We start from the raw sequence: 57,671 nt of genomic DNA on the forward strand, positions 1-57,671 counted from the left end.
CTATTCAACACAGCACTCCGGAGAAGGAAGCCAACGATACCCCATCCAAGTCGGAGACGGCCACAGGAAGCCATATCATAGCCCCGATGTGGGATACTACTCTCGATACTGACGCCATTGAGAGTGCGACCGATCAGAACGTAACCACAACGGACGAGATCGGAGCGGCGTCCAACCCTCTAGATAAGAAAATCAACAGTTGGAAGGAACAACTCCTAGATCTGACGCGGCGGAGCAATCTCGTTAATTTCTCGGCCACGAAAACGAAGTCACTTCCTTTCCATCGTGCTGACCCACTCACAGTTGCGAGCACGATCTTCGACCGTGAACCCCTCTATATTCGCCGTTCAGCTCAAGACGAAGAGGGTGGCTCACCCGCAGACCCGGACACGCTAGCTGCGGATGAGGTGGCGTCTATCCGGGCGAACGGCACGACAGAGAATTCACTCAACAACATTCGCCTACGGGAGAAACGCTTCCTCCGCGAACGAGGCGTTGACTCGCTGTTCATCGCGTTCGGGACACTCCGATGGTACGATGTCGATCATAGCGACTCAGAGCTCCGTACGCCGCTCTTTCTCGTCCAAGTCACGCTCGAAGAAGAGACGAACCGAAACGCCGACCGCCACGACTACGAGATCACAAGCGAGGATGCCGATGTACAAATCAATCCCGCGCTCCGGAAGCTACTGAGCGCGGAACGCGGCATTCACCTTGCACCGGATGAGACCTTCTCGCTCGACGAGCTCGAAACGGCGTTCGCGTACATTGATGATATCATCAGTGGCTTTGATCGCTGGCGTATCGCGCCCGAAGTGATACTGGGTATCTTCGATTTCTCGAAGTTCGGTCTCTACGCTGACCTCGAAGAAAATCGGGAGGCGATCAAAGACGACCCATTAGTCGAAGCGATTAACGGTAATCCCGACGCGTTGCCCGAGCCTGCCGCCACACCGAGTGCGGAGGAACTCGATGAACAGGTGTCCCCTACCGATACGTATCAGGTTCTGGACGCCGATTCGAGCCAGCAAGAGGCTATCGAAGCAGCCAAGCGCGGCGTGAGTTTCGTCCTTCAGGGTCCACCGGGGACAGGCAAGAGTCAGACAATTTCGAATATCATCGCGGAGAAGATGGCGGCCGACGAGACGGTCCTGTTCGTCAGCGAGAAACAGGCCGCACTCGACGTCGTCAAAGATCGCTTAGACGATAATGATCTCGGGCGTTTCTGTTTGGAGGCCCACGGAGAGAAAGCGAGCAAGAAACAGGTTCTCGAAGACCTCGGTCGCGAGCTCAATGCCGATCCACTCCAACACCCGCGTGAGCGGGATAGCGTCGTCAACAAATTGGAAACAACGAGACGAACGCTCAATCAGTATAAGGACAAGCTGTTCTACCAACCTGAGGGACAAGACATAACACCGTATGAAGCATTCGGGATCGTCTCCAAACGCGATGACTGCCCGCGCATCGATGCCTTGTTTGGGCAGCCAACTGGGTACAGTCCATCGGACATCCAGGCGATTGAAGAGCAACTCGCATCGCTTGCATCCTACGAAGACGAGTTCAACCGTGATGGGAACCATCCTTGGCAGCACGCCGCTATCTCACGCTGGCAGATTGACACCGCCGACTCAGTTGAGGCGACGATCTCGGAAGCTATTACGACGCTTACGGACCTGAAACGCACACGGGAGGCCGCTGAATCGTTTCTCGACACGTCGCTGTCCTCAATAGCGGACCTGCGTGCGGCTGATGATCTCGTTACGTTACTTGGAGACAGGCCGGACGTGTCCCTGACGCCAGAACATCTTGAACGAGATTTCTACGCGCGTGACGATCGTCTTCAGTCCCTCGCGACGAAGAGCCGTGAACTCACCGAGAAGAGAAGTGACCTCTCTGAACATTACGAGGAATCGATCTTTAGTACGGATGCCACCGAACTCCACGGCGAGTTGAGTGGTTATGGTATACTCCGATACGTGAGTCCCTCGTATCGTCGGCTCAAAAAGCGCATTCTCTCTCACGCAGTTGATGGCTACCAACCAGGTATCGAGGGACTTCGTTCGGACACGAAGGCGTTGATGCGCATCGATACCCTTGAAGACGAACTTGAGGAGTACGATGCGATGATGGCCCAACTTGGTCATCTCTACGATGGGCCGACAACGGATTGGGAGACAGTACTAGATACCCAAACGTGGATGGCTGCCGTCGCAGCCAACGATCTTGTAGATACGGACATCCTAGGCGAGTTAGTCCTCGAACGCGATGCCGACGAGACAGCGGCGCTTGCGACGCGCCTCAATGGGGTTCTTGCTGACTGGGAGACAGCGAGAAACGACCTCGCGGATATCTTCGATCTCGACGCGGTTTCGATTAACGAAGCCGATATCGAAACGGCAGTCATGGATGCGGTCGAATCCTGGCTTACCACTCGATACGATGCTATCGAAGAACTACAGTCGTGGATTCAATATCAAGACACACGAGACGACATTCTGGAGAGTTCAGCGGGAGGGTTCCTCGAGCGGTACCTCGCGGAAGGTCACGCGGCCGAGACGCTCATCGACACCTTCAAGCGAAACTTCTACACGGAGTGGCTCAACGAGGTGTACTCTGACACCGGCTTCGACTCGTTCAGTGCGACAGAGTACAACGATTTACTCGAGGAGTTCCGGCATCTCGACCAACAGCAGCGCGAGTACGCAAAAGCCGAGATTCAACATCGCGTCACGAATCGACGCCCGCAAACGGAACTCAAGCATGCGAGTAGCTCCGAACAGGTAACCCTGCGTCGCGAAGTCCAGAAGAGCCGTAAGCACATGCCGCTACGCGAACTCTTCGATGAGGTGTCGACGCTCATTACGACACTCAAGCCCTGTTTCATGATGAGCCCCCTCTCGGTTGCCCAGTACGTGCGACATGGCTCGATAGAGTTCGATACGGTCATCTTCGACGAGGCGTCTCAAATCATGCCCCAGGACGCCATTAGCAGTATTATCCGCGGTGAGCAGGTTATCATCGCGGGCGACAGCAAACAGCTTCCTCCGACATCATTCTTCCAAGCGGATGTCGAAACCGCCGAAGGCGTACGCGAGGACCTCGAGAGCATTTTGGATGAGGCCTCAACGGTTCTTCCCGAGAAGCGGTTGCTCTGGCACTACCGCAGCAGGACGAACGAGCTTATCGAATTCTCCAACGCAAAATACTACAACGGCGCACTTCGGACGTTCCCGGATAACAACGCCGACGACGCGATGGGCGTTGATTTCGTCTACGTCGAGGATGGCCTCTACGATCGAGGTGGGTCAAGTACGAACCAACCAGAGGCGGACCGCGTCCTCGAATTAGTGCGCGAGCACCTGCAAGAACGGCCCAATAAGAGCCTTGGTGTCGTTGCGTTCAGTTCCGCACAAGCGCAGGCCATTCGAGATACTATCGAGGAAGCGCGTGGCCAAGATCCCGAGTTGGATGCATTCGTCTCGGAGGATGACGCCCTCGAGGGCTTCTTCGTGAAACCACTAGAGAACGTCCAGGGAGACGAGCGGGATGCGCTCATCTTCAGCGTTGGCTACGGGCCGGATGAGGCCGGTAAAATCTCGATGAACTTCGGTCCACTCAATCAGACGGGCGGCGCACGACGACTGAACGTAGCCGTGACGCGTGCCAAAGAGCATATCCAAGTGGTCTCCTCGCTTCAGCCGGGCGATATCGATCTCCAGCGCACGGACAAGGGCGGTGTTGAGGACTTCAAACACTATCTCGAGTACGCAAAGCACGGCGAAGACGCATTGACTCGCTCGGACTCAGAGGCACAGTTCCTCCAGTTCGACTCCGAGTTCGAGGAGGCCGTCTACACAGCACTGGAGAATCGCGGCTTAGATGTCTCGACACAGGTCCAAAGCTCCGGATACAGCATTGACCTCGCAATCAGGCATCCGGACAAACCGGGCAAGTACGTTCTCGGAATCGAGTGTGATGGCGCCGCCTACCATTCCTCGAAAACTGCCCGTGACAGAGACCGGACGCGCCAGGCCGTGCTAGAGGATCTCGGATGGACGATTCACCGCATCTGGTCGCCTGATTGGGCCTCGAACAAGGGCCGCGAAATCGAAGCCATCGAATCGAAGGTCGAGAAACTTATTGCGGATAGTCCCGTCGCTGATGGTGGCGTCTCGACGGAAGTAACGGAGATCACTGTCGACGCCATCCCCGAAGACGAACGAAGTGGTATACAAGAATACACTACTGACTGGCAGGAACCACAGGTTACGACGCGCCGTGACAAGTCCTTCGACGAGGTGTCGACGCGTCGCGTTGCGTCGACGCTTGTGAACGTCGTCGACGAATTCGGGCCTGAAAAACGAGATATCATATTCCGAACCGCCATTAGTCGGTGGAATATCACCCGTCTCGGGAAGAATATCCGCCAGTCACTCAACAAGACAGCGCGCAAGCAAAATCGACGGGATGCGGTGTGTCTTCACGACGGCTTTATGTGGCCCGGTGAGCGCCCCGACACGATTACACTCCGAACTAACACGGGGACTGCGAGTCGGTCTGCTGATGAGATTCCTCTCGAAGAGCTCGCACGGGCAGGCCATCTGATACTCGAAGCAGGTACCCGGATGACACGTGAGGATCTCGTACTCGAAATCGCCCGTCTCTACGGCTATCAGCGTACCGGCTCCAAGATTAGGGCACACATCAACGATGCCATCGACATTCTGGTCTCCGAGAATTGTGCGAAACTCAGTGCGTCCGGCGAGACAATCGAATGTATCGATGTTAACGCGGACCCTATTCTGCTCAACCGAATTTACGGGTAAGTTTGTACCGGCATTGTTTCGCTAATCCAAGATCTCGTTTATAACCAAGAGACTCTGTTGAACTCCTACAACTCCCCATCGTATATGGAGTTTGATATCATCCAGAATTAACCATTCGTTGTCATATTTCCTCAAATGAGGCAAACTTTTTATAAACCGTTTCGGGATTTGAGACGAAAGGTATTATTTCTGATGACTTTCCAACGTATCTGTTTGTTCTCGGAGCTATTCTAATTTTCTTTGGTTGGATCCTCAATAGATGATATCTCTATATATTCCAGAATATGATTATTCGGAATATGATTATTCAGAATATTTTTATTCGACACTCACTAATTCAGCGCCATGACAGACTTCGTGAACCGCTCGGAGGAGTTAGATCGGCTTCACGGCCTTTTCGACTCGGAGAACGCGGATCTCGCCGTCGTATACGGACGGCGACGACTGGGAAAGACGAGACTCGTCAAGAAGGCACTTGAGGGACGAGAGAACGCGGTCTTCTACCAAGCACGACAGAAGACACGAGAGCTCCAGCTGGAACAGTTTGTCGAAGCTGCGGCTGACACGTTCCCTGGTATCGAAGACATTCGTCCCGATTGGGAGCGGCTGTTCAGATATCTGGCCGACCAGCATGCGATCGTCGTCCTCGACGAGTTTCCGTACCTGATCGAGCAGGACGAGAGTCTTCCGTCGGTCTTACAGGCGTTGTTCGACCACGAGTTCGATGAGTCGGAGACGACGTTCGTTCTCGTCGGGTCGTCGATCAGCATGATGGAGGAAGCGACGCTGTTCGGAGACAGCCCGCTATACGGGCGAACCTCCCTCACGCTCGACATCCGTGAACTCTCGTTCGACGCCGCGACGGAGTTTCTCCCGGACGATGCGACGGCGGACGAGGCCGTACGGGCGTTGAGTGTGTTCGGTGGCGTTCCCTACTACCTCGAGGAACTCGACGCCGATCGGTCGCTCGGCGAGAACATCCAGCAAACGGTGCTGACTCGTCACGGCTCGCTCCGCAACGAGCCGGAGCACGTCCTCCGGATGGAACTGACGGAGCCGACGCGCTACTTCTCGATCCTCGAAGCGATCGCCGGCGGGGCGACCGGCCGCAACGAGATCGCCGGCGTGACCGGTATCGATTACAACCAGCTATCGACGTATTTGGACCGGCTCTCGCGGCTCCGGCTCATCGAACGACACGTGCCGGTGACTGAGAAGCCCGAACGATCTAAACGAAGCCAGTATCGGCTTCGTGACCCGCTCTTCCGGTTCTGGTTCCGATTCCTGTACGGGAGCTCGGATCGCTATGACCAGTTCGGAGACGAGGCCTACGAACGACTCGTCGAACCGGAGATGGCCGACTTCGTCGCCCCCGCCTTCGAGCAACTGTGTTGTGAGGCCCTGTGGACGCTGTACGATGAGACGCCGATCGTCGATGTCGGACAGTGGTGGTATCAGGACCACGAGATTGACGTCGTCGGACTCACCGACGAGGACACGCTCGTCGTCGGCGAGTGTAAGTATCAGGAATCGCCTCTCGACTACGGCGCGCTGGCGTCACTGGAGACGCACGTCGAGGAACTCCGCTGGCAGCCGTCGGGCGGCGGCACGCGGACCGTCGAATACGCGCTGTTCTCCCGGAGCGGGTTTACGGATAGCGTCCACGAAGCCGCTGTCGAGCGTGACGATGTACGCCTTTATACGATCGACGACACCGTCGCCGCACTTAGAAAATGAACGACTGAACCGTGGGTAACGCGAGATAGTGGAGAATTATTCTCGCCGCTCAGTGAGCGTTTCCTCCAACTCCGTCGCTGCGCGCTCGAAGTGCTCGGCGAGAAACGACGTTCCGGATGCAGCCCGGTCTTCGAGGAACGCGACGGCGTCGGCGATCTCGTCAGCGTCGATATCCCCTGCCGCCACGCAGTCGACGTACCCGTCGAGTGCTCGCGTGAACCCCTGCGAGAAGTGGTCGTACGCCCCATCAACGCGCTCCATATTCTCGTCGAGCGATTCGACGAGGGCACGATACACTGCCGCTGCCGACGCGTACCGTCCCTGATCGCGATACTCGCTCGCGAGGTCGAACCATTCCGAGAAGTCGATGGGTTCGAAGACGACGAAGTAGTCGAGATTCGTCTCCTCGAACTGCCGGTCGATCGCAGCGCGCAGGTCGGCGACCGACCGCGTCGACGACTCACCGAAACGGGCGAAGAAGCGTTCGCGGGCGGAAGCGTCAGTCGCCAGCGTCTCACGGAGGAACTCCCGGAGGTCGTCGGCGTCGGCCGCCTCGAGTGCGGCGTCGAGTTGATCGCCCTCGTCCGGAGGACAGTCGTCGATACACCGAAGCAACACGGCGACGATGTGCTTACACGCCTCCGGTCCGTCGTACGGGCAGTTACACAACGGATCGAACCCCTCGCCTGAGAGGTCAACACGCACCTCCGATCTTTGCCTCGTCTCCGAAATTGCTATCCCGGCGACGCATGGAGGTATCATCAACGGGGTAGTGTTCTCGATACGTGGATCTCCCAATTGACCCGACGCAAAACGATGCATCGCCGACGGATCTCGTCCGCGGTCTCTCCTCACAAGCCGCCCGCCGTCGCGTCCTCCAGGCAGCTGACCTCTCTGTCGACGTCGACGACCGGAGCTTTCCCGAAACGCTCGACGAACTCTCACGGATCGAACTCCGTCGGGTGGCCTCACAGCTCCGGTTTGCGGGCGCCCGGACGCTCCACTACTTCCACGTCGATGGACTTCAGCAAGTGTCACCTGACGGTGCGACTGGCCGGGCTGGAGATGTCAGTTCCTCGGGCGCGTATGGCCCCGAGATACAGACGGCGGTCAGAGACCACGACCGCGTCTACGTCGTTTGCGACGTCCCCGATACCGGGACACAGACGCAGCTGACGATCTCCGACGAGGACCGGACGACGACAGTGGCCACGTTCGAGCCACGGACACCAGTCCTTGCGGTACGTGCACCCGATAACGAAACTGCAGACGCGACTCTGCGAGCAGTGGTGGACTTCCTTGGACTGGACGCCGCGAGCCGGCTCTCATTTCTCGACGGCGGCTTTCGCGGCCGATTCGAGGACGCCTGTGTGGTTGGCTACTCGTCGGTTCGACTTCTGACCACGGGGAGTCGTGTTTCCTCATCGGAAATCGAGATCCGACCAGAGGAATCCGGACGTGGGAGTCACACTGATGTCCGGACCGACACGGTCGTGAGTGACTTACTCCAACGGAACGACACGGAACTCGACGAGGCGACTGGGATCGTGGCTATCTCCGGCGATGTCCGACCGCCGTCATCTGGCGAACGTTTTCGTCCGCGAGTCACGATCGGGTTCCCCGATGGTCGCGTGCGCTTCGAGCAGTTCGTTCCCGAGCAGGTGCTGCTAGAACTCGACGATATCGTACGCGATTCACTCTGAATAACCTGGACGATCTACAGAACCACTACTGGGCCGACAGTCAGTGACGAAATCGGACGTGACTGTTGATGGTATAGCTACCTAATCCGCCATACGGAACTCGAGTTCCGAGTGTCCGTACGTGTAGCGCTTGATCCCGTTCTCCTCACAGTGCGTCGCAAGCTCTCCCGGCGATACGTCCTCCTCCTCGAAATCACCCAAGAACGCGACTGTCACGTTTTCATCGCCACGCTCCTCAGAGTCTTCCACCACGACGGCCGTGTTCGGATCGTTATGGCTGGTCTTGGTTACCTGATCCCCCGACACATACGGGTTCTCCGCGAACGCGAGATTCTCGTGTTTGTACGTCCAGAGCTTGATGTCCTGGTCGTCACAGTACGACGCGAGGATCGCGGGGTGGTGGTCGCGCCACGCACCGGGCCCCTCGTCGAGCGAACTCGGGAAAGCAACCCGCACGGCTTCCCCGTCCATTTCGTGTCCGAACGCTCCGGTGTTCTGCTCCGGCGGCAATACCTCGACGACGATCCCCACCGACGGCTCCGAGTCACTGGATTTCACCACCCGATCTCCCGGTGAGAACGGATTCTCCGGCTTCTGGTTCATGTGAGCGGTATTGGGTCCGAGGTCGATCAGTTCGTTCATCGGTCGAGCCGCGAGGTGGTCGAGTTTCTCCGGAGAGTCCCCGGAGAACTCTTTCTCCGTTTTGACCTTCGATTTCAGGGTCTCGAGGCGCTCCCAGCCGAGTAACATCAGGCTATCCTCGTTGTCCCGGTGCCAGACCATCACCACGATGTCGTCGTCGGGGTCCCGTTCGACCAGCGACTCGGGAAGAAATGCGGAGACGTCTCGTGAGGATTTCACGTCAACCGTGTAGCCGAAGACCTCGAAGTCGTGTCCGGAGAAGCTCTCGGAGTTACACCGCCGGATCGCCTCCTCGTTTTCCCACTCCCACATCTCGACGGGGAGGTACTCGCGACAGAACTGCTCGAACGCGAGTTCGCCGAGGTTTCCGATCCGCTTGACATCCAAGTCGTCGGCTCCCTGAATGACCGCTTGGTGGTGGGCTCGCTCGTGATCGATTTCGTCCGGGGTGAACCGATACATTAGTTGATTATCAGACACCAGACAGATATATTTTCAGTATTAAATATCAAATCAAAGAAAGAGAGGGCGAAGGAGCGTCGCGATTCCGGCCCCCGACGAGAGCGGCTGATTAATCGTGAAACCTCGAGCTAGACTGGCCTAGCACGACGAAACCGCCAACCACCCAAAGGACTTTACCTCGACTCCGTCACGTGTATTTCACGAACCGCACGAAGGCGACGACCCCCGTCACGCTGCGTGACGAACTCAAACCCGTCACTGGGGGTTCGCCTTATATACACCCGGCCGCCGTCCTGTCAATTTGCCCCGTCAGAAAACGTAACGGGCGCGACGGGCGCGCGTTCACGCTCGTAACGAATCGTCCTTTCAGTCCTGTGCGGCCTGATTTCGGGTGTTTCAGATCGGGGTCTGATCGTGGTTTGCGCCATCAAGAGCATGAGCCTCGAACCACTCGACCCGGAAACCGGAGTAGAACTGTATCTCGCCGATCGCGAAACGGAGGTCGCTAAAGCAACGCTGTACTCACACAGCTCCCGCCTCGGTCACTTCGTCCGCTGGTGTGATGAGGAGGAGCTGGACAACCTGAACGATCTCACCGGGAGATTGCTTCACGAGTATCGCCTGTGGCGGCGTCGCGACGGTGACCTCGCACCCGCCACGGAGAAGACCCAGATGGACACACTCCGCGTGTTTGTGAAGTGGGCTGAGTCGATCGATGCCGTCGAGCGCGACCTCCACACAAAAGTTCGGTCTCCAGTCCTTCGCGACGGACAAAACGTCCGCGACGTAATGCTTGAGTCCAATCGTGCTGAGGAGGTCCTCGACTACCTCGCAAAGTACGAGTACGCCTCACGAGCACACATCGCACTCTCCTTAATGTGGCACACGATGATGCGCATCGGCGCCGTCCACTCTCTTGATGTTGACGACTACGATCGGAAAAGCAAGTCACTCGCAGTAGTCCACCGACCGGAGACAGGAACCACGATCAAGAACGGCGAGAGCGGCGAACGGCTCGTCGCCCTCTCGAATGACGTGTGCCAGTTGCTTGACGACTGGATCGCCGACAAGCGGCCCCAAACAACAGATGAGTTCGACCGCCGACCGCTGCTCTCCACTTCGAAGGGCCGCGCACACCGCACGACACTTCGAGGAGATTGCTACCGAGCAACTCGTCCTTGTATCGTGACGGGTGCATGTCCTCACGAGCGCGATGTCGAGAGCTGTGAGGCGACAGCGTATACCGCTGCTTTCGACTGTCCCTCAAGTGTGAGCCCTCACGCGCTACGTCGAGGCGGAATCACCCATCACCTCAATCACAATGTCCCGGTCGATGTGGTTAGTGACCGCGCTAATGTAACGCCAAAAGTGCTTGACCAACACTACGACCGGCGTAGTCAACGTGAGAAGATGGAGCAGCGGCGAAGGTATCTCGATAACATCTGAGGCGCACTTGACGATCACCACTCGTCACCACTTGTCCTGACATTTCAGACATGATACCTAAAATATAATCATCCAGAACTTATTGTAATAGCATTTAGTAGCGATATTTTTGTTTATATATTAAACGAAAATAAGCAGGAAAGATTGCTCTCGTGCCGTTCAGTTGTTCTTACCCACCCTTTCCGTTGTTGTTCCCCTTGTTGGAGGTCCCTCCATTTCTGGTGTCCCTCTTGTAAGATATCGTAGGAAGCGTCGCGGGCGTCCCAATCTTAATCACTATCTCTTCATCGTCGGGTTCAATATGCTTGTAGGTGCGGAAGAGCTCCTCGATTCTTTTGATGTTCGGGAATAGTGGCACCGGATGTCACGGTACCACGGCTCCTGATTTGATTACTACTCTTCAGTTACGTGGTGAGTTTGGATGGTGCCTGTTCGTCGGTGGATTGTCGCAACTCAGAGTGATAGAACGCTTCGCCCGTTTCAGCATCGAAGAGATGGAGACGTGCGGGGTCGTACGTGACCGATACTGTCTCGCCAGCAGTGATCGGCATTCGTGGCTCTGCCTGAATGTTACAAGACGTGTTGCCAATTGAACAGTGCAGAAGAAGACTGTCTCCAAGTGGCTCCCGTACGTTCACTTCCGCGTCTATTGTCGGTAACTCGTCGTTCGTCTGTGGGTCCGAGAGGTGGAGATCTTCCGGCCGGATACCAAGGATCGCACGCTGACCGTCGGTGATCTGTGCGTCACCTGCCCCATTCTGATTCGACTTGGGCTGGCCGTTTCCGGACGGGAGTGGAATGTCAAACGTTTCGTGGATAGCACGTCCGTCTTTGACATCAACGGGGATCATGTTCATTGCTGGGTCACCGATGAACTCTGCAACGAATCGATTCTCCGGGAAGTCGTACAGGACCTGTGGCTCATCGACCTGCATGATTTGTCCATCATTCATGACGACGACGCGCTCTCCAAGCGTCATCGCTTCTGTCTGGTCGTGGGTGACGTAGACTGTCGTTGTCTCAAGCGTGGAGTGAAGACGAGCTAGTTCCGCACGCATCTGGATCCGGAGTTTTGCATCGAGGTTACTGAGCGGTTCGTCCATCAGGAAGGCATCCGGGTCACGGACGATGGCGCGGCCGAGCGCCACGCGTTGCCGTTCACCACCGGACATCGCGTCGGGCTTTCGGTCGAGAAGATCAGCGATATCGAGGGTATCGGCTGCCTCCGTTACTCGACGGTCGATTTCCTCGTCGGTAAAGTCGCCGCTCGATTTCATTCCGAAGGTGATGTTTCGTCGCCCGGTCATATGCGGGTACAACGCGTAGTTTTGGAACACCATCGCAACGTTCCGGTCTTTTGGCTCAACGGTGGTAACATCCCGGCCACCCATCTCTATCCGACCGTCAGTTGTCGATTCAAGACCGGCGAGTAAGCGTAGTGTCGTGCTCTTCCCGCACCCGCTCGGCCCGACGATCACGAGGAACTCCCCGTGGTTGATTTCGAGATCGATTCCGTTGACGGCGACGACGTCGCCGAACTCCTTGTGCAGGTTCTGTAGTGTTACGGTTGTCATGGTTATTTTTGCTGGATACTGAACGTCTCTAACAGCGGTTTGCGGAACACGATCATCAACAGCAGCGGCGGTAGCAGGGTTAACGTTGAGCCGGCCATTACGAGCGACCATGAGAGCTGTCCGCCTTGTACGTCGCCTTGAAGAAGTTGCAGTCCGACCTGTGCGACCTGATTCGCCTCCGAATCGATGATGATCAGCGGCCAGAGGTACTGGTTCCACGCGTAGACGAACATGATAATCGAGACGCCGACGAGGACGCCTTTCGACATCGGCAACAGCACGAACAGCATGAACCGGAGTGGACCGACGCCGTCAAGTTTCGCCGTTTCGACGATCGAGGTTGGGATTGAGAGGAAGTGCTGACGCAAGATGAACACAGTCGTAGCGCTGGCGATGTACGGCACGGTGATTGCGAGGATGGTGTTACTCCAGCCGAGATCGTTCATCAATTGGAACAGTGGGATGAACCTCACTGGGACCGGCAACAACAGGGTAAACAAAATAAAGAGGAACACGAGATCCTTGTACGGGACGCGGTAGTAGACGATCGCCATCGCTGCGAACACGGACACGACGAGCTTCCCGACGACGATGACGAGCGACATCGCTAGTGAGTTCCACATGAAGCGCCCGAACTGATAATCGACCAGCGCCTCGCGGTAATTCTCGACAGCGTAGCTTCCCGGGAGCAGGTCGCCGAGGCTCGTGACCACACCTGTCTGTTTGGTGCTGACGATCACTGCAACGGCAATCGGGAACACAACTGCGAAGACGAGCAGCCACAGCTGGAGATGCGTCCCCGGTTTCGCGTCGTACGTGGTTTCAGCCGCGCTATTGCCACGGAGCGCATCGGCGCGCCGTTTCGCGTATTGGAGTAGCTCAACCATGTTAGGCACCGTAGTAGGAGTACTCGTCCGTCACTCGGAACTGTACGAACATCAACACGCCAACGAGCAGGAACAACACGACGGACTTGGCGGACGCAACGCCGAAGTTGAAGAAGGAGAACCCCTCTTGATACAGGTCGAAGATCAGGATGTTCGTGGCGTTCGAGGGGCCGCCGCTCGTAAGCAGATCGACGAACGCGAACGTGCTGAAGAACGCGTAGATGGTGTTGATGATCACGAGGAAAAATAACGTCGGCGTCATGATCGGCACGTACACGGAGACGAGCCGACGCAGCCCGGTGACGCCGTCGAGCTCTGCCGTTTCGGTCAAGGTGTTGGGGACGTTGTTCATCGCTGCGATCATGAAGATCACGTTATATCCGATCTGTTTCCAAATCGCTGCGAGCGCGACGACGACGAACGCTTGCGGGCCGTTGTTGAACCAGTCGACGTCGACGCCGAGCGCTTCGATCGGGCCGGTCAGCACGCCGAGGGTCGGATGCACGATGAACAGGAATACGAGTGCGCCGACGGCGGGTGGGAGTGCGTACGGCCAGATCACGGAAATCAGATAGAGCCCCTGTCCCGTGTCAACCTCATGGATAAGAAACGTAAGGTACAGTGAGACAGCGATGACGCCGACCACCACAACGGCGGCAAACAGTACTGAGAGCAGGAGACTCGAGTGATACCCCGAGTCGGTCAGGAGGGTGACGTAGTTTTTGAGACCGACAAACTCGTCGCCTTGACCGAAGCTCGAGTCGAAGAAACTCGTGCGAATGGCGAGTGCTGTCGGGTAGTACAGAAAGACGAGCGAGACGAGCAGCGTTGGTAACAACAGCAGCCCGGACTCGATCCGGCTGTCAAAAATTTCGCGTGTGGACATGCGTGTGCTCCGCAGTCAGTTGTAGTACTCGGTCAACACGTCGTCGACCTCCGTTTTGAGCGCCTCAATCTCAGCCTCGATGTCGTCAGCGTTCAGGATGTCGACCGACTTATTCTGGATGACTGTTTGGACGTTCCGCGCTGGGCCGAGAAGTGCCCGCTTCGTTGCCGGGTTGCTCGCGTCGCCGTTCTGGAGTTGGTCAAGAGCCACACTGTACATCGGGTTCTCTTCGAACCAGCCCTCCTCACGAAGCGCGTCGACCGACGGCTGCGTAATCGGGTAATAGCCCGATCCTTTGTGCCACTCGGTTTGGACCGCTGGCTGAGACATGTATTCGAGTAGCTGTCCGATCTCGGTGTATCGCTCCTCGGGGAGCCCGTCAGGAACGTAGAAGGAGGCACCGCCGATCACGGGACCGACCCGAGTGTCGCTAATGCTCGGATACGGTGCGGCGTCGACGGTGAAATCTTCAGAGTCAGCAATGAGCCCAGAGACCGAGGCAGTGCTTGTCAGCACCATCGCGGCCTCCTGTTCGATGAACAGCGAGGTTGCTTCACCCCACGCCTCGATTCCCGGGTTCGTGTAAAGATCGTCGTCGGCCATGCCTTTCCACCACTCGTAGAGGTCGTAGGTCGCGTCTGGAGTCCGGAACTCCGACGGTGCCCCGGCGTGGCCGTTCTCGGCGTCTGTCAGTAGCTCACCTTCGAACCCGTACCACGTCTCGACGAACCACACGTGGTTCGGCCAAGTGATCCCGTACTGTGTCACGTCTTGGTCGACGAGCTGTTCCGATGCGCTGCGAACCTCAGCCAGCGTCCGTGGCGGATCATCCGGGTTGAGCCCCGCTTCCTCGAAGGCGTCCCGGTTGATGTACATGATCGCGTTCGAGTTGTTGAACGGAAGCGAAGCGAGCTCGCCGTCAACGGTAAAAAACTCGGCGACGTTATCGAGGAAGATGTCGGCATCGAAGTCGTCTGGAAGAATTTCTTCGACGGGCCGTACCTGATCTGTGTCGAACACTTGTTGCGCGAACAGTGAGTCTACTTGCAGCATATCCGAGACGTTCCCAGAGTCGAACGCGGAGAGGGTGTTCGTCAGGACGTTCTCATAGGAGTCCTGAAACTCCATGTTCACGCCAATCCCTGACTGCTCTTCGAAGTTTGCCGCGATCTGATCAAGGGTCTCCCCGTTCGTTCCACCCATCGCATGCCAAACGGTGAGATCCTCTGCGATAGGCGAGAACTGTGCGCTGCTCCCGTCGTCGTTTCCACCTAAACAGCCCGCGAGACCGGTTGCCGCAGCAAGCGCGGCCCCGGTCGTCGTGAGCGTGTTTCGACGTGAGATCCCGGTCGACTCATCGGCATTTGGCGCCATACATACCTGTGTATCCTAACATCGGGCATAACCGCTGCTAATAGTACTATACGCTCGTACAGGTCGCTTGAGTGAGATATATATCGCTCCGCAGCACTCGGTGGTATCAACGAGCAATACAAATCATCGGCTCTGTTGAAATCCTTCGGAAATGATACATTCTGACCGGCCGTGGTCAGGACAGGGAACTCACGCACGGTCAATCACGCTGACTTACGCGCTACCTGTCAGTAGCGCCGTGCGAGATACAGAGGATGTATCTAGCGGTCTCACTCGTACCGAGGCAATCCTCAGTGAAGAGGCATGCCGGTGACCTATCACAGGTTGAGCAACGAGAGAGCCACTGAGCCGGACGGTTTAATTCACGCTCTTGGAGAGTTCGGCTCCAGCTTTGAACTTCACGTCGTCTGAGGCATTTATGTCCGTAAAGTGGAGAAGTCGCCCTTGTGCAGACATAGTCACAGGCACATCAGCGGCAGCCGCCTCCTCTTGCTGGTCAGCATCTCTTCCCGGCTTCTTCCGAAGGATGATGTCTTCTCCTTCTGCTTCTGAGAGGACCCCTTCGGCAACCGCATCCGAAACTGTCCCATCGAACAGTCTCGCCCCTCGTCGCTCTCGGTCATCCGACAGGCGACGAGGCATCATGTCACTGTACCCATCTCCATCTAAATCACCAGCGCCAACACCGATGACTGCTGTTGGTTCTCGCACCGCCACGAGCGTGAGTGAATCCTCGTAGAGGCTGCCGTCATCGATGACCCAGCCACCTGTGTAGATGTACTGGTCGGCGTTCTTACAGCGGCTCACGTACAACAGCGCGGGGAACGGCAACGGGCACTCTGGGGGCGCGACCATAATCGGGCACACCAGCGTCGAGGTGGTCGAACCCTCCCCGAGCTCAGACCCCCAGTCGTCGAAGTCTGCGGGAGCGGACGAGGAACCGTCTGCGCTGACCGCAAGCGAGGTCTTCTTATCTGTGGCCGTCGGTGGGTCATTCACCGGATTGACCGTGACTCGTCCGTCAACGACGTGTGATTCGAGGTGAACTCCCGTGTCGACTGGGCTAGAGACCGCGGAGACGAACGGGCCCGAGTTGTACAGCGAAGTGTCGTCAGACATGAGCCCGGAAAGGCCGTTTTCACCGCCGACCGCACCGGTCTCGTAAATCGGACCGCTGCTTCCAGCTGTGGCGAAGTCGTCCTCAGAAGCCCCCCATGTGTAGACCTTCCCGCCAGTGTCACCACGTCCTGTTACGTACTCGATGATGCGGCGCGGGGTGAGCTCGTCTTTGAGTGTTGCGTCACTTCCCGGGAGGCTGGCATCAGGCACGGTAATTGTGAATTGCTCTTTGATGACTGGCGCTTCAGCGAGGTACTCGTAGAGTGCGTCGATATCGACCCCCTTGTTGTCGCCCGGCATCACCATGTCCCGGTCTTCCCCGAGGATGATTTCTCCGTCTGTATCCTTCAAGGATGATTCGAGTAGTTCGATGTCCCCTTCGACGATTCCTTGTATTTCTCGGAGAGTCTCGGTAGCGTGGTCCCACTCTCCGTTCTCGACGTGGGCCGCCGCCTGCTGGGTCAGTTTGTCCCGTTCGTCGGCGTGTTCCCGTACAGTCACGCACACGTCGTCAGAGCAGCGTTCCAACGCGTTTTGAATGTCTCGGATGGTGTCGCCCATGTCTACGATACCCTCTCGGCCTTTGCGCGCGGAGCGCTTGCTGATGGAGTCTGCTGCGGCCTTTGTCTGAGAGAGAAGCGTATTCTCCAAGTCTAACGCAACCCAAAGAGCGTCATTGAAATCACGGTCACCTAATCCGCCGCCATCCGACCGAATCTTCGACTTATTGCTCCGACTGTTGTTGTAGTTGGCTCGGTCGGGATGAACCGTGCTCTCGTTGTAGTCGAAGCAGCAGGTGGCTGCGATAGATTGAGATGTGACCCATGCTTCGAGTTCGACTTCTCCGGAGAGTGGTCCCGATTCAGCGGTTACAGTTGGGGTTAGTTTGTACACGGTGGCTCTATTCGTCGGTGAGGGGCCAGTGTATGCGCCGATGCCTGCGAACGGTGCTGCTGGCGATGCTCCCGTGTTCGTCACGGACGATGCCACTCGATTCAGACACCCACTCAGACCACCAACCGCAACGATACCGCTCGCTGCCAGTAGCTTTCGACGGCTAATGATAGCACGTGACACAGGGTCTGCGTGACTGTCTCGTCCTCGTGAATTCATACTCGGATGATGGAGGAGAGGCACTATGATAAGTATTCGTATAATTGTAAAGAGAAAAATACCGGCGGCTGGCCGACTAGCGCACTGTATCTCGCACGGGTAACTGAACCCCTCTATGGATTGGCAGAATTCTCGACGCTCAATACGCACTCTTCAGCGACCGGCTGTTTCAGACAACAATATGTCTGAAAGAGAGGATTTCAACAGAGCCAAATCATCATGAACGAGCCGCTTACTCAGGCAGAAGGGTAGAGTAGTCGGCGATGAGCCCGTCTACGCCGGCTTCAATGAGACGATCCGCCTGATACCACGACTCGACGGTCCAGACGTTGACCGCCCGGTCGTTGTTCCGTGCCCTTCGCACGAGATCAGTATCACCGAACCGTGAGTCGTCGAAGAACGGGGTCCCGCGAATCATCGCCACCGGCGGGTGGATTGCGTCGGCGTCGTATGCCTCAGCAATTGCAAGTCCGTCGTCGATCGACTCCCACAAGATGGGCGCGACTGACGCCATCGACTGTTCGGACACGACGGCGAGTGCCGCCTCGTAGAACGACGAAAAGAGGACCTCGTGATCGTACCTTTCGACAATGTCGACAACGCGGGTGACAAACGGACGCCAGATCACCTGTTGGGTTTCGAGTGCGTTGCCAGTCAGTTTTTCACCGAATCGGAGTGCGGTGCTCCCCGGGTTTTTCAGTTCGATATTGACGGCAACATCGTTTGGGATCGATTCCAGTACGTCTCCGAGTTTCGGCACCGTTTCCTCAGTTCGGAGTACCGTCGCGCTCGTGACCATTTCCGTACTCGTCTCCCAGACGAGGCCCGAGGTGTCGGTGAGACCCATGCCCGTCCCGTCACGACCGGCAAGGTTGTCGTCGTGAAACACCACGACGTCGCTGTCAGCCGTTGGCACGACATCGAGTTCGATCATATCGGCGCGCCGCCCGGGTCCATCTGTACGGGTCGCCGCTTGTGCAGCTGCTCGCGTATTTTCGGGATTCTCTCCCGCAAAGCCTCGATGGGCGATTAATGTCGGGTTTGCCGTCGGTTCAGGAGATTGTCGATCGGCACCCGTGTTGCTCCCACCGTCAGTTCGCGGTGGCGCAACAGATGTGATCCCGACGGCTCCCGCTGCTACCGTCGCCGCTCCTAGCAGGACGTTGCGCCGCCGAGAGCCAAGGATCGCAAGCAACCCTCTGTTGCGGCCTCGATCGGTACGTGGTGATGAAGCCGCTGTCACGAGATCTCGTTCCGTTCGGATATCGCTGGTAGCTCTCGTACTCTGATCCGAAATCAAGACTTTCCGTTTCAGATACGGTAAACGAGGGACGGTAGCCATAGCACCGTCGGAGTGTCCCACGCAGATAGCTGCTGGTATGAGAACTATTGAGCGGTATGTACAAGGAACTGCCGTCGTTTCATACCTACCGAGAGACCACCTCGGCTTCGTCCGTTCCGGCAGAGACGTCCGAATCGGCGTCGGCCGAACCATCCGAGTCGGCGTCGACCGGGGCATCGGAATCGATGCGGGCCGGCAGCGTCGGCCCCCTCGACCGTCTCGCCCGCCGCGGTCGTGGTGCATCCGGGCAGTTATCGGAAGCATTCGGGCTTGACGACGGTGTCGACGTCCACCGTCACCCACGCCGACAGCCGCTCGTCGCCGGTCGCATCAACCGGGAACACCGTGACCCGGTCGGGACCCGACGACCGCCTGTCGACCTGATGTACCAGACCGGTGCACGCGGGAGTCGCCGATTTCCGTCCGGTCGCCTCGTCGTTCCTCGGTCTCCGGTTGGTGTCCGTTGTCATCTGTTACTCGTTCGGGCCATTCGGTGGCCTGCGCTTGAACGCTTATAATAGGTGAAAGGACGCGTCAGAAGCCGACCGGTGGGATATATACTCGTCGTGACCGGTCCGTTTTACCCGTTCTCGCTCCGCGAAGACGAGTCCTCTCCGATATTTAAATTGCAGTTTCAAGATTAAAATAATCCGGATATGGCGCGGCCCCGGACGGGACTTCGGAGGTGGGCGAGTGTGTCAAATCTGTTTGATACAAATTCGATTCTCTCCTGATCAGAGAACGCCCGTTCGGCCGTTGATCTCGTACGGAGCGATATATATCACTCATAGCAACGAAAACCGTACCTCGGTGAAATCTCCGACTGTATGTCTTCGCCCGAATACGGGACGCTGTCGCCGGTGCTCGATACGCTCCACACCGGTGTGGCGATCTACGACGCCGTCTCCGGGGCCGTTATCGACGCGAACGCGCGACTGGAGGAAATCCTCGGTTACAGTTCGGACCAACTGCGTGAGCTCTCCGTGGCCCAATATACGGCGAACACGTACCCGCACACCGAGTCGGAGTTCCACGATCGACTCTCTGCGGCCGCCAACGGAAGCCCGCAGCAGTTCGTGTGGCGGGCCAAACGAGCGGACGGCGAACTCATCTGGATTCAGATGTTCATCTCACGACAGCGCCCGACGGTGGACCGCCGTGTCCACGTCGAGGTACGGGACATCACGCGTCACTACGACACCCATCATCGGGCGGAGCTGTTCTGGCGCGTCCTCCGGCACAACCTCCGGAACGAGGCCGCGATCATCACCGGATGCGCGGAGCAGGCGATGGACGGCCCCGAGAGCGAACCGTCCGAGGAGGTCATCTCGACCATTCGGTCTAGAGGCGAGAATCTCGGTAACATCGCGACGTCCGTGAAACAGATCGAACACGCGGTGACCGACTCGCAGGCGAGCGTCGTCCGGGTTTCCGCCGCGAGCGCCGTGCGGGACGTCGCGAACCGGATCGACGCCGAACACCCCGACGCGGACGTCCGGGTCAACGAACGGAAACGGATGTGGATCGACGTCAACGACGCGTTCGAGTACGCGCTCGCACACGCCGTCGAGAACGCGATCGTTCACAGCGACGACGAGGCGCCGGTCGTCGAGATAACGGTCGGCCCGTCGCCCAACACCGGTCGCACGGAGATCCGCATCGAAGACGCGAATCCGCCGATCCCGCCCGAGGAGATCGCCGCGCTGTTTTCGCCGACCGTCACCACGAGCACGTCCCACGGCTCCGGGATCGGCCTGTTCGTGATGAAGTGGTGCGTCGAGTCGCTCGGCGGGGAGGTGTCGTTCGAATCGCGGGATTCCGGAGGGAACGCCGTCTGCTTACTGCTTCCGCCTAAGCAGCTCCCGAATCCGGCGACAACCGACTGAGTTCGTCGTTCGCGACGGCGTGTACGTCTCGGCAGGAGTTGTCCCACGAAGCTCAGTCAGCACGAATACCTCCCTAATTCACTCCATTGGATATCGAGCCGAGCGCTGTCGGCGGCGCCGTGTCCGAAGACGAAATGGAGGGGTTCACGAAAACAACCGGGGCGACCGCACCTGCAAATCGCCTCGATAATCGCAAGCCCACACGCAGACATACGGAGCGGAACAAATGTCTATTGAGCCGAAAGTGATGTGTTTCTCTTGGAGATCTCACCCGTCAGCAGTTCCGCCTTCGAATCCGTCTCTGAGATGCGATTCGAGTTCGCAGCGGGAGGCCAAGTGGGCGGTGCGACCTCCCGATCCGAACGAGCCGAGAATCTCTCGAGGCCCGCGAAAAGGTTGCGACACAGTAGACGCTCACTGTTTCTGTCGGACTGCTCGTTCACGCTGAGCGGCCCTGTTCGGCGTAGCGTTCCCAGCGGAGTCAAGCAGCGTCACGGGTGTGCAGACGCATATCCCCTTTGTCAGGTCGTATAGCCGGTTACCGTGGACGAACTGGCTCATGCCGACAACCTCCGTTCCACGTCTCGCCGGCGTTGCGGACGGGGTTCATTTACCGGTCCGGCGTGTGGACATCTATTGAATCTGATTTCAGGATCGGGTTCGAAAGGAATAGATTTGTCTCTTTTTGTGGTTTAACAAGCCTCTACGGAAGAATTAGAATTAATTGTGGAACGGCACATGAAGAGGCGGGCACGACGGGATTTGAACCCGCGGCATCTTGGTCCGGAACCAAGTGCTCTGTCCGCTGAGCTACGCGCCCTCACGACCGGATATCCGCGGCGAGCGTTTAACGCTTCTGACTGCGGTCGTCCGAGTGGGCCGATGGCGGGGGATCACCGCGGAAGATGCGCCGATCGATGGAGAACGATCGCCCGCAACCGTCGGGTATCGGCCCCGATTATCCCCGGTGATATTTTCGGGGCGCAACTTTATCCGATCGCGTTCGAAGGGGAAATCGAATCAGCGTGACTCTCCGCCCAACCGATCGCCCGTTGGCCGCCCGTCGCGACGCTCCCGCCGGCGATCGCCGGGAGTTGACCGACGGATGCGACGACCGATCCGATCGGGACTCGGCGGGAAAGAGGAGCCAATCGGGGGCGGGCGGTGGTGTCGACCCCGTCGAGGACGCCGCGCCGACCGACCCGTCCGTGCCGGGTGCCGACCGGTTCGTCGCGGCCGTCGCGGTCGACGGCGAAGTGTTGTTCGCCGGGCCGTCGGTGCCCGCGGTGCTCGGAGTCGAGCGGGCGTCCCTCGTCGGCGAGGACCTGTTGGAGCACGTTCACCCGAACGACCGCGACCCCGTCGCCGACGCGCTCTCCGCGGTCGCGACCGACCGCGTCGTCACACACCGACTCCGCCACGCGAACGGCGGATTCGTCTGGGTCGAATCCGTCGTCGACGACGAGCTGGCCCCCGAGTTCGGGGGGCGCGTCGTCACCGCACGCCGCGTCGACTCGGAGGCGGCCTTCCCGGAGCGGTTCCGGGAGTTCCTGGAGTACGGGTCGGATCTCGTCACCGTCGTCGACGCCGACGGTCGGGTCCGGTACGAGAGCCCGTCCGTCGAGGAGGTGCTCGGCTACGAGCAGGGGTCGACCGTGGGGCGCTCGCCGCTCGGCTACGTCCACCCCGACGACCGCGAGCGCGTGACGGAGCGGTTCTACCGCGCCCTCAACGACCCCGACGAGACGCCCACGATGGAGTACCGCTACCGCACCGCCGAGGGCGACTGGGTCTGGCTGGAGTCCCGGACCCGGTCGCTGCCCGCCGACGCCGCGGTCGGGCGCCTGCTCATCAACTCGCGGGACGTGAGCGAGCGGAAGGCGCGCGAGCGCCGGCTCACCGACCGCAACGCGCGGCTCGACCGCTTCGCCAGCATCGTCTCGCACGACCTCCGAAACCCGCTGTCCGTGATCCGGGGGTCGATAGAGATGGCGAAGCTGAAAGACGACACCGAACCCCTGGAGCGCGGGGAGCGCGCCGCCGACCGGATCGACCAGCTGGTCTCGGAGCTGCTGACGCTGGCGCGACAGGGCACCGGGATCGACGAGCCGACCGAGTTCGCGCTCGGGGACGTCGCCCGCGAGGCGTGGGACACCGCCGGACATGCGGACGCGAGGCTCGTCGTCGGCGCGGACGCGCAGGTGCGCGGCGACCGCGGCCGCCTGCGACAGGCGTTCGAGAACCTGTTCCGGAACGCGACGGAACACGCCGTACCGGACGGGGAGAAGGGCATTCGGCCGGGCGACGGCTCCGGCGACCCCCGGCTGACCGACGGCGGCGAGGACGCCGTCCTCACCGTCGTCGTGACCGCGACCGACGAGGGGTTTCTCGTCGCCGACGACGGGCCGGGAATCCCCTCGACGCACCGCGAGGAGGTGTTCGCCCCCGGCTTCACGACCCGCGAGGACGGGACGGGGTACGGGCTCGACATCGTCCGCGAGGTCGTCGAGTCGCACGGCTGGACGATCGGTCTCCGGGGCGAGAGCGCGGCGCCGCCGTGTCCCGAGGAGGTGCCGGTCCCTGACGGGGCCTGCTTCGTGGTCCGAGGGCCCGACCCCGACGCGGCCGAAACGGGCGAGCCGTGGATCGATCGGTAACCGGCGTCGGCGCATCGTGTCGCTTCGGCGCGTTGTGTCGTCCCGTCGCGTTTATTCCTCCCGCGCGCCAATCCGACCCGTGCCCCCCGTGGACGTGACCGTCCGGCCGGTCGAGCGCGCCGACCTACTCGCCGTGGTGCGGATCGAGCGCGAGTGCTTCTCGGACCCGTGGCCGTACGACGCCTTCGAGCGGCTGCTCGACGAGCCCGCGTTCCTCGTCGCGGAGCGGGAGGGGGCGGTCGTCGGCTACGTCGTCGCGGACGCCACCCCGAACCACGGGCGCGACATCGGCCACGTGAAGGACCTCGCGGTCCACCCCGAGGCGCGCGAGCGAGGGATCGGCCGGACCCTGCTCAGGTCCGCGCTCGCGCGGCTCCGCGCGGTCGGCGTCGCGGTCGTGCGGCTCGAAGTGCGCGAGAGCAACGCGGCCGCCCGGTCGCTGTACGCGGACGAGGGGTTCGACCCGATCCGCCGCGTCTCGAACTACTACCGGGACGGGGAGGACGCGCTCGTGCTCGTCATCGACCTCGCGGAGTGGACGGCGGGGGAGTGACGCACTGCGCCGCCCACGCGGGCGCCCTCGGTTGACAAGCCTTAGTGCCCCGGAGGCCAACCCCGTGGTATGAGTTCGGTTCCCGAGCGGGCGGATATCGACGAGGCGTACAAGTGGGACCTCCAGAGCATCTACGCCGACGACGAGGAGTGGGAGACCGCCTACGAGGCGGTGTCGGAGCGGATCGAGGAGCTGACGGCGTACGAGGGACGGGTCGCCGACGACGCCGCGACCCTCCTCGAACTGCTGGAACTGCGCGAGGAGATCTTCCGCGATCTCCAGCAGGTGACGACGTACGCCCGGCTCCGCAGCGCCGAGGACACCCGGAACCAGGAGTATCAGGCGATGTCGGCGAAGGCGTCCTCGCTCGGCTCCGAGGCGTCGAGCGCGGTCTCCTATCTCGAGCCGGAGCTCCAGTCGCTCACCGAGGCGGAGGTGGAGTCCTTTATCGACGCCGAGCCCGCGCTCGCGGAGTACGAGCACTACCTCGACGACGTGTTGCGGATGAAAGAACACACGCGCTCCGCCGAGGTGGAGGAGGTGCTCGCGGACCTCTCCGAGGTCACCGACGCGCCGAGCGAGATCTACTCGATGCTGACGAACGCGGACATGAGCTACGGCGTCGTCGACGACCCCGACGGCGAGGAGGTCGAGATCACGCAGGCGAACTTCACGAAGCTCCAGAAGAACCCGGACCGCGCGTTCCGCGAGCGCGTCCACGAGACGTTCTACGACGAGTGGGCGAGCGTGCGCAACACGGTGGGCACGTCCTTGGAGAAGGCCGTCCGAGAGCACGCGACGAGCGCCGAGATCCGCGGCTACGACTCGGCGCGGCAGGCCGCGCTCGACGGCTCGAACGTCCCGGTCGAGGTGTACGACACGCTCGTCGACAGCGTCGACGACAACCTCGACGTGCTCCACCGCCACGCCGGCCTGAAGGCCGAGGCGCTCGGCGTCGACCGGCTGGAGAGCCACGACCTGTACATGTCGCTGACCGGCGATCAGGGGCCCGACGTGGAGTACGAACAGGCCCGCGAATGGGTGATCGAGGCGGTCGCGCCGCTGGGCGAGGCGTACCAGGAGCGGATGGCCGAGGGGCTCGACTCGCGGTGGGTCGACGTGTACGAGAACCGCGGGAAGCGCTCCGGCGCGTTCTCCTCGGGGACGTACGACACCCAGCCGTTCATCCTGATGAACTACCAGGACGACATCGCCTCGATGTTCACGCTGGCGCACGAGCTCGGCCACTCGATGCACTCGGAGCTGGCCGGCGACGCCCAGCCGTGGCACGACGCGAGCTACGAGATCTTCGTCGCCGAGATCGCCTCCACCGTCAACGAGACCCTGCTCACCCACCACCTGCTCGACACGGTCGAGGACGACGAGCTGCGCACCCACGTGCTCGACGAGTACCTCGAGCGGTTCCGCTCGACCCTCTTCCGGCAGACGATGTTCGCGGCGTTCGAACAGCGGATCCACGAGCGCGTCGAGGCCGGCGAGGCGCTCACCCCCGACGCGTTCGACGAGATATACGCCGACCTCAAGGGCGACTACTACGCTCCCGCCGAGCTGACCGGCGGCATCGAACGCGAGTGGGAGCGGATTCCGCACTTCTACTACAACTTCTACGTCTATCAGTACGCGACCGGCATCTCCGCGGCGGCCGCGATCGTCGAACGCGTCCTGAAGGAGGGGGAGGACGCCGCCGCCGACTACCGCGAGATGCTCGCCGCGGGCGGCTCCGACTACCCCCTCGACGTCGTCGAGCTCGCCGGGATCGACATGGCCTCGCCGGACCCGATCGAGTCCGCGGTCGGGATCTACGACGACTACCTCGACGAGGTCGCGGCGCTGCTCGATCTGGAGTAGTCGGGGAGCGCCCCGGACGACGCCCGCCGTTAACTCGTCGCCGCCGCGCGCGCGACGGCGGACGGAAAATCGACCGCAGCGAGGGGTGATATAAGTATCCACCGGGGCGTTTACGATGGTAATGAATGACAGTCAGGAGGAGGCGGTCGGAGTCCTCCTCGATGCGCTTCCGGATCTCTTCTTCGCGGTCGGCGAAGACGGGACCATGGAGCTGTGGAACGACGCCGTTCCGGAGGTCACCGGCTACGACGAGGCCGCGTTACGGCGGATGACGCCGGCGGAGTTCGTCCCCACCGCGGACGACGATCGAGTAACCGAAACGATCGCGGAGGCGCTCGAGGCCGGAGCGGGAACCATCGAAGCGGAGCTCACGACGGCGACCGGAGAGCGCATCCCCTACCAGTTCAGCCTCCGCCCGGCGCCCGACGAGAGCGCGCTCGCATTCGTCGGCATCGGACGTGACATCGCGGTTCGAAAACGCGCCGAGAGAGACCGGGACGGGATCCTCAACCGGATGCGTGACGGCTTCTTCGCGGTCGACGACGAATGGCGGATCACCTACGCCAACGAGAAGGGCGAACAGCTCCTCTCCCGAGCGATGAACCGCCCCCGCGAGACGACGCTCGAGGGGTTACACCTGTGGGAGGAGATCCCGGACGCCGTCGAGACGACGTTCTATCGGGAGTACAACCGCGCGATGGAGACCGGGGAGCCGGTCTCGTTCGAGGAGTACTTCCCGCCGCTCGAGGACTGGTTCGAGGTCCGGGCGTTCCCGGACGACACCGGGCTCTCGATCTACTTCCGCGAGATAACCGAGGAGCAACGGTACCGCGACCGGCTCGAACACCGCGAACAGGTGTTAAAGGAGCTTCACGACATCACCGCCGACCGCGACGCCAGCTTCGCCGAGCAGGTGCAGCGGCTGCTCGTGCTCGGGCGCGCCGAGTTCGGCACCGAGTTCGGCTCGCTCTCGGAGATCGTCGGCGACAAGTACCAGTTCGAGGTCGTCGACGCGGACGACGACACCATCCAGGCGGGCGATGTCGTCCCGCTGGAAGCGACGAACTGCGAACGGGTGGCGAGCCGGAGAGAGACCATCGCCTGGGGGGACGTTGCACGGGACGCGCCCGAGGAGACCGACCGCGCCGGCTACACCGACTGGGGGATCTCCTGTTATCTCGGGGGGCCGGTGTACGACAACGACGGGGTTTACGGCACGTTCTGCTTCTACGGGACCGACACGCGCGCCGATCGGTTCTCCGAGTGGGAGGTGACGCTCGTCGATCTGATGAGCCGGTGGGTGAGCTACGAGCTGCAGCGCGAACAGATCACCGAGAAGCTCCAGCGACAGAACGATCGCCTCGAGCAGTTCGCGAGCATCGTCAGCCACGACCTCCGCGGTCCACTGAACGTGCTGCGGGGACGGCTCGAACTCGCCGAGGAAACCGGTGACCCGTCGGATCTGGCGGGGTGTTTCGACGCGGTGGAGCGGATGGAAGCGCTCATCGACGACGTGCTGTCGCTGTCGAAGGCGGGGGACGCGATCGACGACATCGAGCTGATCGGCCTCAGAGAGTGCGCGACGCTGGCGTGGGACGCCGCCCCGACCGAAACGGCGAGCCTCGAGCTCGCGGCCGACGCGACGGTGCCGGCGGACGCCTCGCGGCTGCAACAGCTGTTGGAGAACCTCTTCCGGAACAGCGTGGAACACGGTTCCACGGGCAACCGGACCTCGTCCGGTGACAGCGTGGAACACGGCGGCGAGGACGTGACGGTGACCGTCGGACGGCTCGAAGACGGCTTCTACGTCGAGGACGACGGCCCCGGTATCCCCGAGTCGGAGCGGGGCGACGTGTTCGACAGCGGGTACACCACGACGGCCGACGGAACGGGGTTCGGGCTCGCGATCGTCGCCGACATCGCCGACGCGCACGGGTGGACGCTCCGGGTCGCGGAGGCGGAGTCCGGCGGCGCGCGGTTCGAACTCACGAACGTCGGGGTGCGAGACGGAGCCGCGGACGGTCAGCGAGCCGAGTGAGTCGGCGGAGTCGCGGTCGCTGGACGGGAGTACCGGAGTGACGAGCCGTCGCCTCCGCGACCCTCCGACGCAACCCTTACGCCTCGTGACCGTCAAAACCGGGTATATGACCGACGAACGCGACGGCGACCGCCACGAGTTCTCCGCCGGGCAGGGCGTCGACGCCGACTACGAGGAGTTCACCCTCGACCCCGAAGAGATCGACGCCGACCCGAACACGGTCGACCCCGTCGACTCGCGCGTCCTCACCGACATCATGGACAAGCGCAACGTCGAGAGCGACGCGATCGACGTGGAGCGGCTGATCGACGTGGGGCTGTCGTACATGGGGATCAACCGCTTCGAGGAGGCGACTGAGACGTTCGAGCGCGCCGCCAGCTTCGCCGAGGAGGACTCGCTGGAAGCACAGGAGGCGTGGGTGAACAAGGGCGCGGCCCACGCCGAGTTGGAGGAGTACGACCGAGCGATCGGCGCCTACGAGGAGGCGCTGCGGATCGACGACGACTCCGAGCACGCCGCGACCGCCGAGACCAACCTCGCGTACGCGCTCTGGGAGTCGGGCCGCGGCGAGCAGGCCCTCGAACACGCGGAGCGCGCCGTCGAGACCGACCCGCGCTTCGCGGAAGCGTGGTACAACCGCGGGTTCCTGCTGGTCGAGCGCGGGCTCGCCGAGGACGCCGTCACCTGTTTCGACAACGCGGTCCGGCTCGGCTACCGGAGCGCGGGCGTGTTAGAGGAGAAGGCCCGCGCGTTGGAGGAGGCCGGCGAGCACGAGCAGGCCGAAGAGGTTGCCGACCGCGCCGAGGAGATCCGCCGCGAGGCGGAAGAGCAGATGGTCGAAGAGCAGACCGGACAGGCGCCCGGTCCCGGCGGACAGGCCGGCGGTCGGCCCGGCGCAGGCGGACAGCCCGGTGGACAGCCCGGCGGGCGAGGCGGTCGCGGCGGCGGACGCGAGGAGCCGGAGCGAGAGCTCCAGGGCGAGGGGCCAGAGGGGTTCTAGATGCTCCTCCGCGAGCGTGAGACCGCCGAGGGGCGGCTCGTCTCCGTCTGCGACGCCGACTGCCTCGGCGAGACGTACGACAACGGGCGCGCGACGATCACCGTCACCGAGGAGTTCTACGGCGGCGACGACGCGGTCGAAGCGACCGCGGAGGAGGTCGTCGCGGGGCTCCAGCGCGCGCAGGTGGCGAACATCGTCGGCACGGAGGCCGTCGGCGTCGCCGTCGATGCGGGGCTCGTCGACGAGGAGACCGTACTGGAGTTCGGCGAGACCCGACACGCACAATTACTTTGGCTCTGACCTGCGGGTATGAAGCGACTCACGCGATCGGAACTGACGGCGGTGTTGGGTCCGCATCCGCCGTCGGACGCGTTCTGGAACCGCGCGATCGACGCCGAACGCGCCGTCATCGGCGTCTCCGCTGAGGTCGTGGAAGGCGAGGCGGACGGTGAGAACGCGGAGCAAGCGCGTCGGAACCGCCGGCGACGCGGGGGGAGAGGGCCGGACGGACCGCTCTCGACGGGCGACATCGTCGACGTGGGAGCCCACGCGTTCGTCGTGGTCGGCGTCGAGGAAACCCGATCCGGCGGACGGCGGTACCCGATCGAGCTGGTCGAGCCGCGCCGAGACGACCGACGAAGCGGGTGACCGGGCGCGCTACAGGTCGGCGACGTCTTCGATCGCGTCGGTGAGCGCTTTGACGCTCTCGACGGTGTGCTCGCCCATGTGGCCGATGCGGAACGTCTCCTCGCCGAGCTGCGAACCGTAGCCGTTCGAGAACGCCATGTCGTACTCCTCGCTCACGCCCTCGATCGTCGCGGCGACGTCGATCCCCTGCGTGTTCTCGATGCAGGCGACCGTCTGCGACTCGTACCCCTCCTCGGGGAACATCGCGAAGTGCTCGTCCGCCCAGTCGTGGACGTACGCCATCATCTCGCGGTGGCGCTCGTCGCGGGCGCGGTGCCCCTCCTCGAGCATGTGTTTCATCTGCTTGCGGTACGCCAACATGATCGGGATGGCGGGCGTCGAGTGCGTCTGGCCCTTCCGGTCGTAGTAGTCGATGGTGCGCCGGAAGCCGCCGTACCACGAGGAGGTCCCCTTCTCGACCTCGCGGTCGTAGGCGTCGTCGCTGACGACGCAGACGGCGAGTCCGGGCGGCATCGCGAACGCCTTCTGGGTGGACGCGAAGATCACGTCGATGTCGTGTTCGTCGATGTCGACGTAGTCGCCGCCGAGCGCGGAGACGGCGTCGACGACGAAGTACGTGTCCGGGTAGTCGGCGATCACGTCGCCGATCTCCTCGATGGGGTTGCGGACGCCGGTCGACGACTCGTTCATCACGGTCGCGACCACGTCGTAGTGTTTGTCCGTCGATTCGAGGTGGTCGCGGATGTCCTCGGGTTTGACGGCCTCGCCCCACTCGTACTCCAGCCGATCGACGTCTTTGCCGAGCCGCTCGGCGACGTTGGCGTGGCGCTCGCTGAAGCTCCCACAGGTCGGCACGAGGATGTTCTCGTCGACGAGGTTGAGCGTCGACGCCTCCCAGAACTCGGTGCCGGAGGCGGTGAGGACGATCACGTCGTTGTCGGTGCCGAGGAACGTCTTCGTATCCTCGACGATGGTCGTGTACAGGTCGGTCATCCGGTCCATCCGGTGGCCGAACGTCGACTCCGTCATCGCCTCGATCACGTCGTCGCGGACCTCGGTCGGGCCGGGGATGTACAGCGTCTTGTCGTCGTAGTCGTCGCGGTATTCGCGTTTCTTCGTCACGGGATCCACCTGATGATTGCTACGGGGACGCGTGGGGGTATGTTCCTTGTGATACGCTCAAAACGACGGGGTCGTCCGTCGGGCGGGCCGCGGCGGTGCCGGGGTCGGAGCGCGCCTCACTTCCAGTGCCAGAAGTCGTTCCCGTCGTCCTCGACGGGGTCCGTGCGTTCCCGGAGGGCGGCGACATCCGCCTCGGTGGGCTCGTGATCGTCCGGGAGCGCCTCCATACACTCGAAACAGAGGAAGAACTCGGAGCCGTCGGTGAGCTCGAGCGTCAGCCCCTGCGTCGACTCGAACGCGAAGTTCCACAGATCGCCGATCCCGCCGGCGATCCTGACGGACCGCTCGCAGACGTCACACGACTCCGATGCCATGCGCGAGATAGCGGTTCGGGGCGCTAATGCGTGTCGCTGTCGACCGTGGTCGGCGAGGTGTGTTTCGCCGTCCGTCAGCCGTCGTCCGCGGCGATCACGTGCGCGTCCGCGGGGTCAAAGCCGACGACGACCTCGCCGGAGAGCGGGTCGCGCGTCCGGACCACGAGGTCGCGCCCGCCCCAGTCGAGGGTCACCCGCGTCGTCTCGCCGAGGAACTCGGCGCTGGCGACGGTGGCTCGGAGTCGGCTCGCTCCGTCGCCGATCCGCAGGTACTCGGGCCGCACGCAGAAGGTGAGGCGGTCTCCCGGTGTGACGCCGTAAGCGGTCGCGTCGTCGATCGCGACCCGCAGGGTCTCGCCGTCAACGTCGACGGCGGCGATTCGGGTGGTGCCCTCGCGCTCGCCGTCGCGCGCGACAGGCTCGTCAACGTCCACCACCCGCCCCGCGAACACGTTGTTGTCGCCGACGAACGCCGCGACGAACCGGCTCGACGGCTCCCGGTACACCGTTCGCGGGGGTGCGACCTGCTCGGGGGTCCCGTCGCGCATCACCGCGACGCGGTCGGAGATCGCCAGCGCCTCCTCCTGGTCGTGGGTGACGTAGACGGTCGTGATACCGAGCTCCGACTGGATCGTCCGGACCTGCACCCGGAGGCGCTCGCGGAGCTGCGCGTCGAGCGCGCTCATCGGCTCGTCGAGGAGGAGGAGGTCGGGCCCGGGCGCGAGCGCGCGGGCCATCGCGACGCGCTGCCGCTGCCCGCCCGAGAGGCTCTCCGGGTCGCGGTCGGCGGCGTCGGGGAGGTCCACCAGTTCGAGCAGCTCCGCGACGCGCTCCTCGCGGCTCACCCCGTCGGGCGGGTCCGCGAAGTTGAGCCCGTACCCGACGTTCTCGCCGACGGTCATGTGCGGGAACAGCGCGTAGTTCTGGAAGACGACGCCCACGTCGCGGTCCTCGGGTGGCACCCCCGCGACCGAGTCGCCGGCGAAGCGAACCGTCCCCGCGGTGGGCTCCTCGAACCCCGCGATCAGCCGGAGCGTCGTCGTCTTCCCGCAGCCGGAGGGGCCGACGAGCGTGAAGAACTCGCCCTCGCGCACCCGGAGGCTCACGTCGTCGACGGCGGCGGTGTCGCCGTACCGCTTGGTCACGCCGTCGAGTTCGACGGCCGGGGCGGCGCGAGACGGCTCGGCGTCACGCTCAGAGTCCACGCGTCTCACCTCCGAGCCGCTCGATGACGACGAAGCTGAGCCCGGTGACGACGAGGAGGACGACGCCCATTGCGGTCGCCGGTCCGAGCCGACGCCCGATGAACCGTTCGATGGCGACCGGCATCGTGTACGCGTCGGCGCCGGTGGCGAGCACCACCGTCGCCGTGAACTCGCCGATGGAGATGGCGAACGCGAACGCCGCGCCGGCGACGACGCCGGGCCACACGAGGGGGAGCTCCACGTCGCGGATCACCCGCGCCCGCGACGCGCCGAGCGCCCGCGCCGACTCGATCAGCGAGCGGTCGAGCCCCTCCAGTCCGGGCGCGACCGTCCGAACGACGAAGGGGTAGCCGGCGACCGCGTGCGCGACCACGATGGCGACCGCGCCGGTCGCCGCGAACCGCCACCCGGCGACCTCCACGCCGAAGACGAGCCCGCGGAGGAGCCCGAGCCCGACGATGATCCCGGAGACGGCGAGGGGCGCCATCGCGGCCGTGTCGACCAGCTTCCGCCCCCGGTACCGCCGCGTCGTCAGCACCGCGACCACGACGCCCATCGGGAGCGCGAGCAGCGTCGCCGCCGACGCGAACGCCAGCGAGTTGCGGATCGCGGGCCACGGGCGCACCTGAAACGCCGCCCCCGTGCGCTGGCGGTCGAGGAGGAACCGGTAGTGCTCCAGCGTGAGCGCCCCGTCCCCGCCCGTGACGCTCGCGAGGACCATCGAGGCGATGGGCGCGACGAAGACGAGCCCCGCGACGACGGCGTAGGCGGCGAGGCCGAGCCGGGGGAGCACCTCCCGTGCGGTCGGCGCCGTCGGGACGAGGGGTTTGCGCGGAAGGGGCCGAACCCCCCGCGAACTGACGCTGTTTCGCGCCTCGTACCGCAGGTACGCGAGCAGGACGCCGAGCGAGATCGCCAGCTCGACGATCGCCAGCGCCGCCGCCTCGGCGTAGTTCAGGTCGCGGACGAGCCGGTAGACGAACACCTCGACGGTCGCCAGCTCGAACCCGCCGAGCGCGAGGACGATGGGGAAGGTGCCGAAGGTGAACACGAAGGTGAGCGCCGCGCCCGTCAGCACGGCGGGGTACACCTGCGGCGCGACCACGTCGAAGAAGGCCCGGACCGGCCCCGCGCCGAGGCTCCGGGCCGTCTCGACCGCGCTCGCGTCGACCGACTCCCACGCCGCGGTCGTCACCCGGGCGACGAGCGGCGCGTTGTAGAACGCGTGGGCGATCACGATCGCCTCCAGCGTGAACATGAGGTCGACCGGCGGGAGCCCGGCGGCACCGAGAACCCGGTTGAGCGTCCCGTTGGTGCCGAACGTGGCGACGAAGCCGACGGCGACCATGATCGACGGGAGGACGAACGGGACGATCGTCAGCGACCGAAGGGTCCGGCGGCCGGGGAACTCGAAGCGCGCGAGGAGGTACGCCGCGGGGAGCCCCAGGGCGACGCTGGCGACCGTCGACAGCGCGGCCTGGTAGGCGGTGAACCCCACGATCCCGAGCCGGCGGTCCGGCGAGAGGAGCCCGCGCGCCACCGCGACCGGTGACTCCCCCGCGAACAGCCGGGCGAGTTCGCCGAAGTAGAACGGGTCGCGCAGGAGCTCGCCGAACACGGCGAGCGTGGGGGCGCCGTCGACGAGCACCGCCTCGATCAGGACGGTGCCGACCGGGTAGTAGAACGCGCCGACGAGCAAGACGCTCGTGACGGCCGCGAGCGCGGTCAACAGGCGTCCTCGGAGGCGCCCGTTGAGCCGGTCGCGGAGCGTCCGACCGCCGCCGGCGGCGTCGCGGTTGGCGTCTGACACGCCGCCGTCAGTTCCCGGCGAACTGCCGCTCCCAGTCTTCGACCCACTCACTGACGGAGCCTTGGAGCTCGTCGTACGTGAACGTCACCGGTTCGGAGGGTTCCTGCGCCAGTTCGGCGTAGTCGTCCGGGAGCTCGGCGGTGTCGGTCGCGGGGAAGGCGACGTTGCGCTCGGCGATCTGCCCCTGCACGTCCGGCTCCAGCATGAACGACATGAACTCACGGGCGAGCTCGGGCTCGTCGGCGTCGGCGAAGACGGCCATCCCCTCCGGGGTGGCGTACGCCTGATCGTTCAGGAATCGGATCTGGTGTTCCTCGAGGTCCGCGCCCTCCATGTCCGCGAACACCTGGTCGGTGGAGTAGGAGACGACCATCGGCGCCTCGCCCTCGCTCCAGGCGGAGTAGGCGTCGTCCCACGAGCCGAGCACGCGCACGTCGTTGTCCTGCAGCTCCGCCCAGTAGTCGAGGTAGTCGTACTCCGGGTCGCCGTCTCCGCCCTCCACCACGCCGTCCGGCCCGTCGCCGAACCGGTGGACCGTGTGGAGCAGGAACGACCGGCCCGTCGCGGAGGCGCCGGGGTTCTGGGCGATGAGCGCGCCGGCGTGCTCGTCGGCGAGCAGGCCATCGAACGTCTCCGGCGCCTCGGTGGCGGTGCCGTCGTACACGAGGCTCACGTAGCCGGTGTCGAAGGGGAGGGCGCGGTCGAACGGGTCGAACAGCAACCCCTCGCGCACGTCGTCGAACCCGGCGACCTCGCCGCGCTCGGCGAACAGGTCGTCGTCGAGCGTCTCGTCGACGCGCACGAGGTCCTCGGTGGTGAGCCCGACGTAGAGGTCGGCGTCGATCGACACTCCCGAGCTGGCGCGCTCGACGTAGTAGTTCAGCTCGTTGTCCGGGGTCGCCCACTCCAGTTCGGCGTCGACGCGCGACTCGAACTCCTCTTTGAGCCACTCGCCGGGGCTCACCGAGGGGGCGTCGATGAAGCTACTGTAGGTCGCGACCGTCAGGGTGGGCGTCTCCTCGTCGCCTTCCCCGCCGTCCTCGCCGTCCGTCCCGTCTTCGCCGTCCTCACCGTCTGTCCCGTCCCCGCCGTCGCCGTCAGTCCCGTCGGAGCCATCGGAGCCGTCCGTCGGCTCGGCGCTGCACCCCGCGAGCGCGATGGCCCCCGCCGCGCCGCCGAGCGCGAGGAACCGACGCCGGGTCTCGGTCGTGTCGTCGTAGCTCATTACCGAGTTGTTACACCCGGTGGTTACATAAGGGATCCGTGTCGCCGGCTCCGGATGCGGACCCGCCGGCCCCGGCGATTCCGGAGCCGGCGACGGGGACAGCGGCGGGACCACTCTCGGGGGGGATCGGGGGAGACGCGACACGCGATCGAGCGGGCCGTCTCACCGCCGATAGCGCCGCCGACACCGATTTAGCGCGTCTCCCCCTTCGATCCCCTATGAGTAAGCGACCGACCGGACGAGAAGCGGCGGCGTCGAGCCGAAGTACCGCCGGGGTCACGCGGCGACGCCTGCTCGCGGGCGGCGCAGTCGCCGCGGTCGCGGGGCTGTCGGGCTGTCTCGGGGGGCGCGACGGACCGGTACCGAAGCCGGAGGTGACCAGCGACCGAATCGACGACTGGCGACAGATCGACGAGTCCGAGAGCACCGTCTTCGAGCGGTCGTACGGGCCGATAACGGTCCGCGCGCGGGAGTCGACGCGAATCTACGAGTACGTCGACGTCGCCGAGGCGCTCGCGGAGACGGTCGACGCCTCGGGATCGCCCGTCGTCTTCTTCGCGACGCGGATCGACCTCCGCCCGGCGGTCGACCAGCTTCCGGCCGGCGTCGGCCGCGACCGGCTGATGACAGAGGTGGAGGCGGCGGCGACCGACGCGTTCCGCGCGCGGCTCCGGAACAGCGGCATCGAGAACGTCGAGGTCGTCGACGAGGGGATCACGACCGTCCGAAGCGGGCACACGGCGACCGCGTGGAAGCTCACCGGCGAGTACGCCGTCGACGGGTCGGTCCCGCTGCCGGACGGGTCGACGACAGCGGTCAGCGAGACGGTCGAGATCGAGTCGCGGCTCGGCGTCTGGCACGACGGCACCGACGTGATCGTCGCCGGCGGCGCGTACCCGACGGAGCCCCTGATCGAGGTCGTCGACGACGCGCTTCCCGACCCGATCGACGCGGAGACGTCGGTGACCGAGCTCGGCGACGCGGAGAGCGCCGACGCGCTCGCGACCGACCCCGCCGCGTTCGACGAGGACGTCTCGCAGCTGCTCATCTCGGTGACGTGAGCCGACGGGGAGGACGGCCGAACCGACCCGTTTAATCGGCGGCCGCGGCTGTACCCCGGTATGAGCCACTTCCCTTCCTTCGAGGTGATCCCCGCCGTCGACGTGCAGGACGGCGAGGTCGTCCAGCTGGTCGGCGGCGAGCGCGGCACGGGCAAGCGGTACGGCGACCCCGTCGAAGCCGCCGAGCGCTGGACCGAGGCGGGCGCCGAGACGCTCCACCTCGTCGACCTCGACGGGGCGTTCGAGGGCGAGCGCGTCAACGCCGACGCGATCGAGGCGGTCGTCGAGGCGGTCGGCGGGGACGGGGTCGGCCTCCAGCTCGGCGGCGGCATCCGGACCGCGGAGGGGGCGAGAGAGCTCCTCGAGCTGGGACTCGACCGCGTCATCCTCGGGACCGCGGCGGTCGAGACGCCCGAGATCGTCGCCGACATCGACGAGACTCATCCCGGCAGCGTCGTCGTCAGCCTCGACGCGAAGGACGGCGAGGTCGTCGTGAGCGGCTGGACCGAAGGGACCGGCCTCGACCCCGCCGAGGCCGCGACGCGCTACGAGGAACTGGGCGCGGGCGCGATCCTCTTCACGAACGTCGACGTGGAGGGGCAGCTCGAGGGGATCGACCGCGACGCGGTCGAGAGCGTGGTCGCCGCGGTCGACGTTCCGGTGATCGCCTCCGGCGGCGTCGCCAGCGTCGACGACGTGGTCGCGCTGCGAGACGCCGGCGCGGCCGCGGTGGTCGTCGGCACCGCGCTGTACGAGGGGCAGTTCACGCTGCGGGAGGCGCAGGCGGCCGCGGACGGGAACTGAGTCGACCTCGCCGCGCGCTCGATCGCGGCGCTCCGCTCACTCCTCGGGTCGCTGGCGTTGGACGACCAGCACCGGACCGAGGAAGCGCTCGGCCACCTGCTCGGACGGCATCCCGAAAACGAACGTGGTGACCGACGGATCGGTCTCGCCCATCACCACCGCGTCGTGGGATTCGGCCCGGCTCGCGATGGCGTCGATCGGGACGTCCTCCGCCTCGATCGTCGTCTCGATCCGGTCGGGCTCCACCCCGCGCTCGACGAGGTCGGCTTTCACCCCGTTCAGGAACGACTCCCCGTCGGCGGGGGACTCGTCCCCGCCGAGGATGTGGTACAGCGTCACCGCGACATCCGCGTCGGCGAACAGCCCGGCGACGAGCCGGGTGTTCCGCCCGACGCCGACGGTCCCGCGGAGCGCGACGAGCACCGACTCGACGCCCTCCGTACTGTTCGGGACCAGCACCGCGAGGCAGTCGTGTTCGTAGCTGAGCCGGTCGATGGTGGTCTCCTCGTCGTGGGTGAACACGAGCCGCGTCTGGACGTCGGCGCCGGCCGCGACGAGCTGCTCCGCGAACTCGTCGAGCTTCGACATCGCCGTCTCGCCGAACTGCTCGCGCGCCTGCTCGGTTGCCGTCTGGTCGGGGATCGTGTGGTATCCGAGCAGCACGACGCGGGCGTTCGCGAGCAGTTCGGGCGTGCCGTTGGGGATCGACTCGCCCTCCAACACCTCCAGCGGGACCAGCACCGACGGTCGGTCGGCCCGGTCGGCTTCGTCGATCTCGCCCCGACCGTCGTCGATCTCGGGCTGTGCGCCGTCGTCGTCCGTGGGTGTCTCGGTCATCTCAGAAGTCACCTTTGAGTTCGACATCGGTCGCGTAGTATCGGTACCAGCCGTAGGCCGCGACCATGATGGCGGCGCCGATGCCGATCGACGCCGGCTGCATGAACGCGATGAGGGCGAAGCTGGCGAGCCCGCCGACCGCTGCGACCGTGAACCCGGCCGGACAGCGGAAGGAAGGCGTGTACCAGTCGGGCCGCTCCCGGCGGAGCTGGATCAGCGCGACGCAGATCAGCCCGTACATCACGAGGTGGAGGAAGGAGGCGACCTCCGCGAGCAGCTCCACCTGCCCCGTCGCGGCCAACACGACGATCGGGCCGCCGGCGATGCCGAGAGCGACGTGGGGCGTGCCGTACGCGAGGTTGAGCCGGCTCGCGGCCTCGGGGATGATCCCGTCGCGGCTCACGGCGTACACCGCGCGGGAGGCGCTGAGGATCGAGGCGTTCGCGCTGGAGAACGTCGCCAACAGCCCGGCGACGACGATCGCAAGCGCCCCCGGAAACCCGATGAACGACCGCGCGACCTCGACCATCGCCGTCTCCCCGAACTGCCCGAGGCGGGCGCTGCCGAACGCGCTCGTCGCGACGAAGATCGTGACGACGTAGAAGACGCCGACGAGGATCACGGAGCCGACCATCGCCAGCGGCAGGTTCCGGGACGGCTCTTTGATGTCGCCGGCGACGGTCGCGACCTGTGCGAAGCCGAGATACGAGGTGAACACGAGCGCGGCGGTCTGTAACACCGGGAGCGCCCCGCCGGGCGGGAAGAAGCGCTCGGGGGTGCTCTCGGCGCCGAACACGCCGAGGGCGTCGAGGCTCCCGTAGCTTAGAAACAGCGTGAGGATGACGAGCAGCACGATGACGATCGCGTTCTGGAGCGCCGCGGTGTTCTCCGTCCCGAAGAGGCTGAGCGCCGTGAGCCCGACGCCGAAGGCGACGCCGAGGGGGACCGCGGGGTCGATCGGGAGCGCGATCCCCGCCTCGAGGAACACCTGTCCCGCGTAGCTGCCGAGCCCGACGAGGTAGAACGCGGAGGCGAACACGAGGCCGAGCCAGAGCCCGAGCCCGACGATCGCGCCCGGACCGGTGCCGAGCCCGCGCGAGATGAAGAAGTACCCGCCGCCGCTGCGCGGCATCGCGGTCGCGAGCTCCGACGCCGGGAGCGCGACGAGCAGCGCGACGACCGCGCCGATCGCGAAGGAGAGCGACGCCGCTGGACCCGCGTTCTCAGCCGCCAATCCGGGGAACACGAAGATCCCCGCGCCGATCATCGTCCCGACGCCGATCGCGAGGCCGCCGACGAGGCCGATCGTCCGTTCGAGCTCCCCTTCGCCGGTGTCGGCGTCGACGACGTCGGCGAGGGCGTCGGAGGCCTCGAGATCGGGCGGTGCCGGCGCTGACTCGCGCGTGTCGGCGGAGTCGGATCCGTCCATACCGTGCGGAGACGATTCGCCGACGTGCCAAATATCCACCGCCGAGGACGGGACACCTGATTCCGGCGCCGGGGCGGGCGAGAGTCGTCGATCGGTCGGCGGGAATCGTCCCGTCCCCGCCCGATCCACCCATCGCGTCCGGGCTCCGGTCAGGTCAGCACACCCGCAACCCACTTACGAATCGCCCGCGACGGGCCGGTATGAGCGACCACGAGCGCGCGGCCGCCGTCTCGCGGGAGACCGGCGAGACGACGATCGACCTCACCCTCGCGATCGACGGCGACGGCGACAGCGAGATCTCGACGGGGATCGGCTTCTACGACCACATGCTGACGTCGTTCGCCAAGCACGGTCTCTTCGATCTCACCGTCGACTGCGACGGCGACCTCGAGATCGACGACCACCACACGGTCGAAGACGTGGCGATCTGCCTCGGCGAGGCGTTCGACGAGGCGCTCGGCGACAAGCGCGGGATCCGGCGGTACGCCGACCGGCGCGTCCCCCTCGACGAGGCGGTCGCGAGCGTCGTCGTCGACGTGGCCGGGCGACCGTACTACGAGTTCTCCGGGGAGTTCTCCCAGGAGTCGGTCGGGGAGTTCACGAGCGTCATGGCCGACCACTTCGCGCTGTCGCTGGCGCACAACGCCGGCCTGACGCTCCACGCCGCGGTCGAGACGGGCGACAACGCCCATCACGAGGTCGAGGCGCTGTTCAAGGCTCTGGCGCGGGCCCTCGACGACGCGACGCGGCTCGACGGGCGCCGCAGCGACACGCCGAGCACGAAGGGCGAGCTGTAGGGTCGACGGCGGCCGCACGACCCTCCGAGACACCCACCGCCCCGTTCCGACGCTTTAAATCGGGTCGGGACCCACCCTCCACCAATGCAACCGAGTTCGCTCTCCGGGCTCCCCGCGGGCGTCGGCGAGGCGCTCGAAGCGGAGGGCGTCGCGGAGCTGTACCCACCGCAGTCGGCCGCGGTCGAGGCGGGCGTCGCCGACGGCGAGAGCCTCGTCGCCGCGGTGCCGACCGCCTCCGGGAAGACGCTCATCGCCGAGCTCGCCATGCTCTCCGCGGTCGAGCGCGGCGGGAAGGCGCTGTACATCGTCCCCCTGCGCGCGCTCGCCAGCGAGAAGAAGACCGAGTTCGAGCGCTGGGAGGAGTTCGGCGTCACCGTCGGCGTCTCCACCGGGAACTACGAGTCCGACGGCGAGTGGCTCGCCACGCGCGACATCATCGTCGCCACCTCGGAGAAGGTCGACTCGCTGATCCGCAACGGCGCCCCGTGGATCGACGACCTCACCTGCGTCGTGAGCGACGAGGTCCACCTCGTCGACGACCCGAACCGCGGCCCGACCCTCGAAGTGACCCTCGCGAAGCTCCGGAAGGTGAACCCCGGACTGCAGACGGTCGCGCTCTCGGCGACCGTCGGCAACGCGGACGTGATCGCCGAGTGGCTCGACGCCGAGTTAGTCGAGTCCGACTGGCGCCCCATCGACCTCCGGATGGGCGTCCACTTCGGCAACGCCGTCGACTTCGTCGACGGGAGCAAACGCGAGGTGCCCGTCGAGCGCGGCGAGGACCAGACCGCCCGGCTCGTCGCCGACGCCCTCGACACCGAGGAGGACGGACGGGGCGGCTCCTCGCTCGTCTTCGTCAACTCCCGGCGCAACGCCGAGTCCTCGGCCCGGAAGCTCACCGACGTGACCGGCTCCCGGCTCAGCGACGACGAGCGCGACCAACTCCGCGAGCTCGCCGACGAGATCCGCTCCGGCTCCGACACCGACACCGCCGCCGACCTCGCTGACGCGGTCGAGCGGGGGTCCGCCTTCCACCACGCGGGGCTCCGGAGCGAGGACCGCGCCCGCGTCGAGGACGCGTTCCGCGACCGACTGATCAAGTGCATCTCCGCGACGCCGACGCTCGCCGCCGGCGTCAACACCCCCGCCCGCCGGGTGATCGTCCGCGACTGGCGCCGGTACGACGGGGAGTTCGGCGGCATGAAACCCCTCGACGTGCTCGAGGTCCACCAGATGTGCGGGCGCGCCGGGCGCCCCGGGCTCGACCCGTACGGCGAGGCGGTCCTGCTCGCGAACGACGCCGACACGAAAGAGGAGCTGTTCGAGCGCTACCTCTGGGCCGACCCCGAGCCGGTCCGCTCGAAGCTCGCGGCCGAACCGGCGCTCCGGACCCACGTGCTCGCCACCGTCGCCTCCGGGTTCGCCTCCACCCGAGAGGGGCTCCTCGCCTTCCTCGACAACACCCTCTACGCCACCCAGACGGACGACGAAGGCCGGCTCGCGGCGGTCAACGACACCGTCCTCGACTACCTCGCGGTCAACGACTTCGTCGACCGCGACCGCGACGGCGGGACGGAGAGCCTGACCGCGACCGGCATCGGCCACACGGTCTCGCGGCTCTACCTCGACCCGATGAGCGCCGCGGAGATGATCGACGGGCTCCGGTCGGTCGCTCGAGACGCCGGCGGGGCGACCGCGGGCGCCGGGGGAGAGACCGGCGAGTTCGTCAGGACCGGCGACGCCGACGGCGACGAGCCGGGGTTCGGCACGTACACGCGTCCCGGCGAAGGGGGAGAAGCGGGCGGAGACGGCGAATCGGGCGGAGACGGCGAAGCGAACGAGACGGGCGGGGAGAGGTCGGAGGCGCCCGGGGTCACTCCCCTCGGCCTCTACCACCTCGTCAGCCGCACCCCCGACATGTACGAGCTCTACCTGAAGTCGGGCGACCGCGAGGAGTACACCGAGCTCTGCTACGAGCGCGAGGGCGAGTTCCTCGGCGCCGTGCCCTCCGAGTACGAGGACGTGCGCTTCGAGGACTGGCTCGCGTCGCTGAAGACGGCCCGCCTGCTGGAGGACTGGGCGAACGAGGTGGACGAGGATCGGATCACGGAGCGGTACGGCGTCGGGCCCGGCGACATCCGCGGAAAGGTCGACACCGCCGAGTGGCTCCTGCGCGCGGCCGAGACCCTCGCGCGCGACGTGGAGGGCGTCGACGGCGACACCGTCGTCGCGGTCCGCGAGGCCCGGAAGCGGATCGAGTACGGCGTCCGCGAGGAGCTGCTCGACTTGGCGGGCGTCCGCAACGTCGGCCGGAAGCGCGCCCGGCGGCTGTTCGAGGCCGGGATCGAGACCCGCGCCGACCTCCGCGAGGCCGACAAGGCGGTCGTCCTCGGCGCGCTTCGCGGCCGCGAGCGCACCGCCGAGCGCATCCTCGAACACGCGGGACGCGAGGACCCCTCGATGGACGGCGTGCGGCCGGACAGGTCGGCATCCGCGGCGGCGACCGCCGGCTCCGCGAGCGACGAGGACGGCGAGGGACAGGCGAGTTTGGGTGATTTCCGATGAGCGACGGTGACGCGGGAGGCGACGGCACGCCCCCCGATCCGTCCACCCCGCCTCACCGGCTGGTGGCGGGGACCGCCGCCATCGACGACCTCGACGCGTTCCTCGCGGCGCTCGACGAGATCGCGGGCGAGACGGGCGCGGTCGTGCAGGCGTTCGACGCGGATCTGGTCGTCTCCGCCGCGCACCTCCGGGAGGCGACGCGTCTCGCCGCGCGCTCGATCGCCCGCGGCGAGGCCGTCGCTCGCGATCCGGGCGTCGAAATCATGTTGTACGCGGCCGGGAGCCGCCAGATCGACCGCGCGCTCACGCTCGGGGTCGAAGCGGGCGAACAGCGCGCGGTCGTCCTCGTCGCGGAGTTCGGTGCGGGCCCTGGCGCGGGCCGATCCGACGCGGACCTCGACGCGGCCGCCGCGTCGGTCGCGGCGCTGCTCTCGTCGCCGACGGCGCCCGTCGCCGAGCGAGGGGCGTTCGACTCGTCGTTCGATCCGGAGCGGGTCCGCGAGTTCTACGACATCGGCGAGCGCGAGATCGCGGCGACCGCCGGGGGGATCCCCGATATCGTCCGCGAGCGCGTCGCGTTGCTCGACGTCGAAAAGTAGGTAACTGAACCCCCTTTCTTCGATTGGAAAACGCAGTACGTGGTGGCGTTTGTGTTCCAGTCGAAACGAGATCCGATGGCGATCGAGCGGCCGCATCGCGGGCCACGGGGCGTCGGGGACGCGGGACCGACGGCGGGCGCGATGGGAGTCGGTCGGCACGGACCGAAGCGAACCGCGAGAATAGTCCATCCTGGATTCGAACCAGGGTCGTTGCCCCCAGAAGGCAACAGGATTGGCCACTACCCCAATGGACTGTGCGCACTCACCGATAGCCAGTGGGTGTTTGTAAGCGTTGCGCGTCGGCGGCCCTCTGTCACGCGTTCACAGACGTTCCGAGCGGAGCGAGATCGATCGGGGAGGGCGGACGCCGCGGCTCCGCAGGAAACCGATCGCCGAACGTGCGTATATCGATGCGCTTTAGCCGGTCGGATAGCCACGAACCTGTATGTACGTCGGACGATTCGTCGTCGTCGCTCCCGGTATCGGCGCCTACCGCGTTTCCTCGCGCTCGTTCCCGAACCGCCGCGTGGCCGATCGCGACGGGACGCTCACGGTCGGCCCGACGCCGGACGCGCCCGAGACGGACAACCCGTACGTCTCGTACAACTGCGCGCGCGGGGTTCGCACGCCCGCCGACGAGCCGCTGGCCGTCGTCGGCAACGGCTCGCACGTCGACCCGATCGCGGAGAAACTCGAACTGGGCTACCCCGCCCGCGACGCGCTGGCGACGCCGCTGCTCGCGCTCGACTTCGAGAAGGACGACTACGACACGCCGCGGATCGCCGGCGTCGTCGGCGCCGAGACCGCGACGATCGGGGTCGTCCGCCGCGACGGGCTCGTCGTCGAGGCGGTCGAGGAGCCGACCATCGTCGCCACCTACGAGACGGACAGCCCCGAGCCGTACGCGTTCGCGGCCGCGGACGCCGAGACGCCCGACGCCGCAGCGGCCGCGACGGAGGTCCTCGACGCCGACTTCGAACACCCGGTGTGCGCCGCGGGCGCGACCGTCACCGCCGACGGCGTGAGGCTGGCGTTCGACAACGACGCGGAGTAACGGGCGGTGAAGAACGCGGTGCGACCGACCGACCGCCCGGCTTCAGACGCCTTTTGAGCCCGGCGGGCGACACGCGGGCATGGAACGGATCACCGCGGCCGATTACCGCGACATCGCCAAGCCGGGAGACCCGCGACTCTCTCCCGACGGCGACCGCGTCGCCTTCCTGCGACGAGAGCCGATCGACGACGAGACCACGGAGTCGACGGTGTACCTCGCCGATGTCGACGGGGACGACCCCCGGCGGCTGACGCTCGCCGAGGGCTCCGACGCGGAGCCGCGGTGGAGCCCCTCGGGCGACCGGATCGCGTTCACCGCTACGCGGGGGGCCGACGACGACCGCCAACAGCTGTGGGTGCTCCCGCTCTCCGGCGGCGAGGCCCGACAGGTCACCGACGTGGTCGGCGGCGTCTCCGAGATCGCGTGGTCACCCGACGGCGAGCGGCTCGCCTTCGTCCAGTCGGTGACCGACGCCGACCGCGAGGCCGACAGGGATCTCGCGGTCCCGGAGGAGTACGAGCCGAACGACCACCCGGACCCGCGCGTCATCGACCGCACCGTCTATCGGTCCGGGCAGCGCTACTTCGACGGCCGTCGGTCACACGTCTACGTCGCCGACGCCGACGCGGCGGTCGACGGCGCCACCGGCGGCGATCCGGCCGCGGGGATCGAGCGCGTCACCGGCGGCGACGCGGACTTCGGGACGCCCGAGTGGAGCGACGCCGAGACGCTCTACGTCACCGAGCAGGTGGGCGAGGACCCCGACGACTCGGTCGAGATCGTGATCTGCGCGCACGACTTCGCGAGCGGCGAGACCGAGACCGTTCACGAGACCACGGGGTGGGAGGCGGCGCTCGCGGTGACCGGAGACGGCCGAATCGCGTTCACGCACGCGGATCCCGAGCGGGTCTCGATGCAGCAGACGGAGCTCCGCGTGCTCGACCGCGAGAGCGGGGAGGTGACGGAGCTCACGGCGACCCTCGACCGCGGCGTCGGCCGCGCGGTCGCCCCGCAGTGGGGCCCCGACGACGCGACGCTGTACTTCGCGACTCCGGACGAGGGGAAGACGGCCCTCTGGCACGTTCCCGGTGACGGGAGCGCGGAGCCCGAGCGGCTCTGCCGCCCCGGCGCGGTGTCGGGTGGCACCGTCGGCGGCGACGCGGGCGCCGGTCCGGACGAGGTGACCGTCGCGTTCGCCGGCAGCGAGTGGGACCACCCGGGCGACGTCTTCGTGTTCGACGCGGGAGCCGGCGAGACGACGCGGACGACCGGGCTCAACGCCGACTACCTCGCGGAGCGCGCGGTGGCCGAGCCCGAGGAGGTCCGGTTCGAGTCGGCCGGGACGGAGATACAGGGGTGGCTGTTGCTGCCGCCGGAGACCGGTCCGGACGGCGAGGGGAGCGGGGCGGGCGAAGCCGAGGAGCACCCGCTGGTGGTCGAGATCCACGGCGGCCCGCACGCGATGTGGTCGACGGCGGGGACGATGTGGCACGAGTTCCAGACGCTGGCGGCACGCGGGTACGCCGTCTTCTGGTCGAACCCGCGCGGCTCGACCGGCTACGGCGAGGCGTTTCTGCAGGCGATCGAGCGCGACTGGGGCGCGGTCACCCTCTCGGACGTGATGGCCGGCGTGGAGATGGTGGCGGACCGGCCGGATGTCGACGAGACGAACGCGTTCGTCACCGGCGGCTCCTTCGGCGGGTTCATGACGGCGTGGGCGGTCGGACAGACCGACTACTTCCGCGCGGCCGTCTCCCAGCGCGGCGTGTACGATCTGACCGGGCTCTACGGCTCGACCGACGCCGCCTACAAGCTGGTCGAGGGCGATTTCGGCACGGTCCCGTCCGACGAGCCAGCGTGGCTGTGGGAGCAGTCGCCCACCGGCCACGCCGACGCGGTCGACACCCCGACGCTGCTGCTCCACGCCGAGGACGACACCCGGACGCCGATCTGCACCGCGGAGCTGTACCATCGAATACTCCGGAAAAACGGCGTCGACACGCGGTTCGTGCGCTATCCGCGCGAGGGACACGAGCTCTCCCGCTCCGGCGAGCCGGCCCACGTCGTCGACCGCATCGAGCGGATCGCTCGCTGGTTCGACGGCTACTCCGAACACCACGACGCGCCGCGCGCGCTCGACCGTCCCGACGAGGAGGGGCTAAGCGCCGACACGGAGGAAGCGGACGGTGAGAAAACGGACGGGAATCAGGAAGCGGACGGCGAGGAAACGGACGGCGAAGAATCCGGTTCGGAGTAAACCGGGGACCGAGAGAAGCGCTACGCCCGGTCGTTCGGGTCGAATTCGTCGATCGCGGCGTGGACGCCGCCGACCCACTCGTCTAACGCGTCGTGGAGGCGCTCTTTCGCGTCGGGGACCGGAACCGCCGTGTACTGATAGACGTAGCCGCCCGAGTCGAGCAGGCGGCGGCGGCGCTCGACGAGCCCCTTCTCCCGCAGCGTCGACAGCGATCGGTTCACGTTCGACCGGTCCCGGTCGAGGGTCTCGGCGAGTTCGGCGACGGTGCTCCCCGGGTGATCGAGCAGCGTCAGATACGTGCGGCTCTCGTGGTCCCGGACGCCGAACACGCAGGAGAGCACGTGCTCGAAGGAGGGGGACACGTCGCCGACGAGGTCCTCGATCTCGGGGTCGCTCATGGGCGCGATTCGGTGGCGGGCGGGTTAAAAGTCGCCATCCGGCCTCCCAACTGGTGCGGTTGCCGCCGGTGCTCAGCCGTCGTCAGAGGCGTATCCCATCCGCCGGACGCATCCGCGCATCCCCGACTCGTCGCTGTGACGGTGGAGGTTCGTCGGCGTGTCGCAGTGGTAGGTCTCGCCGTCGTACCGGAGCACGACCTCGTGATCGCCGCCGGCGACCTCGACGTCGACGAGGATCCGCTGCCCCTCGTTGAGGGCGTCGATGATCTCGTCGGCCGACAGTTCGCCGGCCGCCACCCGGAGTACCTCGGTCATTGATGTCCGTTCGCGGCTCTGCGAGTTAAGTTCGGCGTGTTCGCGTCGGCGGGGCGGAGTCAGGTCATCGTCGAGTCCGGACCGCCCTCCTCCTGTGGCGGCTCGACGCCCTCGGCGGCGGCCACGTCCTCGGTGCGTTTCTCGGCCTCGACGTGCCAGCGGTCGATCTCGGACTCGTACTCGGCGAGGATGTCGCTCACCTCGGATTTCAGCTCGTCGTCGTTGATGTTCACCTCGAAGACGAACGTCTCGCCGTCCTCGCCGCGCCCCACCTCCTGAATGTTGGCGCTGACGAGCTCGTTGTCGAAGTAGTAGGGCGCCATCTGGGTCATCACCTTCCGGTAGACGGCGTCCTCGACCTTCCGGAGCGCCTTGCGGCTCGCGGAGTCGGCCGCGCGGGCGACGTGGCCGATCGACTCGCCCCAGCTCTCCACGGCGCTCTCGGTGTCGTTCTCCTCGACCTTCTCGTAGGACTCGGTGAGCTTCTCGCCGGCCGTCTGGAGGTCCTCACCGGGTGACTTCCCGGCCTGTTCGCCCTCGCCCTCGTCGACGGACGCCTGCTCGGCGGTCTTCGCCGACACGTCCTCGTCGATGCGCTCGTGAGACTTGGGACGCCAGTCGTCGAACTCGTGGAACGGGTCGCCGTCGGCGCCCGTCTCCCGGAGCGCCAAGGCGATCCGCTCGCCGTGCTCGACGACGTCTCCCCAGTCTCCGCGCACTTTGAAGCCGGAGATGCTCTCTTCCATCGCTTGCACCCGCTACGGCGCGAACGCGTATAAGTCCCTGCGACCTGACGCGAGCCGACGGCTATCGTCGGTACGTGATTCGGCGACCGAGCGCGTCGATTCGGTCTTTGAGATCGCTCAGGAACCCCGCGGGCGAGACGCGCCGGATCGATGTCTCGTCGACCTCGATGCGCTCGCCGGCGAACGGGTCGCGCTCGGCGCGCTCGTCGCTCGACTGGTCTTCGGACACCGCGCCGACGACCGTCGACATCGAACACCGACCACACGCCTCCGTGCGGATCTCTTCGTCAGTCATGTTGCGTCTACCCGTGTGTGAGGTCCGCAACGGGTTAAATTCCGGTGCCGGTTCGGATCGCCCGCGGTTCGCCTCCGATCGGCTCGTCCGCGCCGACGGCTGCCGCCCCCGACGGGCTTTTCACGCGCTCTGTGGAACGTGCTCCCATGGGATACCGCCTCGTCGACGTGGACTCGGTCGAACCGGCGTCGGACCGCCCCTGCGAGTGTCGAAAGTTGGCCGGTCCGGGCGGCCTCGACGCCGCGGCGATCAACCGCTTTCGCGCGGCGCCGGGGGAACAGCTCCCGCTCGCGTACCACTACCACGAGACGCAACAGGAGGCGTTCTACGTCCTCGAGGGGAGCCTCGCCGTCGAGACGCCGGACCGGACGTACGAGGTCCCGGCGGACGACCTGTTCGTGGTCGACCCCGAGAGCCCGCAGCGCGCGTACAACCCGTCCGACGCGGACGGAGCCGTGACGGTGCTGGCGATCGGCGCGCCGCCGGTCGCGGACGACGCGGTCGCGTACGACCCGGACGATGAGTGAGCGGGCCGAGCCGGGCGACGACGCGCCGGCCGCCGCCGGCGACCGCCGCGACGCGGAGGAGCTACCGGCGGAGATCCGCGAGGCCGTCCCCGACTACGACGACGAGTACTTCGACCGCGTCTCCGACCGGCTCATGTACAGCTACGACCTCGACCGCGACGTGGTCGTCGACGGCGAGCGGTTCGGCCTGTACGCGGAGATGCGCGTCCGCAACCAGAAGCAGTTCCTCCACCCCGCGCTGAGCTACGCGGACCACGACATGCGGGAGTTCGTGTTCGCGCGCCGGGTGTCGCGCCCGCGCGTCGACGACCTGGAACGGCTCGTCGAGTTCGCGCACGAGGTCGCCGACGAGCGCGTCGACGGCGACGAGGAGCACTACGGCACCGACGTCACCGTCGTGCTCGTCGCCGATCGGATCTCGGACGGCGTCGCCGACTTCGTCGACGGCTTCCGCGACCGCACGCTGTTGAAGTTCGGCTACTACGGCCACTACGAGGTGAACCTGATCGTCGTCGCACCCGACGCGGAGCGGCTCGTCGCCAGCGAGACCGCCGACACCGCCGACGCGTTCCGACTGTGGGAGCGCATCGATCAGCCGGACGAGGGGCTCTTCTCGCGGGTCGCCAAGCGGTTCTGGCGGTAGGGACATCGCTCGCGGGGGCGAGAACGGCGGCGGAAAGCGGACCGCGCGGGGAACCGGTCGGCCGGGTCAGTCGTCGCCCGGTTCGGCGGCCGGGCGGTCCCCGCCACGGACGCTCGTGATGTTACCGTAGCCGATGCGCACGAGCGACAGCGCGAGGTAGACGAGGACGACCGCGAGCAGGATGCGGACGACCATCGAGATCTGATTGCCGATTCCGGTGACGCCGCCCTGGATCAGGTTGACGAACAGCCACTGGTAGCCCGCCAAGAACGCCAGGGCGATCACGGTGATAACCACCATGATCGCCATCGGGACGCCCGTGCTGACGAGCTGTTTCTTCTCGTCCCAGTTGGCGAGCCAGACCGTCCCGGTGAGCAGCGCGAGCGCGGCGAGCAGCTGGTTCGCGCTTCCGAACAGCGCCCACAGCGTCGCCCACTCGCCGGAGATGACCAGCGCGTACGCGATCGCGCCCTGGAGGATCGGGTTCACGTAGCGGCCGCTGAAGAACGAGCCGAGGCCGGCCCCCGATCCGGTCCCGGTCGGGGTCGCCTTCGTGCCGACGATCTCCTCCATCATGTACCGACCGAGCCGCGCGGCCGTGTCAGTGGAGGTGAGCAGGAAGCTCACGAGCACGAGCGCCATGAACGGGGCGCCGAACGAGGCGGGGATGCCCAGGCTGGTGAGCATGATCCCGCCGCCGGTCGCGAAGTTCGGCAGCGCGCCGCCGATCCCGCCGGCCGCGGCGTCGGAGGCGAAGCCGGCGATGGCGAGCGCGGACAGCGCCGTCGCGGCGAGCAGCCCCTCACCGAGCATCCCGCCGTAGCCGATGAGGCGGGCGTCGCTCTCCTTGTTGAGCTGCTTCGCCGTCGTCCCCGAGGAGACCAGCGAGTGGAACCCGCTGATCGTCCCGCAGGCGATGGTGACGAACAGCATGGGGAAGAGCGGGTACGGCGCCCGGCTATCGACCCCCATGAACCCCGAGAACGGACTGATACTGCTGTCGATGACGAGCGGCTCCGCGGACGTCCCGAAGATCGTCCCGACGACGATCGCCACCAGCGCGCCGCCGACCCCCGCGTACAGCAGGAACGACGAGAGGTAGTCGCGCGGCTGGAGCAGCGTCCAGACCGGGAGCGCGCTGGCGATTATCGCGTACACGATGATGACGGGGACCCACGCGGCGGTGTTCCCGCCGAGCGCGGCCGCGCCGGGCACCCACGAGCCCGTGCTCCCCTCGAAGAGGACGAACGTTCCCGCGGCGTGCGACGCGTCGCCCGCCAGCTCGAAGAACGCGAACGGGTACTGGATACCGACCCAGACGCCCGCGAACACGGCGGCGACGAACACGACGGTGCCGGGAATGAACGGCCCGTCAAGCTGGTAGAGGTACACCCCGAACACCACCGCGAGCGCGATGTACACGAAGCTCGCCGTCGCGGCCGACGGGAACGCGTTCAACACGATCCCGACGACCAGCGCGAACACCGCGACGACGAGGATGATCGTGAGGAACGCGAACCACAGCAGGAGGTTCTTCCCGCGCTCCCCGACGTACTGACCGACGATGTAGCCGATCGACCGCCCCTCGTGACGGATCGACCCAGACAGCGAGATGAAGTCGTGGACTGCGCCCATCAGGGGGTTCCCGATGGCCACCCACAGCAGCGCCGGGACCCATCCCCAGATGGCCCCGGCCGTGATCGGGCCGACGATCGGCGCGCCGCCCGCGATGCTCGAGAAGTGATGCCCCAGTAGTACCGGTTTCTTCGACGGTACGTACTCCTGTCCGTCTTCGTACTTGTGTGCCGGCGTCTCCCGCTCGTCATCGAGGTCGACGAACTGTGAGAGATACCGCGAGTACCCCATGTACCCCACGGAGAACGTGCCGAGCACGGCGACGACGATCCAAATTACACTTGTCATAGGTTCCCTGCCTCGTGGTATCGATTCACGATCGACTACTTAAACATTATCTTCAATAGTGATACAACGGGGAAACTCCTCGCAGAGAAGCGATTTCGATCGGCCGATGTCGGTTTTTTGTGTGCTTCAGCGAGTAAAATACACTACGTCCGGGTTCGGTCCCTATCGCGCGCGGTCACGAGGTTCGGTGGTCCCAGTACAGCTATCGGCGATCCCGCGGCGGCCGCGGCTCGGCCCGCTTCACCGATCGGCGCGCACGGAGGGATCGTCGGCGGAGTCGCCGTCGCCGTCCGTCTCGATGTCGAGCGCGGCCGCGACCTCCGAGAGCACGTCGCCGCGGACCTCGGTGGTCCGCGACTCGATCTCGGCGACGAGCGGGGGGTCGAACCGCTCGCGGACCTGTCGCAGGCGGTCCCGCTCGGTCGCCACTTTCTCGCGGAGATAGCGCGCTCCCCGGCCGGTCTCGTCCTCGTCGGGTTCGGGAGTGAGCTTGTTCGCGACGAGCCCGCGAACGCGCAGGTCGCGCTCGTCGAACCCCTCGATCGCCCGTTCCGTCTCGTTGACCGAGAGCTGGTCGGGGTTCAACACGAGGAAGAAGGCGGCGTCGTTCCGCATCGCGTCGCCCGCGAACTCGAAGAACTCCTTGCGGCGCTGGAGCCGCTCGATGACGGGGTCGCCGTCCATCAGCCGTCGCGGTTCCATGTCGCCGATCGCGGCCTTCTCGAACAGGTCGATCGACTGCTTGCGCTTGTACAGCAGGCGGTCGATCCAGTCGCCGAGGAACTCCGGGAGCCCGAGCAGCCGCAGCGTCGAGCCGGTCGGGGCGGTGTCGAAGACGACTCGCTCGTACGCCTCGCCTTCCTCGCGCATCACGCTCACGAACGCGTCGAACAGCGCCGCCTCGTAGGCTCCGGGAGTCCCGTGTGACAGCTCCAGCTGGCGGTTGATCTCCGAGACCATCGCCGCCGACACCTGCTCGGAGAGCGACTCGCGGATCTCCTGGAGGTGCCGCTGCATCTCGTCTTCGGGGTCGATCTCCATCGCGTCGAGACCGGGGACCCCGTCGACCGGCTCGGGGTCGTCGCCGAACTGCTGGTCGAACACGTCCGACACCGAGTGAGCAGGGTCCGTCGAGACGACCAGCGTCCGCACCCCGTCGGTCGCGCAGCGGGACGCGTACGCGCAGGAGACGGTGGTCTTGCCCACCCCGCCCTTGCCGCCGAAGAAGACGAACTGCTCCATCAGAAGTGGTACTGCTGCCCCTTCCGCTCTATCAGGCTCTCGCGGTCCCACAGCCGCCGCTCCCACGCCTCGAACTCGTCTTCGAGGTAGGGGAGCAGCTCCGCGGTGTAGTACGAGACCGGCGAGGGGATCCCGAACGCGTCGGGGAAGCACGCGAGCATGAACTCGTCTTCCGTATCCTCGGCCTCCTTCTCGATCTTCTCGTACGCCGGGTGCGTGATCATCCCGTGGTACAGCCCGGCGAGCCACTCCTCGAGAGTGGCCCGAAAGGTGGCGATCCGGTCGGCAACTGTCATGATTCATCGTGGTACGCGGGTGCGGTAAAAGCTGTCGCGGACCCGCGGACCGTCGCGCCGGTCAGGCCGAGTTGCCGTCGGCGGGGAGTTCGTTCTGCGGCTCGTCCGCCTCGTCGCTCTCGCCGAGTTCCGGCCGATCGCTGTCGTTGGGAGTGGGCGTGTGGACGCTGTTGCCGACCGCGCCCCAGACGAGGTACAGCATCGCGACGACCATGAGAACGGTCACGACCGTCGCGGCAATTCCCACCATAGACACGTACTGGAACATGGTGCGCGGTCCGCGGGCCCGACGTATCAACGTATCGGCTTTCGACGGATAGACGGGGTGGATCACCCTGAGAAGGGTCCCCGCCGAATTGAAGGGCGCCGCCGACCGACCGATCCCATGGACGACCGGATCCCGGTGACCGTGCTCTCGGGGAGCCTCGGCGCCGGCAAGACGACCCTGTTGAACCACCTCCTGCGAAACGCCGGCGACCGCGACATCGCGGTGCTCGTCAACGACATGGGCGACGTGAACGTCGACGCCGAGCTGATCGCGGAGGAGTCCGAGGTCGACGTGGAGGGCGTCACGGAGCTGTCGAACGGCTGTATCTGCTGTGAGCTGCAAGACGACCTCGAAAGCGCCGTGGTGCGGCTCGCGAAGGAGCGCTCCTTCGACGCGCTGATCGTCGAGTCCTCGGGGATCTCCGAGCCCGCGCCGGTCGCGCGGCTGTTCACGACGGAGTCGCGCGCGGCGGCCCGGTACCGCGTCGACGCGCTGGTGACCGTGATCGACACGCGGCAGTTCCTCGACGCCTTCGCGGGCGAGGGAACCCCCGAGCGCCGCGTCGATCCCGACGCGGAGACCGGAGACGGGAGCACGGGCGACGACGATCGGCCCCTCTCGGACCTGCTCGTCGAGCAGATCGAGGTGTCGAACCTCGTGGTGTGTAACAAGGCCGACCTCTGTAGCGACGCGGAGGTCGACGAGGCGGTCGAGCTCGTGGGCGCGCTCCAGCCCGACGCGGAGACGATCGTCACGGAGTTCGCCGCGGTCGATCCGGAGCGTCTCCTCGGCGTCGGCCTGTTCGAGGAGCGCGAGATCGGCGATCTGCCGGGGTGGAAGCGAGCGCTGGCCGAGGGGGGCGAAGCGCACGGCGACGATCACGACGGCCGCGAGCACGCCCATCGCCACCCCGACGAGGTGTACGGCGTCACCTCCTTCACCTACCGCCGCCGCCGACCGTTCCACCCGGGGCGGCTCGCCGACCTCCTCCGCGATCTCCCGGAGGACGTGGTCCGCTCGAAGGGAACGCTGTGGGTCGCGGGAACCGACCAGCGCCAACAGGTCGGACAGGCCGGACGGTCGGTCCGAGTCGAGGCGCTCGGCCCGTGGATCGCGAGTCTCCCGGCGGTCGAACGCGACATGCTCCGCTCGAACCGTCCGAACCTCGACTGGGACGACGAGCACGGGGACCGGCGGACCGAGTTCGTCGTCATCGGCACCGGTATCGACGAGGCGGCGCTCCGCGAGCGCTTGGACGACGCGCTCGTCACCGACGAGGAGTGGGCGGCCGTCGCGGAAGACGACGGCAAGACGGGCGAGAGCCTCCCCTTCCCGACCGAGCAGGGCGCGGAGGTGGCGCTCCGAGAGCCCCGAGGAGACGGGTGAGCGGCCGGAGCGCGGACGCCGCCCTCAGCAGGCGCACCCCGTCCCGCTCGCGCGCTCGAACTGCATCGGCTCGCCGCAGTCGTCGCACCAGTACGAGCCCTCGGAGCCGTCGTCGCCGGCGCGTCCCGGGGCGCGCTGGGTCGACCCCTCCATCACGTCCGCCACCGTCTCGAAGATTCCCATAACCGATCGTTCGAGTTCTGCCACCTTATTCTCCCGGTGCTGTGTGAACACGACTCACGGGCGCGGGCGTCGAGCGACGCCGGGCGTCGAGACCCGACCGAGAGCGGGATCACCGTTCCGTTCGTGGTCTTTCGACGCCGAGTCGCGTTCGGCTTCGTCCCACACCGAAGGGCGCGGTCTTCGCCTTGTTATTTATAATCAGAGCCCGGTGCATTTCGGGTAGGCCATAATGCTGGGGATGCTCGGAGGCGGGATCGTCGTCGCCTCTCTCGGCGCCAGTTTCGGCGCGCTGTATCTGTTGCAGTATCTGTATCGCCGCCGAGACAGATCGGGCGCGAGCTGGTTCATGGGGAACATCGCGTCCGTCGCCGTGTTCTGTGCCTCCTACGGGGTCGGGTTGCTCGTCTTCGACCCGGTGCCCCGGATCGCGCTCGGGGCGATCTCGTTCGTCTGTCTCTGTTTCATGGGGCCATTCTTCCTCGCGTTCGGCCTCGACTACACCGGGCGCGGGGACCTCATCCACACGCCGCTTTTCGGGATCGTCGCCGCCGTCCCGCTCCTGACGATCCCCCTCACGGCGACGAACCCTGCGCACCAGCTCGTGTGGAGCGGGTTCCGCCTCGATCCGGTGCTCGGGCTGGCGACGGCCGTGTACACGGTTCAACCGTGGGGCGTGTTCGCCGTGCTGTTCTCTATCGGAACGGCCGCCGTCGGCTCGCTGCTGTTGATCGGCGCGATACTGAGCTACGGACCGCTGTATCGACGCGAGGCCGTCGCAGTCATTCTGAGCACCGCCCCGCCGACGGTGGGAGGGTCCGTGTGGCTGTTCGGGCTCGGTCCGGTCCCACAGCTACACCTCACGGCGCCGCTCATGCTCGTTCACGTCGCGCTCGACGCGTACGCGTTCGTCGGGACGCACATGTTCGCGACGAACCCGGCGACGCAGCGGGTGGCCGAACAGACCGGACTGGACTCGCTTTCGGTTCCCACCTTCACCCTCGATACGAAAGGGCAGATCGTCCGCGTGAACGACCGCGCCAGGGAGGTGTTCCCGGACGCGCTGTCGAACGCCTTGCCGATGGGCCACGAGGCGGTGCTCGGCGTCAGCGTGGAGACGCTCCGCGACACCGGCGAGCTCGTGATCGGCACGGGGCGCCGGAGGACGTTCGGCGTGTCGTACACGCCGTTGACCGATCCGAGCGACAGTCCGGTCGGCAGTATGCTCGTGTTGTACGACGTGACCGAGGACCGGCAGCGCGAGCAGCAGCTGGCGGTGCTGAATCGCGTGCTCAGGCACAACCTCCGGAACGAGACGACGGTCATCAGCGGATACGCGCAGCTGCTCGGCGCTGACGACGAGGACTCCGAACGCGCGACGCAGGCGGGGAAGATCGAAGCCGCGAGCGACCGGTTACTCTCTATCGCCGAAAAGGTGCGCAACTTCGAGAAAGTGCAAAACCGGGAGCGGCAGCCGGCGGCGATCGATGTCGCCGCCGTGCTGGAAGAGGTCGCACAGAGCTGTGCCGCGTCGCACGGCGAGGTGAATATCGAGCGGACGGTCACGCCGTCGGGGTGCCAGCTTCGCACGGACCGAGTGTTGCTCACGGTGCTCCTCGACAACCTCATCGAGAACGCGATCGTTCACGCGGAGACGGCCGATCAGACGGTGGAGGTCAGCGTCTTCGAGGCGACGGACGCCGACGGCGACGTGGTCTTCGAGATCCGCGACACCAATGAACGGATTCCGGACCTCGAGATCGACACGCTCCGGGCGGGGGACGAAACGCCGCTACAGCACGGCCAGGGGATCGGGTTGTGGATCGCGTACTGGTGCGTCCAGAAGCTCCGCGGGCGCATCGAGTTCGAATACGACGACGGCAACGCGCTCTCGGTGACGCTCCCGGACCTGAGCGGGGAGGTCAGAGCAGCGGAAGAGTGAGCGCGACGAGCAGCACGCCGACCGCCGCCGCGGCGTAGAAGAGCCGCTCGATCCGCGGCGCGGGGGGAAGCGGGCCGGCGTCGAGCGCCGGAGCGCGGCGGACGAGCTGGTGATAGGCGATCGCGGCCGCGACCGCGAACGCCAGCGTCGACAGCGCCAGCGACGCCGGAAGGGTGAAGCCGTACGAGAGGCCGTAGATCGGACCGAACGAGAGCGCGAACGTGAACGCGATCCCGGCGGTGACGAGGAAGGGGACCGGATCGACCCGGTCACCGTGTCGGTTGTGAACAGGGATCTCGGTGCGCATGGGGGCCGTACGGACCGGACGGACAAAGAGCTAAGTGCCGGTCTCCCACGAGGTTCCCTATGAGCGAGGAGCCGAAGGGGATCCGCGAGGGCGTAGAGGAGTCGAAGGGCGACCCGCGGGTGGTGTTGATCCTGAACGCGGCCCTCTCGGGGCTGTTCGCGTGGACCGCGTTCTGGGCGCTACAGCTGCTCGACATCGCCGAGGTCACGGTGACGAACGTCGGGACCCTCGCGCTGGTCGTCTTCGCGCTGACGTACGTCACCGTGTTGCGGTGACCGACGCGGTGGGGGTAGCGGCGG

General features: G+C 65.3%; 50 protein-coding genes and 2 tRNA genes. 24 read left to right on the forward strand and 28 right to left on the reverse strand.

Going from position 1 to position 57,671, the window contains the following annotated elements:
- Positions 1–86: 86 nt before the first annotated feature.
- Together DJ69_RS03870 and DJ69_RS03875 are read left to right on the forward strand one after the other, a co-directional pair.
- A complete protein-coding gene (locus DJ69_RS03870) occupies positions 87–4,829 on the forward strand; it encodes a DUF4011 domain-containing protein (protein ID WP_218962297.1) in 4,743 nt (1,580 codons plus the stop codon).
- A 345-nt stretch (positions 4,830–5,174) separates the two neighbouring features.
- Positions 5,175–6,566 (forward strand): ATP-binding protein, encoded by a 1,392-nt coding sequence (locus DJ69_RS03875; RefSeq protein ID WP_099254384.1) that lies wholly within the window; start codon positions 5,175–5,177, stop codon positions 6,564–6,566.
- A 36-nt stretch (positions 6,567–6,602) separates the two neighbouring features.
- On the opposite strand, the gene DJ69_RS03880 is transcribed toward DJ69_RS03875, so the two are convergent.
- On the reverse strand, positions 6,603–7,328 hold the full coding sequence (locus tag DJ69_RS03880) for an SWIM zinc finger family protein (protein WP_245851477.1): 726 nt from the start codon (positions 7,326–7,328) through the stop codon (positions 6,603–6,605).
- Between the two features lie 23 nt (positions 7,329–7,351).
- Here DJ69_RS03880 and DJ69_RS03885 point away from each other — a divergent pair, with 23 nt between their 5' ends.
- Positions 7,352–8,269 (forward strand): hypothetical protein, encoded by a 918-nt coding sequence (locus DJ69_RS03885; RefSeq protein WP_099254386.1) that lies wholly within the window; start codon positions 7,352–7,354, stop codon positions 8,267–8,269.
- Between the two features lie 81 nt (positions 8,270–8,350).
- On the opposite strand, the gene DJ69_RS03890 is transcribed toward DJ69_RS03885, so the two are convergent.
- On the reverse strand, positions 8,351–9,373 hold the full coding sequence (locus DJ69_RS03890) for a hypothetical protein (RefSeq protein ID WP_099254387.1): 1,023 nt from the start codon (positions 9,371–9,373) through the stop codon (positions 8,351–8,353).
- A 435-nt stretch (positions 9,374–9,808) separates the two neighbouring features.
- Here DJ69_RS03890 and DJ69_RS03895 point away from each other — a divergent pair, with 435 nt between their 5' ends.
- Positions 9,809–10,819 carry a tyrosine-type recombinase/integrase gene (locus DJ69_RS03895; protein ID WP_099254437.1) on the forward strand — a complete coding sequence of 337 codons (1,011 nt, stop codon included), beginning with the start codon at positions 9,809–9,811 and terminating at the stop codon, positions 10,817–10,819.
- 404 nt (positions 10,820–11,223) lie between these two features.
- Here the strand turns inward: DJ69_RS03895 and DJ69_RS03900 are convergent, their stop codons facing one another.
- The 7 genes from DJ69_RS03900 to DJ69_RS03930 form a co-directional block, all read right to left on the reverse strand.
- Complete coding sequence (locus DJ69_RS03900) at positions 11,224–12,393, reverse strand: ABC transporter ATP-binding protein (RefSeq protein ID WP_099254388.1); 1,170 nt, start codon at positions 12,391–12,393, stop codon at positions 11,224–11,226.
- A gap of 2 nt (positions 12,394–12,395) precedes the next feature.
- Positions 12,396–13,280 carry a carbohydrate ABC transporter permease gene (locus tag DJ69_RS03905; RefSeq protein WP_099254389.1) on the reverse strand — a complete coding sequence of 295 codons (885 nt, stop codon included), beginning with the start codon at positions 13,278–13,280 and terminating at the stop codon, positions 12,396–12,398.
- Between the two features lies 1 nt (position 13,281).
- Entirely contained in the window at positions 13,282–14,166 is an 885-nt protein-coding gene (locus DJ69_RS03910) for a carbohydrate ABC transporter permease (RefSeq protein WP_099254390.1), read from the reverse strand.
- A 15-nt stretch (positions 14,167–14,181) separates the two neighbouring features.
- The gene (locus tag DJ69_RS03915) at positions 14,182–15,369 is read right to left on the reverse strand and encodes an ABC transporter substrate-binding protein (RefSeq protein ID WP_099254438.1); all 1,188 of its coding nucleotides are present in this window, start codon (positions 15,367–15,369) and stop codon (positions 14,182–14,184) included.
- A gap of 528 nt (positions 15,370–15,897) precedes the next feature.
- The gene (locus DJ69_RS18770; protein ID WP_245851484.1) at positions 15,898–17,637 is read right to left on the reverse strand and encodes a hypothetical protein; all 1,740 of its coding nucleotides are present in this window, start codon (positions 17,635–17,637) and stop codon (positions 15,898–15,900) included.
- Positions 17,638–18,004: 367 nt separating this feature from the next.
- Positions 18,005–18,802, reverse strand: a complete 798-nt coding sequence (locus DJ69_RS03925) for a glycerophosphodiester phosphodiesterase (RefSeq protein WP_245851494.1) — start codon at positions 18,800–18,802, stop codon at positions 18,005–18,007.
- 563 nt (positions 18,803–19,365) lie between these two features.
- Complete coding sequence (locus DJ69_RS03930; RefSeq protein ID WP_099254392.1) at positions 19,366–19,584, reverse strand: DUF7511 domain-containing protein; 219 nt, start codon at positions 19,582–19,584, stop codon at positions 19,366–19,368.
- Between the two features lie 357 nt (positions 19,585–19,941).
- Between DJ69_RS03930 and DJ69_RS03935 the strand changes: the two genes are divergently transcribed.
- A complete protein-coding gene (locus DJ69_RS03935) occupies positions 19,942–21,000 on the forward strand; it encodes a PAS domain-containing sensor histidine kinase (RefSeq protein WP_099254393.1) in 1,059 nt (352 codons plus the stop codon).
- A 747-nt stretch (positions 21,001–21,747) separates the two neighbouring features.
- Here the strand turns inward: DJ69_RS03935 and DJ69_RS03940 are convergent.
- Positions 21,748–21,820, reverse strand: a tRNA-Arg gene (locus tag DJ69_RS03940).
- 205 nt (positions 21,821–22,025) lie between these two features.
- Between DJ69_RS03940 and DJ69_RS03945 the strand changes: the two genes are divergently transcribed.
- The 7 genes from DJ69_RS03945 to DJ69_RS03975 all read left to right on the forward strand — a co-directional run bounded on the left by DJ69_RS03945 (position 22,026) and on the right by DJ69_RS03975 (position 29,765).
- Positions 22,026–23,657, forward strand: a complete 1,632-nt coding sequence (locus DJ69_RS03945; RefSeq protein ID WP_099254394.1) for a PAS domain-containing protein — start codon at positions 22,026–22,028, stop codon at positions 23,655–23,657.
- Positions 23,658–23,736: 79 nt separating this feature from the next.
- A complete protein-coding gene (rimI, locus tag DJ69_RS03950) occupies positions 23,737–24,210 on the forward strand; it encodes a ribosomal protein S18-alanine N-acetyltransferase (protein WP_099254395.1) in 474 nt (157 codons plus the stop codon).
- 69 nt (positions 24,211–24,279) lie between these two features.
- Positions 24,280–26,079: an oligoendopeptidase F gene (gene pepF, locus DJ69_RS03955; protein WP_099254396.1), complete on the forward strand. Its 1,800-nt coding sequence runs from the start codon at positions 24,280–24,282 to the stop codon at positions 26,077–26,079.
- A 121-nt stretch (positions 26,080–26,200) separates the two neighbouring features.
- On the forward strand, positions 26,201–28,117 hold the full coding sequence (locus DJ69_RS03960; protein ID WP_180271715.1) for a PAS domain-containing protein: 1,917 nt from the start codon (positions 26,201–26,203) through the stop codon (positions 28,115–28,117).
- 106 nt (positions 28,118–28,223) lie between these two features.
- The gene (locus DJ69_RS03965; protein ID WP_099254398.1) at positions 28,224–29,117 is read left to right on the forward strand and encodes a tetratricopeptide repeat protein; all 894 of its coding nucleotides are present in this window, start codon (positions 28,224–28,226) and stop codon (positions 29,115–29,117) included.
- Complete coding sequence (locus DJ69_RS03970) at positions 29,118–29,417, forward strand: DUF424 domain-containing protein (RefSeq protein WP_099254399.1); 300 nt, start codon at positions 29,118–29,120, stop codon at positions 29,415–29,417.
- Between the two features lie 9 nt (positions 29,418–29,426).
- Positions 29,427–29,765: a hypothetical protein gene (locus tag DJ69_RS03975; RefSeq protein ID WP_099254400.1), complete on the forward strand. Its 339-nt coding sequence runs from the start codon at positions 29,427–29,429 to the stop codon at positions 29,763–29,765.
- A gap of 9 nt (positions 29,766–29,774) precedes the next feature.
- On the opposite strand, the gene DJ69_RS03980 is transcribed toward DJ69_RS03975, so the two are convergent.
- From DJ69_RS03980 to DJ69_RS04000, 5 genes are all read right to left on the reverse strand, one after another.
- Positions 29,775–30,887: a pyridoxal-phosphate-dependent aminotransferase family protein gene (locus DJ69_RS03980; protein ID WP_099254440.1), complete on the reverse strand. Its 1,113-nt coding sequence runs from the start codon at positions 30,885–30,887 to the stop codon at positions 29,775–29,777.
- 116 nt (positions 30,888–31,003) lie between these two features.
- Positions 31,004–31,261 (reverse strand): DUF7561 family protein, encoded by a 258-nt coding sequence (locus DJ69_RS03985; protein WP_099254401.1) that lies wholly within the window; start codon positions 31,259–31,261, stop codon positions 31,004–31,006.
- A gap of 74 nt (positions 31,262–31,335) precedes the next feature.
- Complete coding sequence (locus DJ69_RS03990) at positions 31,336–32,466, reverse strand: ABC transporter ATP-binding protein (RefSeq protein ID WP_245851488.1); 1,131 nt, start codon at positions 32,464–32,466, stop codon at positions 31,336–31,338.
- The gene (locus tag DJ69_RS03995) at positions 32,456–34,276 is read right to left on the reverse strand and encodes an ABC transporter permease (RefSeq protein ID WP_099254403.1); all 1,821 of its coding nucleotides are present in this window, start codon (positions 34,274–34,276) and stop codon (positions 32,456–32,458) included. The genes DJ69_RS03990 and DJ69_RS03995 overlap by 11 nt, the downstream gene beginning before the upstream one ends.
- Before the next feature lie 7 nt (positions 34,277–34,283).
- Positions 34,284–35,501, reverse strand: a complete 1,218-nt coding sequence (locus DJ69_RS04000; protein ID WP_099254404.1) for a thiamine ABC transporter substrate-binding protein — start codon at positions 35,499–35,501, stop codon at positions 34,284–34,286.
- Positions 35,502–35,719: 218 nt separating this feature from the next.
- On the opposite strand from DJ69_RS04000, the gene DJ69_RS04005 reads away from it, so the two are divergent.
- On the forward strand, positions 35,720–36,562 hold the full coding sequence (locus DJ69_RS04005; protein WP_099254405.1) for a hypothetical protein: 843 nt from the start codon (positions 35,720–35,722) through the stop codon (positions 36,560–36,562).
- 60 nt (positions 36,563–36,622) lie between these two features.
- A complete protein-coding gene (gene hisA / locus DJ69_RS04010) occupies positions 36,623–37,366 on the forward strand; it encodes a 1-(5-phosphoribosyl)-5-[(5-phosphoribosylamino)methylideneamino]imidazole-4-carboxamide isomerase (protein WP_099254406.1) in 744 nt (247 codons plus the stop codon).
- A 36-nt stretch (positions 37,367–37,402) separates the two neighbouring features.
- On the opposite strand, the gene DJ69_RS04015 is transcribed toward hisA, so the two are convergent.
- The gene (locus DJ69_RS04015) at positions 37,403–38,203 is read right to left on the reverse strand and encodes a universal stress protein (protein ID WP_099254407.1); all 801 of its coding nucleotides are present in this window, start codon (positions 38,201–38,203) and stop codon (positions 37,403–37,405) included.
- A 1-nt stretch (position 38,204) separates the two neighbouring features.
- Positions 38,205–39,632, reverse strand: coding sequence for an APC family permease (locus tag DJ69_RS04020; protein ID WP_099254408.1), 1,428 nt, complete (start codon positions 39,630–39,632; stop codon positions 38,205–38,207).
- Positions 39,633–39,832: 200 nt separating this feature from the next.
- On the opposite strand from DJ69_RS04020, the gene hisB reads away from it, so the two are divergent.
- The 3 genes from hisB to cgi121 all read left to right on the forward strand — a co-directional run bounded on the left by hisB (position 39,833) and on the right by cgi121 (position 43,593).
- Entirely contained in the window at positions 39,833–40,429 is a 597-nt protein-coding gene (gene hisB, locus DJ69_RS04025; protein WP_099254409.1) for an imidazoleglycerol-phosphate dehydratase HisB, read from the forward strand.
- Between the two features lie 84 nt (positions 40,430–40,513).
- Complete coding sequence (locus tag DJ69_RS04030) at positions 40,514–42,994, forward strand: ATP-dependent DNA helicase (RefSeq protein ID WP_099254410.1); 2,481 nt, start codon at positions 40,514–40,516, stop codon at positions 42,992–42,994.
- A complete protein-coding gene (cgi121, locus tag DJ69_RS04035) occupies positions 42,991–43,593 on the forward strand; it encodes a KEOPS complex subunit Cgi121 (RefSeq protein ID WP_099254411.1) in 603 nt (200 codons plus the stop codon). The genes DJ69_RS04030 and cgi121 overlap by 4 nt, the downstream gene beginning before the upstream one ends.
- A 181-nt stretch (positions 43,594–43,774) precedes the next feature.
- Here the strand turns inward: cgi121 and DJ69_RS04040 are convergent.
- A tRNA-Gln gene (locus DJ69_RS04040) sits at positions 43,775–43,847 on the reverse strand.
- Between the two features lie 191 nt (positions 43,848–44,038).
- Here DJ69_RS04040 and DJ69_RS04045 point away from each other — a divergent pair.
- Together DJ69_RS04045 and DJ69_RS04050 are read left to right on the forward strand one after the other, a co-directional pair.
- A complete protein-coding gene (locus DJ69_RS04045; protein ID WP_099254412.1) occupies positions 44,039–44,647 on the forward strand; it encodes an IMP cyclohydrolase in 609 nt (202 codons plus the stop codon).
- A gap of 79 nt (positions 44,648–44,726) precedes the next feature.
- On the forward strand, positions 44,727–46,904 hold the full coding sequence (locus tag DJ69_RS04050) for a S9 family peptidase (protein ID WP_099254413.1): 2,178 nt from the start codon (positions 44,727–44,729) through the stop codon (positions 46,902–46,904).
- Between the two features lie 20 nt (positions 46,905–46,924).
- Here the strand turns inward: DJ69_RS04050 and DJ69_RS04055 are convergent, their stop codons facing one another.
- The 4 genes from DJ69_RS04055 to DJ69_RS04070 all read right to left on the reverse strand — a co-directional run bounded on the left by DJ69_RS04055 (position 46,925) and on the right by DJ69_RS04070 (position 48,658).
- Positions 46,925–47,302 (reverse strand): helix-turn-helix domain-containing protein, encoded by a 378-nt coding sequence (locus DJ69_RS04055; protein WP_099254414.1) that lies wholly within the window; start codon positions 47,300–47,302, stop codon positions 46,925–46,927.
- Positions 47,303–47,374: 72 nt separating this feature from the next.
- The gene (locus DJ69_RS04060; RefSeq protein ID WP_099254415.1) at positions 47,375–47,617 is read right to left on the reverse strand and encodes a hypothetical protein; all 243 of its coding nucleotides are present in this window, start codon (positions 47,615–47,617) and stop codon (positions 47,375–47,377) included.
- A 59-nt stretch (positions 47,618–47,676) separates the two neighbouring features.
- On the reverse strand, positions 47,677–48,363 hold the full coding sequence (locus DJ69_RS04065) for a DUF5828 family protein (protein ID WP_099254416.1): 687 nt from the start codon (positions 48,361–48,363) through the stop codon (positions 47,677–47,679).
- A 61-nt stretch (positions 48,364–48,424) separates the two neighbouring features.
- Positions 48,425–48,658 (reverse strand): hypothetical protein, encoded by a 234-nt coding sequence (locus DJ69_RS04070; RefSeq protein WP_099254417.1) that lies wholly within the window; start codon positions 48,656–48,658, stop codon positions 48,425–48,427.
- A 146-nt stretch (positions 48,659–48,804) separates the two neighbouring features.
- Between DJ69_RS04070 and DJ69_RS04075 the strand changes: the two genes are divergently transcribed.
- On the forward strand, positions 48,805–49,185 hold the full coding sequence (locus tag DJ69_RS04075) for a cupin domain-containing protein (protein WP_099254418.1): 381 nt from the start codon (positions 48,805–48,807) through the stop codon (positions 49,183–49,185).
- On the forward strand, positions 49,178–49,828 hold the full coding sequence (locus DJ69_RS04080) for a hypothetical protein (RefSeq protein WP_099254419.1): 651 nt from the start codon (positions 49,178–49,180) through the stop codon (positions 49,826–49,828). Before DJ69_RS04075 ends, DJ69_RS04080 begins: the two co-directional genes overlap by 8 nt.
- Before the next feature lie 66 nt (positions 49,829–49,894).
- On the opposite strand, the gene DJ69_RS04085 is transcribed toward DJ69_RS04080, so the two are convergent.
- From DJ69_RS04085 to DJ69_RS04100, 4 genes are all read right to left on the reverse strand, one after another.
- Positions 49,895–51,751: a carbon starvation CstA family protein gene (locus tag DJ69_RS04085; protein ID WP_099254420.1), complete on the reverse strand. Its 1,857-nt coding sequence runs from the start codon at positions 51,749–51,751 to the stop codon at positions 49,895–49,897.
- Between the two features lie 240 nt (positions 51,752–51,991).
- On the reverse strand, positions 51,992–52,993 hold the full coding sequence (locus DJ69_RS04090; protein ID WP_099254421.1) for an ArsA family ATPase: 1,002 nt from the start codon (positions 52,991–52,993) through the stop codon (positions 51,992–51,994).
- Complete coding sequence (locus DJ69_RS04095; RefSeq protein WP_099254422.1) at positions 52,993–53,289, reverse strand: hypothetical protein; 297 nt, start codon at positions 53,287–53,289, stop codon at positions 52,993–52,995. The genes DJ69_RS04090 and DJ69_RS04095 overlap by 1 nt, the downstream gene beginning before the upstream one ends.
- A 61-nt stretch (positions 53,290–53,350) precedes the next feature.
- Positions 53,351–53,557, reverse strand: coding sequence for a hypothetical protein (locus DJ69_RS04100; RefSeq protein ID WP_099254423.1), 207 nt, complete (start codon positions 53,555–53,557; stop codon positions 53,351–53,353).
- A gap of 117 nt (positions 53,558–53,674) precedes the next feature.
- On the opposite strand from DJ69_RS04100, the gene DJ69_RS04105 reads away from it, so the two are divergent.
- Positions 53,675–54,943, forward strand: coding sequence for a CobW family GTP-binding protein (locus DJ69_RS04105; RefSeq protein WP_099254424.1), 1,269 nt, complete (start codon positions 53,675–53,677; stop codon positions 54,941–54,943).
- Between the two features lie 24 nt (positions 54,944–54,967).
- Here the strand turns inward: DJ69_RS04105 and DJ69_RS17750 are convergent, their stop codons facing one another.
- Complete coding sequence (locus DJ69_RS17750) at positions 54,968–55,150, reverse strand: hypothetical protein (RefSeq protein WP_144050380.1); 183 nt, start codon at positions 55,148–55,150, stop codon at positions 54,968–54,970.
- Between the two features lie 205 nt (positions 55,151–55,355).
- Here DJ69_RS17750 and DJ69_RS04110 point away from each other — a divergent pair, with 205 nt between their 5' ends.
- The gene (locus DJ69_RS04110) at positions 55,356–57,065 is read left to right on the forward strand and encodes a sensor histidine kinase (protein WP_099254425.1); all 1,710 of its coding nucleotides are present in this window, start codon (positions 55,356–55,358) and stop codon (positions 57,063–57,065) included.
- Here the strand turns inward: DJ69_RS04110 and DJ69_RS04115 are convergent.
- The gene (locus tag DJ69_RS04115; protein WP_245851490.1) at positions 57,046–57,372 is read right to left on the reverse strand and encodes a hypothetical protein; all 327 of its coding nucleotides are present in this window, start codon (positions 57,370–57,372) and stop codon (positions 57,046–57,048) included. The genes DJ69_RS04110 and DJ69_RS04115 overlap by 20 nt on opposite strands.
- Before the next feature lie 59 nt (positions 57,373–57,431).
- On the opposite strand from DJ69_RS04115, the gene DJ69_RS04120 reads away from it, so the two are divergent.
- Complete coding sequence (locus DJ69_RS04120; RefSeq protein WP_099254426.1) at positions 57,432–57,647, forward strand: hypothetical protein; 216 nt, start codon at positions 57,432–57,434, stop codon at positions 57,645–57,647.
- Positions 57,648–57,671: the final 24 nt, after the last annotated feature.

It is taken from the genome of Halorubrum persicum, assembly GCF_002727125.1.
Taxonomy (GTDB): Archaea; Halobacteriota; Halobacteria; order Halobacteriales; family Haloferacaceae; genus Halorubrum; species Halorubrum persicum.

Bases quoted from the DNA above. Each gene is read 5' to 3' on its own strand.
- DJ69_RS04075 (WP_099254418.1), top strand. From the start codon at position 48,805: ATGGGATACCGCCTCGTCGACGTGGACTCGGTCGAACCGGCGTCGGAC.
- DJ69_RS03880 (WP_245851477.1), bottom strand. From the start codon at position 7,328: ATGATACCTCCATGCGTCGCCGGGATAGCAATTTCGGAGACGAGGCAA.
- DJ69_RS03875 (WP_099254384.1), top strand. From the start codon at position 5,175: ATGACAGACTTCGTGAACCGCTCGGAGGAGTTAGATCGGCTTCACGGC.
- hisB (WP_099254409.1), top strand. From the start codon at position 39,833: ATGAGCGACCACGAGCGCGCGGCCGCCGTCTCGCGGGAGACCGGCGAG.
- DJ69_RS03965 (WP_099254398.1), top strand. From the start codon at position 28,224: ATGACCGACGAACGCGACGGCGACCGCCACGAGTTCTCCGCCGGGCAG.
- DJ69_RS04030 (WP_099254410.1), top strand. From the start codon at position 40,514: ATGCAACCGAGTTCGCTCTCCGGGCTCCCCGCGGGCGTCGGCGAGGCG.
- DJ69_RS04120 (WP_099254426.1), top strand. From the start codon at position 57,432: ATGAGCGAGGAGCCGAAGGGGATCCGCGAGGGCGTAGAGGAGTCGAAG.
- DJ69_RS04065 (WP_099254416.1), bottom strand. From the start codon at position 48,363: ATGGAAGAGAGCATCTCCGGCTTCAAAGTGCGCGGAGACTGGGGAGAC.
- DJ69_RS04085 (WP_099254420.1), bottom strand. From the start codon at position 51,751: ATGACAAGTGTAATTTGGATCGTCGTCGCCGTGCTCGGCACGTTCTCC.
- DJ69_RS04045 (WP_099254412.1), top strand. From the start codon at position 44,039: ATGTACGTCGGACGATTCGTCGTCGTCGCTCCCGGTATCGGCGCCTAC.
- DJ69_RS04080 (WP_099254419.1), top strand. From the start codon at position 49,178: ATGAGTGAGCGGGCCGAGCCGGGCGACGACGCGCCGGCCGCCGCCGGC.
- DJ69_RS04115 (WP_245851490.1), bottom strand. From the start codon at position 57,372: ATGCGCACCGAGATCCCTGTTCACAACCGACACGGTGACCGGGTCGAT.
- hisA (WP_099254406.1), top strand. From the start codon at position 36,623: ATGAGCCACTTCCCTTCCTTCGAGGTGATCCCCGCCGTCGACGTGCAG.
- DJ69_RS04015 (WP_099254407.1), bottom strand. From the start codon at position 38,203: ATGACCGAGACACCCACGGACGACGACGGCGCACAGCCCGAGATCGAC.
- DJ69_RS04090 (WP_099254421.1), bottom strand. From the start codon at position 52,993: ATGGAGCAGTTCGTCTTCTTCGGCGGCAAGGGCGGGGTGGGCAAGACC.
- DJ69_RS03910 (WP_099254390.1), bottom strand. From the start codon at position 14,166: ATGTCCACACGCGAAATTTTTGACAGCCGGATCGAGTCCGGGCTGCTG.
- DJ69_RS03895 (WP_099254437.1), top strand. From the start codon at position 9,809: ATGAGCCTCGAACCACTCGACCCGGAAACCGGAGTAGAACTGTATCTC.
- DJ69_RS03870 (WP_218962297.1), top strand. From the start codon at position 87: ATGTGGGATACTACTCTCGATACTGACGCCATTGAGAGTGCGACCGAT.
- DJ69_RS04105 (WP_099254424.1), top strand. From the start codon at position 53,675: ATGGACGACCGGATCCCGGTGACCGTGCTCTCGGGGAGCCTCGGCGCC.
- DJ69_RS03935 (WP_099254393.1), top strand. From the start codon at position 19,942: ATGTCTTCGCCCGAATACGGGACGCTGTCGCCGGTGCTCGATACGCTC.
- DJ69_RS04000 (WP_099254404.1), bottom strand. From the start codon at position 35,501: ATGAGCTACGACGACACGACCGAGACCCGGCGTCGGTTCCTCGCGCTC.
- DJ69_RS04055 (WP_099254414.1), bottom strand. From the start codon at position 47,302: ATGAGCGACCCCGAGATCGAGGACCTCGTCGGCGACGTGTCCCCCTCC.
- DJ69_RS04060 (WP_099254415.1), bottom strand. From the start codon at position 47,617: ATGACCGAGGTACTCCGGGTGGCGGCCGGCGAACTGTCGGCCGACGAG.
- DJ69_RS04020 (WP_099254408.1), bottom strand. From the start codon at position 39,632: ATGGACGGATCCGACTCCGCCGACACGCGCGAGTCAGCGCCGGCACCG.
- DJ69_RS03975 (WP_099254400.1), top strand. From the start codon at position 29,427: ATGAAGCGACTCACGCGATCGGAACTGACGGCGGTGTTGGGTCCGCAT.
- DJ69_RS04095 (WP_099254422.1), bottom strand. From the start codon at position 53,289: ATGACAGTTGCCGACCGGATCGCCACCTTTCGGGCCACTCTCGAGGAG.
- DJ69_RS03930 (WP_099254392.1), bottom strand. From the start codon at position 19,584: ATGACAACGGACACCAACCGGAGACCGAGGAACGACGAGGCGACCGGA.
- DJ69_RS03985 (WP_099254401.1), bottom strand. From the start codon at position 31,261: ATGGCATCGGAGTCGTGTGACGTCTGCGAGCGGTCCGTCAGGATCGCC.
- DJ69_RS04005 (WP_099254405.1), top strand. From the start codon at position 35,720: ATGAGTAAGCGACCGACCGGACGAGAAGCGGCGGCGTCGAGCCGAAGT.
- DJ69_RS04050 (WP_099254413.1), top strand. From the start codon at position 44,727: ATGGAACGGATCACCGCGGCCGATTACCGCGACATCGCCAAGCCGGGA.
- cgi121 (WP_099254411.1), top strand. From the start codon at position 42,991: ATGAGCGACGGTGACGCGGGAGGCGACGGCACGCCCCCCGATCCGTCC.
- DJ69_RS04100 (WP_099254423.1), bottom strand. From the start codon at position 53,557: ATGTTCCAGTACGTGTCTATGGTGGGAATTGCCGCGACGGTCGTGACC.
- pepF (WP_099254396.1), top strand. From the start codon at position 24,280: ATGAGTTCGGTTCCCGAGCGGGCGGATATCGACGAGGCGTACAAGTGG.
- DJ69_RS04070 (WP_099254417.1), bottom strand. From the start codon at position 48,658: ATGACTGACGAAGAGATCCGCACGGAGGCGTGTGGTCGGTGTTCGATG.
- DJ69_RS04110 (WP_099254425.1), top strand. From the start codon at position 55,356: ATGCTGGGGATGCTCGGAGGCGGGATCGTCGTCGCCTCTCTCGGCGCC.
- DJ69_RS03915 (WP_099254438.1), bottom strand. From the start codon at position 15,369: ATGGGTGGAACGAACGGGGAGACCCTTGATCAGATCGCGGCAAACTTC.
- DJ69_RS03960 (WP_180271715.1), top strand. From the start codon at position 26,201: ATGAATGACAGTCAGGAGGAGGCGGTCGGAGTCCTCCTCGATGCGCTT.
- DJ69_RS03900 (WP_099254388.1), bottom strand. From the start codon at position 12,393: ATGACAACCGTAACACTACAGAACCTGCACAAGGAGTTCGGCGACGTC.
- DJ69_RS03970 (WP_099254399.1), top strand. From the start codon at position 29,118: ATGCTCCTCCGCGAGCGTGAGACCGCCGAGGGGCGGCTCGTCTCCGTC.
- DJ69_RS03890 (WP_099254387.1), bottom strand. From the start codon at position 9,373: ATGTATCGGTTCACCCCGGACGAAATCGATCACGAGCGAGCCCACCAC.
- DJ69_RS03905 (WP_099254389.1), bottom strand. From the start codon at position 13,280: ATGGTTGAGCTACTCCAATACGCGAAACGGCGCGCCGATGCGCTCCGT.